The 57,671-nt window shown below is 69.2% G+C and carries 49 protein-coding genes and 1 pseudogene (2 of these 50 running past the window's edge); 28 read left to right on the top strand and 22 right to left on the bottom strand.

The genetic code is table 11. From position 1 onward, the window contains the following. On the top strand, positions 1–230 hold the final stretch of the coding sequence (locus B2515_RS07320; protein ID WP_293875317.1) for a DUF2141 domain-containing protein. 247 nt of this gene lie to the left of the window's left edge; only the last 230 of its 477 coding nucleotides appear in the window; the start codon falls outside the window, past its left edge; it ends in the stop codon at positions 228–230. Here the strand turns inward: B2515_RS07320 and mtnP are convergent. The 7 genes from mtnP to B2515_RS07285 all read right to left on the bottom strand — a co-directional run bounded on the left by mtnP (position 227) and on the right by B2515_RS07285 (position 7,822). Further along, positions 227–1,081 (bottom strand): S-methyl-5'-thioadenosine phosphorylase, encoded by an 855-nt coding sequence (gene mtnP, locus B2515_RS07315; RefSeq protein ID WP_293875315.1) that lies wholly within the window; start codon positions 1,079–1,081, stop codon positions 227–229. The two genes, B2515_RS07320 and mtnP, sit on opposite strands and share 4 nt — an antisense overlap. After that, a complete protein-coding gene (locus B2515_RS07310) occupies positions 1,081–2,475 on the bottom strand; it encodes an amino acid permease (protein WP_293875313.1) in 1,395 nt (464 codons plus the stop codon). The genes mtnP and B2515_RS07310 overlap by 1 nt, the downstream gene beginning before the upstream one ends. A 70-nt stretch (positions 2,476–2,545) precedes the next feature. Next, on the bottom strand, positions 2,546–4,579 hold the full coding sequence (locus B2515_RS07305) for a M13 family metallopeptidase (RefSeq protein WP_293875311.1): 2,034 nt from the start codon (positions 4,577–4,579) through the stop codon (positions 2,546–2,548). 73 nt (positions 4,580–4,652) lie between these two features. Continuing rightward, positions 4,653–5,444 carry a transporter gene (locus tag B2515_RS07300; protein WP_293875309.1) on the bottom strand — a complete coding sequence of 264 codons (792 nt, stop codon included), beginning with the start codon at positions 5,442–5,444 and terminating at the stop codon, positions 4,653–4,655. Continuing rightward, positions 5,441–6,211 (bottom strand): exodeoxyribonuclease III, encoded by a 771-nt coding sequence (xth, locus tag B2515_RS07295; protein ID WP_293875307.1) that lies wholly within the window; start codon positions 6,209–6,211, stop codon positions 5,441–5,443. The genes B2515_RS07300 and xth overlap by 4 nt, the downstream gene beginning before the upstream one ends. A 3-nt stretch (positions 6,212–6,214) precedes the next feature. Further along, the gene (erpA, locus tag B2515_RS07290; RefSeq protein WP_293875305.1) at positions 6,215–6,553 is read right to left on the bottom strand and encodes an iron-sulfur cluster insertion protein ErpA; all 339 of its coding nucleotides are present in this window, start codon (positions 6,551–6,553) and stop codon (positions 6,215–6,217) included. A gap of 114 nt (positions 6,554–6,667) precedes the next feature. After that, positions 6,668–7,822 (bottom strand): M23 family metallopeptidase, encoded by a 1,155-nt coding sequence (locus tag B2515_RS07285; RefSeq protein WP_293875303.1) that lies wholly within the window; start codon positions 7,820–7,822, stop codon positions 6,668–6,670. 308 nt (positions 7,823–8,130) lie between these two features. On the opposite strand from B2515_RS07285, the gene B2515_RS07280 reads away from it, so the two are divergent. Further along, a complete protein-coding gene (locus tag B2515_RS07280; RefSeq protein ID WP_293875301.1) occupies positions 8,131–9,087 on the top strand; it encodes an isopenicillin N synthase family dioxygenase in 957 nt (318 codons plus the stop codon). Between the two features lie 36 nt (positions 9,088–9,123). On the opposite strand, the gene B2515_RS07275 is transcribed toward B2515_RS07280, so the two are convergent. From B2515_RS07275 to hflK, 5 genes are all read right to left on the bottom strand, one after another. Further along, a complete protein-coding gene (locus B2515_RS07275) occupies positions 9,124–10,338 on the bottom strand; it encodes a M20 metallopeptidase family protein (protein ID WP_293875299.1) in 1,215 nt (404 codons plus the stop codon). Positions 10,339–10,394: 56 nt separating this feature from the next. Next, positions 10,395–12,044 (bottom strand): helicase HerA-like domain-containing protein, encoded by a 1,650-nt coding sequence (locus B2515_RS07270; protein ID WP_293875297.1) that lies wholly within the window; start codon positions 12,042–12,044, stop codon positions 10,395–10,397. A gap of 108 nt (positions 12,045–12,152) precedes the next feature. Then, complete coding sequence (locus B2515_RS07265; RefSeq protein ID WP_293875295.1) at positions 12,153–13,715, bottom strand: Do family serine endopeptidase; 1,563 nt, start codon at positions 13,713–13,715, stop codon at positions 12,153–12,155. A 114-nt stretch (positions 13,716–13,829) separates the two neighbouring features. Further along, on the bottom strand, positions 13,830–14,705 hold the full coding sequence (gene hflC / locus B2515_RS07260; RefSeq protein ID WP_293875293.1) for a protease modulator HflC: 876 nt from the start codon (positions 14,703–14,705) through the stop codon (positions 13,830–13,832). 8 nt (positions 14,706–14,713) lie between these two features. Continuing rightward, positions 14,714–15,841: an FtsH protease activity modulator HflK gene (hflK, locus tag B2515_RS07255; protein ID WP_293875291.1), complete on the bottom strand. Its 1,128-nt coding sequence runs from the start codon at positions 15,839–15,841 to the stop codon at positions 14,714–14,716. Between the two features lie 69 nt (positions 15,842–15,910). Here hflK and B2515_RS07250 point away from each other — a divergent pair, with 69 nt between their 5' ends. The 4 genes from B2515_RS07250 (at position 15,911) to B2515_RS07235 (ending at position 18,325) form a co-directional block, all read left to right on the top strand. After that, positions 15,911–16,864, top strand: coding sequence for an Mrp/NBP35 family ATP-binding protein (locus B2515_RS07250; RefSeq protein WP_293875289.1), 954 nt, complete (start codon positions 15,911–15,913; stop codon positions 16,862–16,864). A gap of 10 nt (positions 16,865–16,874) precedes the next feature. After that, complete coding sequence (locus B2515_RS07245) at positions 16,875–17,306, top strand: CoA-binding protein (RefSeq protein ID WP_293875287.1); 432 nt, start codon at positions 16,875–16,877, stop codon at positions 17,304–17,306. Between the two features lie 126 nt (positions 17,307–17,432). Further along, positions 17,433–17,780 (top strand): hypothetical protein, encoded by a 348-nt coding sequence (locus tag B2515_RS07240; protein WP_293875285.1) that lies wholly within the window; start codon positions 17,433–17,435, stop codon positions 17,778–17,780. Continuing rightward, positions 17,777–18,325, top strand: coding sequence for a hypothetical protein (locus B2515_RS07235; RefSeq protein ID WP_293875283.1), 549 nt, complete (start codon positions 17,777–17,779; stop codon positions 18,323–18,325). Before B2515_RS07240 ends, B2515_RS07235 begins: the two co-directional genes overlap by 4 nt. A 177-nt stretch (positions 18,326–18,502) precedes the next feature. On the opposite strand, the gene B2515_RS07230 is transcribed toward B2515_RS07235, so the two are convergent. Then, entirely contained in the window at positions 18,503–19,798 is a 1,296-nt protein-coding gene (locus B2515_RS07230; RefSeq protein WP_293875281.1) for a homoserine dehydrogenase, read from the bottom strand. Positions 19,799–19,935: 137 nt separating this feature from the next. Here B2515_RS07230 and B2515_RS07225 point away from each other — a divergent pair, with 137 nt between their 5' ends. Both B2515_RS07225 and B2515_RS07220 read left to right on the top strand, forming a co-directional pair. Continuing rightward, positions 19,936–21,900: an OPT family oligopeptide transporter gene (locus B2515_RS07225; protein WP_293875279.1), complete on the top strand. Its 1,965-nt coding sequence runs from the start codon at positions 19,936–19,938 to the stop codon at positions 21,898–21,900. A gap of 126 nt (positions 21,901–22,026) precedes the next feature. Next, positions 22,027–22,206, top strand: coding sequence for a hypothetical protein (locus tag B2515_RS07220; protein WP_293875277.1), 180 nt, complete (start codon positions 22,027–22,029; stop codon positions 22,204–22,206). A 214-nt stretch (positions 22,207–22,420) separates the two neighbouring features. Here the strand turns inward: B2515_RS07220 and B2515_RS07215 are convergent, their stop codons facing one another. From B2515_RS07215 to queF, 3 genes are all read right to left on the bottom strand, one after another. Continuing rightward, positions 22,421–23,701, bottom strand: coding sequence for a glycoside hydrolase family 130 protein (locus B2515_RS07215; RefSeq protein ID WP_293875275.1), 1,281 nt, complete (start codon positions 23,699–23,701; stop codon positions 22,421–22,423). Between the two features lie 54 nt (positions 23,702–23,755). Then, a complete protein-coding gene (locus tag B2515_RS07210; RefSeq protein WP_293875273.1) occupies positions 23,756–26,029 on the bottom strand; it encodes a glycosyltransferase family 4 protein in 2,274 nt (757 codons plus the stop codon). Between the two features lie 123 nt (positions 26,030–26,152). Continuing rightward, entirely contained in the window at positions 26,153–26,599 is a 447-nt protein-coding gene (gene queF, locus B2515_RS07205; RefSeq protein ID WP_293875271.1) for a preQ(1) synthase, read from the bottom strand. A 28-nt stretch (positions 26,600–26,627) separates the two neighbouring features. Here queF and B2515_RS07200 point away from each other — a divergent pair, with 28 nt between their 5' ends. The 3 genes from B2515_RS07200 to metC all read left to right on the top strand — a co-directional run bounded on the left by B2515_RS07200 (position 26,628) and on the right by metC (position 30,294). Beyond that, complete coding sequence (locus B2515_RS07200; RefSeq protein WP_293875269.1) at positions 26,628–28,172, top strand: cryptochrome/photolyase family protein; 1,545 nt, start codon at positions 26,628–26,630, stop codon at positions 28,170–28,172. Positions 28,173–28,238: 66 nt separating this feature from the next. Further along, complete coding sequence (sseA, locus tag B2515_RS07195) at positions 28,239–29,093, top strand: 3-mercaptopyruvate sulfurtransferase (protein WP_293875267.1); 855 nt, start codon at positions 28,239–28,241, stop codon at positions 29,091–29,093. Further along, the gene (gene metC, locus B2515_RS07190) at positions 29,083–30,294 is read left to right on the top strand and encodes a cystathionine beta-lyase (RefSeq protein WP_293875265.1); all 1,212 of its coding nucleotides are present in this window, start codon (positions 29,083–29,085) and stop codon (positions 30,292–30,294) included. The genes sseA and metC overlap by 11 nt, the downstream gene beginning before the upstream one ends. An 87-nt stretch (positions 30,295–30,381) precedes the next feature. On the opposite strand, the gene B2515_RS07185 is transcribed toward metC, so the two are convergent. The 5 genes from B2515_RS07185 to B2515_RS07165 form a co-directional block, all read right to left on the bottom strand. Then, positions 30,382–30,795, bottom strand: a complete 414-nt coding sequence (locus tag B2515_RS07185; RefSeq protein ID WP_293875263.1) for a DUF3035 domain-containing protein — start codon at positions 30,793–30,795, stop codon at positions 30,382–30,384. Continuing rightward, positions 30,788–31,297: a signal peptidase II gene (gene lspA / locus B2515_RS07180; RefSeq protein WP_293875261.1), complete on the bottom strand. Its 510-nt coding sequence runs from the start codon at positions 31,295–31,297 to the stop codon at positions 30,788–30,790. Before lspA ends, B2515_RS07185 begins: the two co-directional genes overlap by 8 nt. Continuing rightward, entirely contained in the window at positions 31,290–34,091 is a 2,802-nt protein-coding gene (ileS, locus tag B2515_RS07175; protein ID WP_293875259.1) for an isoleucine--tRNA ligase, read from the bottom strand. The genes lspA and ileS overlap by 8 nt, the downstream gene beginning before the upstream one ends. A gap of 70 nt (positions 34,092–34,161) precedes the next feature. Further along, on the bottom strand, positions 34,162–35,214 hold the full coding sequence (locus tag B2515_RS07170) for a glycosyltransferase family 2 protein (protein ID WP_293875257.1): 1,053 nt from the start codon (positions 35,212–35,214) through the stop codon (positions 34,162–34,164). Further along, positions 35,211–37,718, bottom strand: a complete 2,508-nt coding sequence (locus tag B2515_RS07165) for a DegT/DnrJ/EryC1/StrS family aminotransferase (RefSeq protein WP_293875255.1) — start codon at positions 37,716–37,718, stop codon at positions 35,211–35,213. Before B2515_RS07165 ends, B2515_RS07170 begins: the two co-directional genes overlap by 4 nt. A gap of 125 nt (positions 37,719–37,843) precedes the next feature. Between B2515_RS07165 and B2515_RS07160 the strand changes: the two genes are divergently transcribed. The 13 genes from B2515_RS07160 to B2515_RS07100 all read left to right on the top strand — a co-directional run bounded on the left by B2515_RS07160 (position 37,844) and on the right by B2515_RS07100 (position 54,159). Further along, positions 37,844–38,314, top strand: coding sequence for a MarR family winged helix-turn-helix transcriptional regulator (locus tag B2515_RS07160; RefSeq protein WP_293875253.1), 471 nt, complete (start codon positions 37,844–37,846; stop codon positions 38,312–38,314). After that, the gene (locus tag B2515_RS07155) at positions 38,311–39,714 is read left to right on the top strand and encodes an efflux transporter outer membrane subunit (protein ID WP_293875251.1); all 1,404 of its coding nucleotides are present in this window, start codon (positions 38,311–38,313) and stop codon (positions 39,712–39,714) included. The genes B2515_RS07160 and B2515_RS07155 overlap by 4 nt, the downstream gene beginning before the upstream one ends. Next, a complete protein-coding gene (locus B2515_RS07150) occupies positions 39,711–40,877 on the top strand; it encodes an efflux RND transporter periplasmic adaptor subunit (protein WP_293875249.1) in 1,167 nt (388 codons plus the stop codon). The genes B2515_RS07155 and B2515_RS07150 overlap by 4 nt, the downstream gene beginning before the upstream one ends. A gap of 124 nt (positions 40,878–41,001) precedes the next feature. Beyond that, the gene (locus B2515_RS07145) at positions 41,002–42,534 is read left to right on the top strand and encodes a DHA2 family efflux MFS transporter permease subunit (RefSeq protein ID WP_293875247.1); all 1,533 of its coding nucleotides are present in this window, start codon (positions 41,002–41,004) and stop codon (positions 42,532–42,534) included. Between the two features lie 191 nt (positions 42,535–42,725). Next, the gene (locus tag B2515_RS07140) at positions 42,726–43,436 is read left to right on the top strand and encodes a response regulator (RefSeq protein ID WP_293875245.1); all 711 of its coding nucleotides are present in this window, start codon (positions 42,726–42,728) and stop codon (positions 43,434–43,436) included. A 28-nt stretch (positions 43,437–43,464) separates the two neighbouring features. Next, positions 43,465–44,775, top strand: a complete 1,311-nt coding sequence (locus B2515_RS07135) for an ATP-binding protein (protein WP_293875243.1) — start codon at positions 43,465–43,467, stop codon at positions 44,773–44,775. A gap of 144 nt (positions 44,776–44,919) precedes the next feature. Further along, positions 44,920–46,443, top strand: a complete 1,524-nt coding sequence (locus B2515_RS07130; RefSeq protein WP_293875241.1) for a SulP family inorganic anion transporter — start codon at positions 44,920–44,922, stop codon at positions 46,441–46,443. A gap of 163 nt (positions 46,444–46,606) precedes the next feature. After that, a complete protein-coding gene (locus B2515_RS07125) occupies positions 46,607–47,455 on the top strand; it encodes a TorF family putative porin (RefSeq protein ID WP_293875239.1) in 849 nt (282 codons plus the stop codon). A gap of 136 nt (positions 47,456–47,591) precedes the next feature. Next, entirely contained in the window at positions 47,592–48,704 is a 1,113-nt protein-coding gene (locus B2515_RS07120; protein WP_293875237.1) for a glycosidase, read from the top strand. After that, the gene (locus B2515_RS07115) at positions 48,701–50,293 is read left to right on the top strand and encodes an alpha-amylase family glycosyl hydrolase (RefSeq protein ID WP_293875235.1); all 1,593 of its coding nucleotides are present in this window, start codon (positions 48,701–48,703) and stop codon (positions 50,291–50,293) included. The genes B2515_RS07120 and B2515_RS07115 overlap by 4 nt, the downstream gene beginning before the upstream one ends. 9 nt (positions 50,294–50,302) lie before the next feature. Continuing rightward, a complete protein-coding gene (locus B2515_RS07110; RefSeq protein WP_293875233.1) occupies positions 50,303–51,310 on the top strand; it encodes a glycosyltransferase family 4 protein in 1,008 nt (335 codons plus the stop codon). Between the two features lie 32 nt (positions 51,311–51,342). Continuing rightward, entirely contained in the window at positions 51,343–53,001 is a 1,659-nt protein-coding gene (locus B2515_RS07105; protein ID WP_293875231.1) for an MFS transporter, read from the top strand. A 9-nt stretch (positions 53,002–53,010) separates the two neighbouring features. Further along, positions 53,011–54,159, top strand: a complete 1,149-nt coding sequence (locus B2515_RS07100) for an HlyD family secretion protein (protein ID WP_293875229.1) — start codon at positions 53,011–53,013, stop codon at positions 54,157–54,159. Between the two features lie 86 nt (positions 54,160–54,245). On the opposite strand, the gene B2515_RS07095 is transcribed toward B2515_RS07100, so the two are convergent. Beyond that, entirely contained in the window at positions 54,246–54,590 is a 345-nt protein-coding gene (locus tag B2515_RS07095) for a GIY-YIG nuclease family protein (protein ID WP_293875227.1), read from the bottom strand. Positions 54,591–54,881: 291 nt separating this feature from the next. On the opposite strand from B2515_RS07095, the gene B2515_RS07090 reads away from it, so the two are divergent. The 4 genes and pseudogenes from B2515_RS07090 to B2515_RS07080 all read left to right on the top strand — a co-directional run. Further along, complete coding sequence (locus tag B2515_RS07090) at positions 54,882–56,246, top strand: efflux transporter outer membrane subunit (protein WP_414711373.1); 1,365 nt, start codon at positions 54,882–54,884, stop codon at positions 56,244–56,246. Between the two features lie 77 nt (positions 56,247–56,323). Then, positions 56,324–56,575, top strand: a complete 252-nt coding sequence (locus tag B2515_RS07085) for a hypothetical protein (protein ID WP_293875223.1) — start codon at positions 56,324–56,326, stop codon at positions 56,573–56,575. A 29-nt stretch (positions 56,576–56,604) separates the two neighbouring features. Beyond that, positions 56,605–56,958 (top strand): annotated as a pseudogene (locus B2515_RS17340) (PAS domain-containing protein); the annotation flags it as partial. Between the two features lie 21 nt (positions 56,959–56,979). After that, positions 56,980–57,671 carry the start of an ATP-binding protein gene (locus B2515_RS07080; RefSeq protein ID WP_414711372.1) on the top strand. 1,024 nt of this gene lie beyond the right edge of the window, so 692 of the gene's 1,716 nt are visible here — the first part of the coding sequence; it begins with the start codon at positions 56,980–56,982; its stop codon lies beyond the right edge, outside the window.

Here is a 57,671-nt window from a genome sequence, read left to right as displayed (position 1 = left end):
TCCCCGTACCGCATCCGGGCACCTACGGCATCGCGGTCCGCCACGACGCCAATGCCAACGGCAAGTCCGACAGCGGCGACGGCGGCGCCTTCTCCCGCGACCCCAAATTATCGATCCTGCGCCTCAAGCCCGCCTTCGCACAGGTCGCGATTCCATTAGGCGCGGGCACCAGCCGCGTCGCGGTAACGATGAACTACCGCCACGGTCTGAGCGTCGGGCCGGAACGCTAACCGAGCGCCCGCCCCGCCACCGCATCCAGCTTCGCGACCAGCGCGGGATCGCGCGCGCCCTTCGCGGTGATGATCGCTGCATCCAGGCAGGTATCGATCGGCGACGCAGCACGCTCCGCCGGCAGGCTGCGCAGCAACCGCACCACCATCGCCCGCGCCTTGGCCGCATTGGCGGAAAGCTGGGCGATCACCTGTGTCACGTCCACCCCCGCCTCGCCCTCGCGCCAGCAGTCATAGTCGGTGACCATCCCCACCAGCGCGTAAGGCAGCTCCGCCTCCCGCGCCAGTTTCGCCTCCGGCATCGCGGTCATGCCGATGACGTGGCACCCCCATTGCCGATAGAGCAGGCTTTCCGCGCGCATCGAGAATTGCGGCCCCTCCATCGCCAAATAGGTGCCGCCACGGTCGACCTCGCCCGCCGCATCGGCGACCAGCGCGCTCAGCCGTGGGCAGACCGGATCGGCCATCGAAACATGCGCAACCAGCCCGGTGCCGTAGAAGCTCGACGGCCGCCCCTTCGTCCGGTCGATGAACTGGTCGACGATCGTGAAGCTGCCCGGCGGCCGTTCCTCGACCAGCGATCCCACCGACGACACCGCCAGCACGTCGGTGACGCCAAGCCGCTTGAGGCAATCGATGTTGGCGCGTGCGTCGAGCTGGTCCGGGCTGATCCGGTGCCCACGGCCGTGCCGCGGCAGGAAGGACACCGCGACCGGACCGACCCGCCCGGTGAAGATCGCATCGGACGGCCGGCCCCACGGGCTCTCTACATCGACCCAGCGGCCGTCCTCGATCCCCTCGACGTCATAGAGCCCCGAGCCGCCGATGATCCCGATATGCCAGCCGGGCATCAGCGGGCGACCTCGGCCCGGCCCCGCGCGTAGAGGAAGTAGACGAGCAGGCCGAAGGCGTTCCAGCCGACGAAGGCGACCTGCGTCACCACCTGCAGGCTGGTGAACAGATAGAGGCAGCCGGCGATCGCGAGCGGCGCGACCACCCAGGCGAGGGGCGTGCGGAACGGCCGCCGCGCGTCCGGATCGCGTCGGCGTAGCACCAGCACGCAGGCCGCCACCGCGACGAACGCGCACAAGGTGCCGGCATTGGCGAGGCTGGCGATGACGTCGAGCGGTGCCAGCCCGGCGATGACGGCGACGAAGATCGCGGTCATCAGCGTGATCCGCGCGGGCGTCCCGCGTTTGCTGACCTTAGCGAGGCTGGTCGGCAGGAAGCCGTCGCGCGCCATGACGAGGAAAATGCGGCTTTGCCCATACAGGAACGCGAGCAGCACCGTCGGCAATGCGATGGCGGCCGCGGCGGCGACGATCGTCGCGACGCCGGGCTGATTCAATTCGCGCAGGATCAGCGCCAGCGGCTCCGGACTGTCGCCGAAACGGGTGTAGCTCACCGCCCCCACCGCGGTCGCCGCGACGATCATGTAGATGGCGGTACACGCCAGCATCGACCCGACGATCCCGATCGCCAGATCGCGCTCCGGATTCTTCGCCTCCTCCGCCGCGGTGGAGATGGCGTCGAAGCCGTAGAAGGCGAAGAAGATGATCGCTGCGGCGCCCATCACGCCATACTTCACGCCGCCCTCGCCGGTCGGGCTGCCATAGCCGTAGGGCGTGAAGGGGTGGAGGTTGGCCGGATCGAAATGGGGCAGCGCGACGCCGACGAACAGCGCCAGCGTCACGATCTTGAGCACCACCAGCGCGGTGTTGATCCGCGCGCTCTCGCGGGTGCCGAGCATCAGCAGGCCCGCGACCACGCCGATGATCGCCACCGCCGGCACGTTGACGACGCCGCCCAGCCCCGGCCCGTTCGCCAGCGCATTCGGCACGACCACGCCCAGCCCCTTGAGGAACCCGACCGCATAGCCCGACCAGCCGACCGCGACGGTCGACACCACCAGCGAATATTCGAGGATCAGGCTCCACCCGACCACCCAGGCGATCACCTCGCCGAGCACCGCATAGCTGTAGGTATAGGCCGATCCCGACGCCGGGATCATCGTCGCCATCTCGGCATAGCAGAGCGCGGCGCAGGCGCAGATCGCGCCCGCGACGACGAAGGACAGGATCACCGCCGGCCCGGCGCGGTCCGCACCGACACCGATCAGCGTCAGGATGCCGGTGCCGACGATCGCGCCGACCCCCAGCGCCACCAGATGCGGCCACCCCAATGTCCGCGCCAGCTGCTGCCCCGGCGGCTGCGCCACGATCGTCTTGCGGCGAAACAGACTCATCCCAATCCCCTGTAGCTTGGCGCAGGGGTATAGGACGTCGCGGCCGGGGTGGGTAGCGGGCTGTCCGCGGTTACCAGACCTGCACGCGCTTGTCGGACGCGAGGTACAGCGCATCGCCCGGCTTCACGCCGAACGCGGCATACCAGCCGTCGAGGTTGCGCACCGTCTGCGCCCGGAACCGCGCCGGCGCGTGGACGTCGCCCTGCACGCGGGCGCGCAGCGCCCTGTCGCGGAACTTCGAGGCCCAGGTCTGCGCGAACGACAGGAACAGGCGCTGGTCGCCGGTCATCCCGCCGATCACCGGCGCCGCCTTGCCGCCGAGCGAGGCATGATAGGCATCGAGCGCCGCGGTCAGGCCGGCGACGTCGGCGATATTCTCGCCCAGCGTCTGCTTGCCGTTGACGTGCAACCCGGGCAGCGCCTCATAGGCGTCATATTGCGCGACCAGCGCCTGCCCCTGCGCCTCGAACCGGGCGAGGTCCTCAGCGGTCCACCAGTTGCGCAACCGGCCCGCGGCATCGAAATCGGCACCGAGATTGTCGAAGCCATGACTGATCTCATGCCCGATCACCGCACCGATCGCGCCGTAATTGGCCGCCGCATCGCGCTTGGGATCGTAGAACGGTGCCTCGAGAATCGCCGCGGGGAAGTTCAGCGCATTCTGCATCGGCAGGTTGAGCGCATTGACCGTCTGCGGAGTCAGCCACCATTCGTTGCGGTCGACCGGCCGGCCGATCTTGGCCAGTTGCCGTTCGGTATTGGCGAGGTCGGCGCGTTCGCTGTTGCCGACCGGATCGTCGGCGCGGATCGTCAGCCGCGTATAATCCGCCCAGCGTTCGGGATAGCCGATGCCGACGATCATCGTCTCGATCTTGCGCCGCGCCTCCGCCTTGGTCTCCGGCTTCATCCAGTCGAGCCCCGCCACGCGCGTGTCGAACGCCTTCAGCATGCCCGTCACCATCTGCTGGATGTCGATTTTGGACGAGGCCGGGAAATAGCGCTGCACGTAGATGCGCCCGATCGCCTCGCCGAGCGCGCCGTTCACCGCATCCAGCCCGCGCTTGGCGCGGGGCTGTTGCTCCGGGGTGCCGCTCAACGCCTTGCCGTAAAAGGCGAAGCTCGCCGTGTCGAAGGCGGTCGGCAGCACCGCCGTCACCGCGTCGATGCGATGAAAGCGCAGCCAGTCCTGCCAGGCAGCCAGCGGTTCGGATGCGACCAGCGCCGACAGACCGGTGATCGCCGCCGGCTGCCAGACGATGAAATCCTGCTGCCGGCCGAGCCGTGCCGCAGGCCAGAACGCCCGCCAGTCGATCCCCGGCGCCTTTGCGGCAAAATCGGCGACCGCCCATGGATTGTTCGCCTTGTGCGCATCCTGGCTGGTGACGAGGTCGGCGTGTGCCCGCGCGATCTTCGTTTCCAGATCAATGACGCGATCCGCGCGCACCTCCGGCTGGTCGAAGCCAGCGAGGCGGAACAGCGTGGTGACATAGACGCGATAGGCGTCGCGCACCTCCTTCATCGCCGCGGTGTCGGACAGGTAATAGTCGCGGTCGGGCATGCCGAGCCCGCCCTGCAGCACATAAGGCACCGTTTTCGTCGGCTGGTCGAACGCCTGCGTCACGAACAGGCCGAACAGATTGCCGGTCTGGAAATCGGTCGCGTTGAGCGGATCGACGTCGACGCGGGTGTTCGCGCCGAGCAGGCGCGACAGCGCGGTCTTGTCGCGCAGCCCCGCGATGTCGGCGAACGCGGGCTTGAGCGGGGCGACGCCGCGCGCCTCGATCCCGGCGGCGTCCATATAGGCCGTGTAATAATCGGCGATCCGGCGCTGGTCGCTGCCCGCGGCGCCCTTCGCGGCGTCGGCGACGATTGCGGCGGTGCGTTCGTCGGCGATCTTCGAAACGGTCAGGAAGATGCCGACCGACGAGCGATCCGCCGGGATCTCGGTACGGGCACGCCATGCGCCATTGGCATATTGTTCGAAATCGTCTCCCGGCTTGACGCTGCGGTCGAGCGCGGTGGGATCGATACCGGCAGGCTTGTCCTGCGCGACGGCGGCGGTGCCGGCGAGCAGCATGGCGGCGAAGAGAGCATGGCGGATCATGACGGTGGTTCACTCCGGACGTGTATCGCAACGGCGATACAACCGGGGCCGTCACCGATCCAGAGCGCGAGTATCAGAAGCGGCGCGCGATCCCCGCCGACACTTCCAGATCGGGTGCCGCATCGTTGAGCCCGGCGACGCCGAAAATGTCGAACTGCCAGTCGTCCTGCGGCTGCCATGCGAACGACAGGGCCGCCAGCGCCTGCGTCGAATGGTCGTCGGGATCGTCGTCGCGGACCATCTGCCCCTCCGCGGACAGCGCCACCGTTTCCGTCAGCTTGAACGTCGCGCCACCAGCCGTGCTGTAGCGCAAGTGCCGGCCCGATCGATCGTCGTCGGGGCGGGCGTCGATCTCCGGCGTCGCGACCAGTTGCACCGTGTCGGACAGGTCGTAGCTGACCGGCATCAGGACCCCGGCGCCGACCGTGCCGGCGCCGATCCGACTGCCACCCACCGGCAGCTTGACGAAGGGCAGCGCGGCGATCGCCAGGCCGCTGCCGTCGGCGTGCAGCAAGGATGCCTTGACGCCCAGCGTCACGTCGCCGCTTTGGCCGACCCGGTCGATCGCGCCGCTCGCCCGATCGCGCGTCCGCTCATGGCCATAGGGCGTCCAGCCGATCCGTGCCTCGATCCGGTCGGTGACACCGACGCGGACCGACGTATCGCCGATCAGGACGGTATCGGTCCGGCCGTCCGGCTGCCGGTCGAGCGTCCAGTCGACGACGGCGGTTTCGACCATGACCCGGCCGCGGTCGACGATACAGGCAGGCGTATCGAGCCCGGGCCGCTCCGGGCACAGCTCACGCTGTTGCGCCACCGCGGGCGACGCGGTGAACGCCAGCAGCGCCGCCACCGACCGCCTCATGACAGCCGGACCCAGGTCGGCGCATGGTCGCTCGCCTTTTCACGCCCACGATACGCCTTGTCGACACCGGCATCGGCGAGGCGATCGGCGGCCTGCGGGCTAAGCAGCAAGTGATCGATGCGGAAGCCGGCGTCGCGCTGCCACGCCCCCGCCTGATAGTCCCAGAAGGTCCAGACGCCGCCCTTCGGCTGGCGGGTGCGCAGCGCGTCGGTCCAGCCCTGCGCAAGCAGGCGGCGATAGGCGGCGCGGCTCTCCGGCTGCATCAGCGCGTCATCCGCCATCGCCCGGACCGAGAAGGTGTCGTCGTCGTTGGGGATCACGTTGTAATCGCCCATCAACACCACCGGCACTTCCTCGTCCAGCAGCGCCTGCGCGCGCGCGGCGAGCCGCTCCATCCAGCGCAATTTGTAGTCGAACTTCGGTCCCGGCTGCGGATTGCCGTTGGGCAGGTAGATGGAGGCGACGACCAGTCCGTCGATCCCGCATTCGAGATAGCGGCTGTGCTCGTCCTCCGCCTCACCCGCCAGCCCGCGCTGGCGCTCGACCGGCATACTGCCCCTGGCGAGCACCGCGACGCCGTTGAACCCCTTCTGCCCGTGCCAGACCGCGCCATAGCCCGCGGCCTCGATATCAGAAAACGGGAAGGTGTCGTCGCTGCACTTGATCTCCTGCAGACACACCACATCGGGCTGCTGCTCGGTGAGATATTCGATCAGGCGGGGGAGGCGGGCCTTGATACCATTGACGTTGTACGTGACGAGTTTCACGCGTCAGATCGCGAAGCTGGAGCCGCAGCCGCAGCCCGACGCGGCGTTGGGATTTTCGACGCGGAACGCCGCACCGCCGAGCGATTCGACGTAATCGACCTGGCAACCGCGCACGAGGTCGAGGCTGACACTGTCGACGACCAGCCGCACGCCGTCCGTTTCCGCAATCGTATCGTCGCCGTCGGGCGCGTCGGCGAAGCCGAATTTATACTGAAAGCCCGAACAGCCGCCGCCGTCGACGGACAGGCGGAGGATCGCGGGCTTGTTCTGCTTGCCGGCGATCGCGGCGACGCGTGCCGCCGCAGCGGGCGTGAGCATGATGTCTGGAGCGAGACTGGCCATGCCCCGGAGATAGGCGCGCACGGGGGGCGGGGCAACCGCCGATGGTACGGATCGTTGCAGACGCGAAACGGGCGGAGGTCGCCCCCCGCCCGTCGTGTCGCTGCGATAGCGCGATCAGTCCTGCGCGGCGGGTCCGTCGGTCGACACCGGGATCGCGCGCACCGCGCGGTCCTGTGCCGCGAGCAGATAATCGGCGGTGGTCAGGAACGGCACGGGGTTGACCGCATGGCCGTCGATACGAACCTCGTAATGCAGATGCGGTCCGGTCGAGCGGCCGGTCGAGCCCATCAGCGCGATCAGCTGGCCGCGGGTGACGCGGGCGCCGTCCGCGACGAGGATCTTGGAGAGGTGGCCGTAGCGGGTGGCGATGCCCTTGCCGTGGTTGATCTCGACCATGTTGCCATAGCCGCCCTGACGCGCGGCGTGATCGACGATGCCGTCGGCGGTGGCATAGATCGGCGTGCCGACCGGGCCGGGGATGTCGACGCCGGCGTGCATCGCCGCGGTGCCGCGGAACGGGTCGGAGCGGATGCCGAAGTTGCTGGTGAAGTTCAGCTTTTGCACCGGCTGCACCGAGGGGATGGCGATCGCCCCCTGCTGCAGCGTGTCGAGCTTCTTCCAGCTCTGGAACAGCGTGCGGAACTGCGCGTCCGCCTTGAGGTCCGCCTGTGCCTCGGCACCGTTGGCGTCGAGGATCGGACCGCCCATGCCGCCTTTGGCGACGCGGCTGGCGACGCCGAGCTTCTTGAGCGTCGCATTGGTCTGCGCGAGGCGCTGGTCGAGCACCTCCTGCGCGGCGTCGGCGAGTTCGGCCTGACGCCCCTCGACCTTGACCAGCGGCTTGACGACATCGGCGGCGAGGCGATCGGCGGTGGGATCGATCGCGAGCGTCGCCAGGGCGAGCTTCGCCTCGTCGCCCTTGCCGGTCAGCGCGGCGGTGATGAGCGCCTGACGCTGCTCGACGCGCTCGGCATGGACCTGCGCGACGTGACGGATGTTCGACACCCGTGCCTGCATCGCGTCGATCTGGCGTTCCATATGGGCGATGCGACCGTCCGCCGGCTGGCCGACGACCTGCGCCGCCTGTGCCGCGCCATAGCCCGAGAAGCCGATGGTCAGCGCGCCGATTGCGGCGGCGGCGACCTGACGGCGGCCGGTGATGCTGACCCGGCGCAGCGACCTGCCGTCGTGGAACAGGACATCGCGGGTGGCGAAGAGAGCGCGAACGCGCGAACGAAGAGCGACAGCCGTACGGGCGAAAGTTATCATCGGACCCCAACACAATGCGCCGTACCCGCCCTGACCGGGTCCGGCCTATTCAGATCGTCCTGACTCGCAGCCCCACCGCGCCCCAGACCCGGCAGTGTGTGCCTGCATTCCGCGCGTCGCCACAAGGGCCGGGATACCGCTACCGCGATCAAGCGGCAGCGGGCTGCGCCGAGTCGATGATATGAGGTCGCATGGGTCAGCAAAGGCGTCCGATTCTCACCGGCGATTTCGCGGGCGCCTGCGAACTTGCGCATGACGGCGTGCCTGCGGCGGCGTATAACCGTCGCTTCATCAAACGGATGGCCCTTATGCTCGACTCCCCTTCCGCCCACGTTCCCACCCTCAGCCTCGCCGACCAGGATCGCGACCCCGACGGCTTCGCCGCCGCGTTCGGCGAATCCTTCGAACGGTTCGGTTTCGCGATCGTCGCCGACCATGGCGTGCCGCAGGACCTGATCGCGCGGGCGTGGCGCGAGACCGAAGCGCTGTTCGCGCTGCCCGAGGCGGAGAAGCGCGGCTATTTCGTCGAGGGCGGCGGCGGCGCGCGCGGCTATACCCCGTTCAAGACCGAGATCGCCAAGGACGCCAAGCACGTCGACCTCAAGGAATTCTGGCATATCGGCCGCGAGCTGCCCGCGGGGCATCGCTTCGCGGACAGCATGTCGCCCAACATCTGGCCGACCCGGCCGGAGGGATTCAAGGATACGTTCCTCGAACTGTTCACCGCCTTCGACCGCGCCGGCGACCGGCTGCTGTCCGCCATCGCCCGCCATCTGAAGCTTTCGCCCGACTGGTTCGATCCGGCGGTGAAGGACGGCAATTCGGTGCTGCGCCTGCTCCATTATCCGCCGATCCCGGTCGATGCCGAGGGCGTGCGCGCCGGGGCGCATGAGGACATCAACCTCATCACCCTGCTGCTCGGAGCCGAGGAGGCCGGGCTGGAACTGCTCGACCGCGCCAACGGCCGCTGGCTGGCGATCAAGCCGCCGGAGGGCGCGATGGTGGTCAACGTCGGCGACATGCTGCAGCGGCTGACCAACCACGTCCTGCCCTCGACCACGCACCGCGTCGTCAACCCGCCGCCCGAGCGCCGCGGCCATTCGCGCTATTCGATGCCGTTCTTCCTGCATCCCGCGCCCGATTTCCTGATCGAGACGCTGCCGCAGACGATCACCCCGGACAATCCGAACCGTTATCCCGAGCCGATCACCGCGCACGATTACCTGCACCAGCGGCTGGTGGAGATCGGGCTCATCAAGACATGAACGTGCGCCCCTCCCCGCGGGGAGGGGCGGTCCGGGTCAGTCGAACCCGCGCTCCAGATAGCGCGTGGCGATCGCGCAATGGATCGCCACGCCCTTCGCCATCACCGATTCCTCGATCGTCATGCGAGTGTTGTGCAGCGGTGGGTTGGTCGCGGGATCGCTGCCCGCGGGCGCGACGCCGAGGAAGGCGAAGGCGCCCGGGTAGCGTTTGAGGACATAGGAGAAATCCTCCGCGCCCATCATCGGCTGCGGCATCTTTGCGAAATCGGCGCCGAGGTCGCCCGCGACCGATTCGACCAGTGCCGCACCGCGCGGGTCGTTGACCGTCACCGGATAGCCGGTGTCGATCCATGCCTCCGCCGTCGCGCCATGCGCCGCGGCGATATTCTCGGCGATACGCCGGAACGCCGCCTGCATCGTGTCGCGCGTCGCTTCGGACAGGGTGCGCAGCGTCCCCAGCAGGCGGACCTCGCCCGGGATGATATTGTGCGCGGAGCCGGCCTCGATCTTGGTGATCGACAGCACCGCGGGGTCGGTGACCGCGATGCGGCGGGCAACGAAGGTCTGGAGCGCGGTGACGATCTCGCAGGCGACCGGCACCGGATCGATGCAGTCGTGCGGCATCGCGGCATGGCCGCCCGCACCGCGGATCACCGCATGCACCGTGTCCGCCGACGCCATGATCGACCCGCTGCGGGTGACGACCAGCCCCCCGGGCGCGTTCGGCGTGATGTGCAGCGCGAAGGCGGCGTCGGGTGCGGCGATGTCGAGCAGGCCGTCCTCGATCATGAAGCGGGCGCCGTGATGCCCCTCCTCCCCCGGCTGGAACATGAAGACGACCGTTCCCGGCAACCGGTCGCGGCGCGCCGACAGCGCCCGGGCCGCACCGACCAGCATCGCGGTATGCGAATCATGGCCGCAGGCGTGCATCCGCCCGTCGATCGTGCTGGCGAACGGCAGGCCCGTCTCCTCCTGCATCGGCAGCGCGTCCATGTCGCCGCGCAGCAGCACCGTGCGGCCATTGTCGCCCGCCTGCCCGCGCAGGATCGCGATCAGCCCGGTGGTGGAGCTGCCCTCGTGCAGTTCGAGCGGCAGGCCGGCGAGTGCCGCCTTGATCTTGTCGGTGGTGCGCGGGCAGTGCAGCCCGATCTCCGGTTCGGCATGGATCGCGCGGCGCAGCGTGACGATGTCGTCCAGTTCGGCGGCGCCGGCCGCCGTCCAGTCGCTGCTGCTGATGTCGTCGAGGGACATGATCTGGCTCCGTTCTGTCCGTTTCCCTGTGAGCCCCCCGCACCGGCTTGTCGAGGTCAGCGCCCGCGCATGAGGTTGCCGAGCACGCTGCGCAGCACCGTACCGACCAGCCCGCCGCCCGCGGATTTGCGCGACGATCCGAACACCTGCTTGCCGATCTCGTTGGCGACCTGCCGGCCGATCGACGAGCTGGCGGCGCGGGTGGCCGAGCCCATCGCCTTCGACCAGGGCGAGTTCGCCGCCTCGCGCTCGGCGGCGCGCTGCGCCTGCGCATCCGCCTTCGCCTGCGCCGCCTGGAGGCGGGCCGATTCCTTTGCCGCTCTGGCGTCCTCCTTCGCCTGCAACGCCGCAGCCTTCGCCGCATCGTCGGTCGCGCGTGCCGCCGCGGCGGAGGCGGCGGCCTCCTGCGTCTTGGCGGCGAGCATCTCCTCCGCCGATTCGCGGTCGATCGCGGTATCGTATTTGTCGCCGACGGCATCGGTCTGGATCATCACCGCCCGCTCCTGCGGCGTGACCGGGCCGACGCGGCTGGCGGGCGGCTTGATGAGCGTGCGCTCGACCGGCGCCGGCGAGCCGTCGGGCTGGAGCAGCGACACCAAAGCCTCGCCGACCTTCAGTTCGGTGATCGCGGTGGCGACGTCGACGCCGGGGTTGGCGCGGAACGTCTCCGCGGCGGAGCGCACCGCCGCCTGATCGCGCGGGGTGAAGGCGCGCAGGGCGTGCTGGACGCGGTTGCCGAGCTGACCCGCGACGGTGTCGGGGATGTCGATCGGATTCTGCGTGATGAAATAGACGCCGACGCCCTTCGACCGGATCAGCCGGACGACCTGTTCGATCTTGTCGAGCAAGGCCTTGGGCGCCTCGTCGAACAGCAGATGCGCCTCGTCGAAGAAGAACACGAGCTTCGGTTTGTCGGGATCGCCGACCTCGGGCAGATGTTCGAACAATTCGCTCATCAGCCAGAGCAGGAACGTGCTGTAGAGCTTGGGCGCCGCCATCAGTTTGTCGGCGGCGAGGACGTTGACGATGCCCCGCCCGCGATCGTCGGTGCGGATGAAATCGTCCATCTCCAGCGCCGGTTCGCCGAAGAAATGCTCCCCGCCCTGCGTCCGCAGCTGGAGCAGAGACCGCTGGATCGCGCCGATCGACTGTTTCGAGACATTGCCGTAGGTCGTCGTCAGTTCGTCGGCGCGGGTGGCGCAATGCGCGAGCATCGCCTGAAGGTCGTCCAGATCGATCAGCAGCAGCCCTTCCTTGTCGGCGACGTGGAAGGCGATCGTCATCACCCCCTCCTGCACCTCGTTGAGGTCCATCAGGCGGCTGAGCAGCAGTGGCCCCATCTCGCTGACCGTGGTGCGGATCGGGTGGCCCTGTTCGCCATACAGGTCCCAGAATTGCACGGGATTGTCGGCATAGACCCAGTCGCTGTCGCCGATCTCCGCAGCGCGGGCGGCGAAGGCGGCGTGGGTCTTGGACGTCGGCGAGCCGGCCATGGCGAGGCCGGACAGGTCGCCCTTCACGTCGGCGACGAAGCTCGGCACGCCGACCTTCGAAAAGCCTTCGATGATGCCCTGCAGCGTCACCGTCTTGCCGGTGCCGGTCGCGCCGGCGATCAGGCCGTGGCGGTTGGCGCGCTTGAGGTCGAGCACCTGCGGCGTGCCGCCGCCCAGACCGATGAAGATACCCTTGTCGCTTTCGGCGCTCATGTCCGCTCCCGTCGTCGTGGCAACGGACCTAACCCGGCGCGCGGGCAAAAGAAAAGGGCCGTCGCTCCACCGAGCGACGGCCCCTGCCCTTTATCGTGTCGAAACGGCTTACTTGACCTTGACCGGCACGAACGCCGGGTTGCCGCGGCCGCGCTGCACCAGCAGCAGCACCTGCGGACGGCCCGCCGCCTTCGCCTGCGCGACGAGGCGGGCGTAGTCGGCGGCGGTGCGGACCGGCACGCCGTTGACTGCGGTGATGACGTCGGCGCGCTTGAGCTTGCCGGCCGCATCGCTCGACGAATCGACCGTCGCGATCACCACGCCCTGCACCGCGCCGTCGACGCCGATCGCGCGGGCGATGCCCGGGGTGAGCGGCTGGACGGTGAGGCCGAGCGGTGCGGTGCTCGACTGTGGCACCGACGACGTATCGTCGTCGCCATCGTCGCCACCCGGACCGGCATTGGGGCCGAAGCCGCCGCTGTCGTCCTGGCCCTGGATCTGCGCCTGCAGCTGCTCGGTCGACGGACGGGTCGCGACGGCGATGTTGACCGCGACCGGCTGGCCGCCGCGCAGCACGTCGAAGCGCGCGGTCGTCCCCGGCTTCAGGTTGGACACCAGATAGGTCAGCGTCTGGTCCTTGCTGACCTGCTGCCCGTTGATCTTGGTCACCACATCGCCGGCGCGCAGGCCCGCGCGCGCGGACGGGCCGGCCGGCTCGACGCGCGCGATCAGCTCGCCCGAATTCTTGGGGATGCCGAGCGCGGCGGCCGCATCGTCGTCGACGCCGCCGCCGATGGTGACGCCGATATAGCCGCGGCTGATCTTGCCGCCCGCCTTGAACGTCTCGATGATCGGCTTGGCGACCGCCGCCGGGATGGCGAAGCCGATGCCGATATTGCCGCCCGACTGGCTGAAGATCTGCGAATTGACGCCGATCACGTTGCCGTTGAGATCGAACATCGGGCCGCCCGAATTGCCCTGGTTGATCGAGGCGTCGGTCTGGATGAACCGGTCATAGGCGCCGCCCTGCCCGGTGACGCGGTTGATCGCCGAGATGATGCCGGCGGTGACGGTGCCGCCGAGGCCGAACGGTTCGCCGATCGCGACGACCCAGTCGCCGACCCGCGACTGCGCGGAATCGCCCCACTTCACGTACGGCAGGCCCGCCGCGTCGATCTTGAGCAGGGCAAGGTCGGAATCGGTGTCCTGGCCGATGACCTTGGCGGTATATTCCTTGTTGTTCGACAGCGTCACGGTGATCGAATTGACCGTCGCGCCGCGGGCGCCGGGGCTGATGACGTGCGCGTTGGTGACGACATAGCCGTCCGGCGAGATCAGGAAGCCCGACCCCAGCGACGCGCCCTCGCGCTTGACCGGCGCGCCGCCCTGGCCGCCGCCCATGCCGCCGAACAATTCGCCGAACGGCGTGCCGGAGAAGGGATTCGCCGGCTGCTGCTGGACGATCGTCTGCTTGGTCGAGATGTTGACGACGGCGGGTTGCAGCTTCGCCACCATGTCGGCGAAGCTCATCGGCGCGCCGGAGCGCGGCACGGCGGCCTGGATCGCGCCCGGCTCGTTCTGCGCCTGCTGGGCGGTGCTCGGCTGGAGCGCGAGCGTGGCGGTCGCACCGCCGAGGAGGAGCGCACTGGTGATCGCGTAGGCGTAACGCACTAGGGGAGATTCCTCTCGTTTGGGTCGTTCAGAATTGGTGCCTTAGTGGCCCCAAACGCCTGAACGCCGCTTGAATGTTCATGCTCGCGAAAGATGGCGCGCGACCGTCGCCGGTCAACGCCCCCGCCCGCCGAATTCCCGCAGGTAGCTGTTGCCCGGCGACAGGATGATCGACGTCGATCCCGTCGGCGCCGGCCCGCCGTCCGCCCCGAAGGTGTGGCGGTAGGACTGCATCGCGCGGTAGAAGTCGTAGAAATCCGCATCCTTGGTGAAGCTTTGCGCGTAGATGCGCGCCGAGGCGGCATCGGCCTCGCCACGGATGATCTGCGCGTCCTTCTGCCCCTGCGCACGGATCGTGATCGCCTGCTGCTGGCGCGCCGTCGCCATCCGCGCCAGCGCGCGATCGAGCGGGCTGCCGTCGGGCAGGTCGGCATGCTTGATCCGGACGTCGACGATCTGCACGCCATACTGGCTGGCGAGCCGCTGCAGCCGGGTCTGGATATTGTCCATCACCTCGTCGCGTTCGGGGCTGAGCAGCGTCGCGAACGGCTGGTTGCCGAGCTCGTTGCGGATCGAGCTGCCGAGCAGCGGACGCAGCGCCTCCGTGATCGCGGTTTCGGTCTGCGTCGTGCTGCCGGTGGCGTTCACCGCCTTCAGCGGATCGATGATCCGGAAGCGCGCATAGGCATCGACCTCCAGCCGCAGCTGGTCGGACGAGAGCACCTGCTGGTTGTCGTAATCGACGTCGAGCACGCGCTTGTTGAGCCACACCAGCCGGTCGATGAACGGGATGCGCAGGATCGGGCCCGCCCCCGTCCGGCCGAACTGCTCGCCCTGCTTCCACGCATTGACGGTGCGCACCGGCTGCTCGAAGCGCAGGATCACCGCCTGCTGCGTCTCCGGCACGATCGTGACCGTCGCCGCGAGCAGGATGACGAAGACCAGCGCGGCAAGGCCGAGCGCGATCGGATGACGCCAGAGGCCGTTCATCGGCGCGCTCACTGGCCGCCTCCCGTCGTCGTCACCGGCTGGGCCGGTTGCGCCGGAGCCACCGGCTCGGCCGGGGCGGCATCGGGGACGCGCCGCGCATTGCCCATCGGCAGATACGGCACGACGCCGCTGGGCTCGACGATCGTCTTGTCGGACTTGGCCAGCACGGCCTCCATGGTCTCGTAATACATGCGGCGGCGCGTCACCTCGGGGGCGAGGCGATATTGTTCGTACACCTTGTCGAACTGCGACGCCTCGCCCTCGGCGCGGGCGACGACCTGCTTGGCGTAGGATTGCGCCTGGTTGCGCACGCCCTGCGCGTCCTGCTGCGCGGCGGTGACGTCCTTGAACGCGTCGTTGACGCGCGCGGGGGGATCGGCCTGCTTGATGCCGACGCCGACGACGACGATGCCCGACTTATAGTCGTCCAGCACCTTCTGCATCCGCTCCTGCACCTGGTTCTCGATCATCGCGCGGCCCGGCCCGAGCGCCGAATCGAGACTGACGTTGGCGACGACCTCGCGCATCACGCTTTCCGCCGTGGCGCGCACGGTGTCGCGCGGCTTGTCGATCTGGAAGACGTAGTTCTGCGGGCTCGAGATCTTCCAGCGCACCGCATAGGCGAGATCGATGATGTTCTGGTCGCTGGTCAGCATCAGGTTTTCCGTGCCGCTCTCCGGAAAATTCTCGATGCGGATGTTCTGGACGTCGACCTTGACGACATTGGCGATCGGCGCGGGCATCGTCATCGCGATGCCGGGATCGAGCGTGCCCGAATAGCGGCCGAGATAGGTGACGACGCCACGTTCCTGCGGCGCGATCGGGTGGATCGAGGTGTAGAGCACCCAGACCAGCAGGATGATCCCCGCGCCGATCAGCCACAAGGCGCGCGCATTGGGCGCGCCGGGCAGGCCGTTGAAGCCGCCGCCTCCCCCACCGCCGCCACCGCCGCGCGCCTTCTTCAGGAAATCGTCGAGCGCGGTCGGCTTGGCACCGGGTTTGCGGCCGCCGGGCGGCAGCGACCAGGGGTTGCGCGGACCGCCGGCATCGGGTTCGTCACCCTGGCCCCAGGGGCCCTTCGGCGTTTCGGCGGCGAGAATGGGAGGGCGCCCTTTGCGGCCCGGCAGGATCGTCATCCCCCTCTTATAAGAAGGCGCTCGCGGAAAAACAGTGGCAAGCGGCGGCTCCGGGCCTATCTGGCCCGCATGACACAAGACGTAACGATCGCGGCGGTGCGCGCCGTCGCCGGCGACCGCGCCACGCTCCGCTTCGAGGGGACGCGCGCGGGCATCGTCCTCGATGCGACCGGCCTGTCGGCGCGCGACCGCGACGCGCTGGAAGCGGCGGTGCAGGCCGCCGCCACGCAGAGCTGGTCGGGCGAGGTTCGCGTCGTCGTCACCGCCGAACGCGTCGCCCGCCGGCTGATCGCGGTCGCCAGCGGCAAGGGCGGCGTCGGCAAGTCCACCCTCGCCGCCAACCTCGCCATCGCGCTCAAGGCGCGCGGGCGGCGCGTCGGGCTGGTCGATGCGGACATCTATGGCCCGTCGCAGCCGCGGCTGATGGCGGCGGAGGACCGGCGCCCGACCGCGAAGGACAAGGTGCTCGATCCCGTGCCGACGCCCTATGGCGTGCCGATGCTGTCGATGGGCCAGCTGGTCGCGCCCGGCCGCGCGCTGGCATGGCGCGGGCCGATGGTGGCGGGTGCGCTGACCCAGCTGGTCGAGGCGGACTGGGGCGCGACCGACACGCTGGTGCTCGACCTGCCGCCCGGCACCGGCGACGTGCAGCTGACGATGATCCAGAAGCACAAGCCGGCCGGCGCGATCATCGTCTCGACGCCGCAGGACCTCGCGCTGATCGACGCGACGCGTGCGATCGACCTGTTCGACAAGGCGGGCATCCCGGTGATCGGGCTGGTCGAGAATATGGCCGGCTATGTCTGCCCGCATTGCGGCGAGGTCTCCGACCCGTTCGGCACCGGCGGCGCGGAGGCGACGGCGACGCGGCTCGGCCTGCCCTTCCTCGGCCGCGTGCCGCTGGCGATCGGCATCCGCACCGCATCGGATGCGGGCGAGCCGCCGGCGGCGGGGAACGGCGCCGATGCCGCCGCGTTCCATTCGATCGCGGGCCAGGTCGACGCCTGGCTCACAGACCATTGAGGAGACGCCCGTGCCGCTGACCGAGGATGCCGACATCAAGGCGCTGCTGGACGGCGCGCGGACGATCGCGCTGGTCGGCGCGTCCGACCGGCCCGACCGCCCCTCCTACGGCGTGATGGCGACGCTGCAGCGCCACGGCTATCGCGTGATTCCGGTCAATCCACAGATCACCGGCGAACATATCCATGGCGAGTTCGTCTTCCGCGATCTCGACCAGCTGGGCGATCCGATCGACATCGTCGATATCTTCCGCCGTTCCGACGCGGCCGGCGCGGTGGTCGATCAGGCGATCGCGATCGGCGCCAAGGCGGTGTGGATGCAATTGGGCGTGATCGACGATGCCGCCGCCGCGCGGGCCGAGGCGGCGGGGCTGAAGGTGGTGATGGACCGCTGCCCGGCGATCGAGATCCCGCGATTGGGCGTCGCGCCGATCGCCGCTTGATCTCCGGCCCGGTTCGGCGGACACTCGGCACGCTATCCGCTGCGGGAGGGTCGGTGTCATGATCGCGTCGTTGCCTGGGACCGTTGAGGGCTGGTGCCGGTCGGCCGGCAGGGCGGACGGCGCCGCATGATCGCGCTGGCGCTGCTGATGATCGCCGCCCCCGACGATGTCGCGGCGCTGGTGACGCGGTCTGCCGCGGTGATCGCGGGCGAGCGCTGCACCTATGACGCCAATACGACCGACATCACCGTGTGCGGCCGGCGACGGGCGGACCGCTTCCGCGTCCCCTTCGTCGTGCATGACGCGGGCGACCCCAGGCATGAGGCGGTCGGCGTCGAGCGCGACCGCCTGCTCAACCGCACCAACCCGGTCAAGGAGCTCAGCCCGTTCCTCGTCGGCGGCGGCATGACGGGCGTCACGGTCAGCAGCCGCTCGGGCGTCGGCGGCGCCACCGGCCGCAAGCTCGCGCCATGATCGGCCTGCTGCTCCTGCTCCAGACGGCCGCGGTGCCGTTGCCGGCGGCACCGGACGCGCCGGCCCCCGTCGAGACGCGCACCGACGGCAGCCAGTCGTGGTCGATCATGTCCTGCCCGACGCGGGCGCAGGCCGGCAAGATCGTCGTCTGCGGGCAGAAGGACCAGAACGCCTTCGAAGGCCCCGCCCCCGGGCGCGGCGCCAATCGCGAGATGTCGGGTGCACAGGCGCTGGCGCTGCAGAGCACGCCCTGCGCGGCGCGGGTCGGCGGATGCCAGGTCGGCGTCAACATCCTCGGCCCGCCGGTGATGCTGGCGCGCGTCGTCCAGAAGCTGGTCAACCCGAACAGCGACTGTTGCGAGGGCGATGACGCCACCAACCCGCTGGCGCTGGTGCGGGACGCCGCCAAAGGCGTGAAGGGTGCGTTTGCCGCCAAGGTCGACAAGTCCAACCGCGTGCCGATTCCGCTCGACGATCCGGCACCGGTCGGAACGATCGTGCCGGCGGAAGGGCGGACTGCCGACGGCGGGACCGCGCCGCGATAGGCTGGGGTTCCGGCGGTGCGCGGGCGGCACCACCGTTACCGTTCGCCCTGAGCCCGTCGCAGGGCTGACGTCCAACGGCACCCGGCTGGTTGCGAGCGGCGCCTCGACAGGCGCAGCCCGAACGGGTCGGGGCATGCGCTAGCTTGCGGTCCCGACCTCACGGGCCGGGCGCGCCCTCTATTCCAGAATATGCATCCACAGCGGCTGGCCGGAGAGGCTCTGCGACCCGCGCAGCTTCTCCAGCGCCTGCGCGACCGCGCGTTCCGGGCCCTCGTGCGTGACGATCGCGACGATCACGCCGCCGTCGGTCGCGACGCCGCGCTGGATCAGGCTCTCGATCGACACGCCCGCATCGCGCATCGCGGCGGCGATCTCGGCGAGCACGCCGACCTTGTCCTGCACGGTGAAGCGCAGATAGGCGCGGCCCCGCCGCTCGCCGCTGTCCGCCTTGGGCGCCGCGACCAAAGCCGCGGCCGGCATCGCATAGGGCGGGCCGAACTCGCCGCGGGCGATGTCGATCAGGTCGGCGACCACCGCGCTCGCGGTCGGGCCGTCGCCGGCGCCGGCGCCCTGGAAGAACAGCCGGCCGACGAAATTGCCCTCCGCGACCACCGCATTGAGCGATCCGGTGACATGCGCCAGCGGATGGTCGATCGGCACCAGATGCGGGTGGACGCGCTGGAACAGCCCGCCCGCGCCCTCTTCGGCGACGCCGACCAGCCGCACCTTGTAGCCGAGCGCCGCCGCCTCGGCGATGTCCGCCGCGATGACGTGGCGCACGCCGGTCGCCGAGACGTCGGCGAACGCCGGCCGCGTGCCGAAGGCGATGCTGGCGAGGATCGACAATTTGTGCGCGGCATCGACGCCGTCGATGTCGAAGCTGGGATCGGCTTCGGCATAGCCCAGCGCCTGCGCCTCGGCGAGCACCTCGGCGAAGTCGCGGCCCTCGGCCTCCATCTTCGACAGGATGAAATTGCAGGTGCCGTTAAGGATGCCGTAGACGCGGCCGATCGCATTGGCCGCGGCGCCCTCGCGCAGCCCCTTGATGACCGGGATGCCGCCCGCCACCGCCGCCTCGAACTTCAGCGGAACGCGCGCGTCCTCGGCCGCCTGCGCCAGTTCCAGCCCGTGATGCGCCAGCATCGCCTTGTTCGCGGTGACGAAGCCCTTGCCCGCCGCCAGCGTCGCGCGCGCCAGCGTCAGCGCCGGCCCGTCCGACCCGCCGATCAGCTCGACCACGACGTCGGCACCGTCATGCGCGGCGAGTTCGCGCGTGTCGTCGACCCAGGCGAAGCGCGACAGGTCGACCCCGCGATCCTTCGATCGATCGCGAGCGGAAACCGCGACGATTTCGATCGGGCGACCGGCCCGGCGGGTGATGAGATCGCGGTTCGCGTCGAGCAGGCGGATGACGCCGCCGCCAACCGTACCCAGCCCGGCGAGCGCGACGCGCAATGGTGTGTTCGTGTCCATGGCCGCCGCCTAGCGTAATGGCGCGCGACCTGTCGAGCCGGCGCAGCTTTGTTTCGCCACGATCGCGACCATTGCCGCGGCGCGCGGCGGCGTGCACAACCCCGGCCGAGTTTTCCCAGACGCGAGCCTTCCCCCTCATGGCCACTGCCCCCGCCCCGTCGACGCCGATCGCCGAACTCACCGTCAGGGGCGTCCTGCTGGGCGGGCTCATCACATTGCTGTTCACCGCGGCGAACGTCTATCTGGGGCTGAAAGTCGGGCTGACCTTCGCCACCTCGATCCCCGCCGCGGTCATATCGATGGCGATCCTGCGCTATCTGCCCGGTGCGACGATCCTCGAGAACAACATCGTCCAGACCGTCGCTTCCGCGGCGGGGACGCTGGCGGCGATCATCTTCGTGCTGCCCGGGCTGGTGATGATCGGCTGGTGGCAGGGCTTTCCCTATCTGCTCACCGCCGGGATCACGATGACCGGCGGTATCCTGGGCGTGATGTTCTCCGTGCCGCTGCGCCGCGCCCTCGTGGTCGATACCGACCTGCCCTATCCCGAAGGCCGCGCCGCCGCCGAGGTGCTGATGGTCGGCGCCGGCAGCCGCGCGGGCGAGGCGGAGAGCGGCAAGGGGCTGCGGCTGATCGTCGTCAACGCATTGGTATCGGCCGGGTTCGCGGTGCTGACCCAGACGAAGCTGGTCGTCGCGGAAGCGGCGCAATTTTTTCGCGTCGGCGCGGGCGCGACCGGCATTTCGGGCGGGCTGTCGTTCGCGCTGATCGGCGCCGGCCACCTCGTCGGCCTGTCGGTCGGCCTCGCGATGCTGGCGGGCGTCGTCATCGGCTGGTGGATCGCGCTGCCGATCCTGACCGGCCTGTCCCCCGCCGCGGCAGGCGTCGGGATCGAGGCCTGGGCGGGCGGCGTGTTCCGCACCGACGTCCGCTTCCTGGGCGCGGGCGTGATCGGCGTCGCGGCGATCTGGACGCTGCTCAAGATCATCGGACCGGTGCTCGCCGGCATCCAATCGTCGATCGCCGCCAGCGCCGCCAAGCGCGGTGGCGCGGTGCTCGAACTCGGCGAGCGCGACCTGTCGATCCGCATCGTCGTCGCGGTCAGCCTCGCGACGCTGGTCCCGATCGCCGGGCTGCTGTGGTCGGTGATCGCGGGCGGACCGCTGGAGGGATCGGCCGTCGTGCTGATCCTCGGCGCGCTGGTGTTCGTGCTGGTCCTCGGCCTCGTGATCGCCGCCGTCTGCGGCTATATGGCGGGCCTGATCGGCGCGTCGAACAGCCCGGTGTCGGGGATCGGCATCCTGTCGGTGCTCGCCGCCAGCCTCATGCTGGTCGGCCTGTTCGGGCGCGGCGGCGGACCGGAGACGACGCAGGCTCTGGTCGCCTATGCGCTGATCGTCACCGGCATCGTCTTCGGCGTCGCGACCATCTCCAACGACAATCTGCAGGACCTCAAGACCGGGCAGCTGGTCGGCGCGACGCCGTGGAAGCAGCAGGTCGCGCTGATCTTCGGCGTCATCTTCGGCAGCCTCGTCGTGCCGCCGGTGCTCGAACTGCTCGCGACGACGCTCGGCTTTCAGGGCGCGCCCGGCGCCGGGCCGAACGCGCTCGCCGCGCCGCAGGCCGCGCTGATCTCGGCATTGGCGAAGGGCGTGCTGGGCGGCGACCTCAACTGGGCGATGATCGGTTATGGCGCGCTGATCGGCGTCGCGGTGATCGCGCTCGACGAGACGCTGGGGCGGCTCGGCAAGCTGCGCCTGCCCCCGCTCGGCATCGGCCTCGGCGTCTATCTGCCGATGGCCGTGACGCTGCCCGTCGTGGTCGGCGCAGTGATCGGCGCGCTCTACGATCGCTGGGCGGAGCGCAAGCCGGACGTCGAATTCGCCAAGCGGATGGGCGTGCTGACCGCGACCGGCATGATCGTCGGCGAAAGCCTGTGGGGCGTCGCCTTTGCCATCATCGTCTACGCGACCAATTCGGATGCGCCGCTGGCGATCGCACCCGAGGGGTTCGAGCCCGTCGCGCTGATCGGCGGGACGGTCGCGTTCCTCGCGCTGGTCGCGGCGCTGTACCGCTACACCCGGCGATCGGTCACCGGCTGAAAAACGCGGTGAACCGTTGATCGCGGCGGGAACGCCGCGGCGGGTTCGCCGTTATCCCTTCCGAACCCGGTGATCGCCCTGCCATCCCCCCCGGCCGGCGATTGCCGGGTTTGCCATATGCGTAACATGGGACCCGTCGTGACACCGTCGCCCGAGCAACATCGCGAACGTCTGGCGACCGTGCGTCGGACGCTGGAATCGCTCCATCCGGTGCCCACCGACACCTATATCACCGACGACATCCCGCTGCTGCTGACCCGATTGTCGCAGATACCGGTCGTGCGGGAACGGTCCGGGAATCGCTGACCGGGCGCGATTTGGCATGACCTGAGCGTCGATCGGTGTTGATGATGACGCTACCTCATATCGTCATTCCCGCGCTGGCGGGAGCCCATATACGCCGACGTCACGGACAGGGCCGCAACGCCAGCGTGTATGGATTCCCACCTTCACGGGAATGACGGATATTGGATGTTGTCCCCGACGACCAGCGGCCGGGCACCGATGTCCCAGCCGCCCGTCACACCATCGCGGCGAGCAGGTCCTTGATCTTGACGAAGGCGAAGCCGACCGAGCTGTCGGCGATGCCGTAGGGCAGGAACAGCGTGTCGCCATGCTTGATCGCGCCGCAGCTGTAGACGACGTTCGGGACATAGCCCTCGCGGTCCTGGTCCTTCGCCGCGAGGATCGGCTCGCGCGTGCGACCCAGCACCTTCGACGGATCGTCCTTGTCCAGCAGCGCCGCACCGATCGAATATTTGCGCATCGCGCCGACGCCATGCGTCAGCAGCAGCCAGCCCTCGTCGAGCTCGATGGGCGGTCCGCAATTGCCGATCTGCACCAGCTCCCACGGATAGAGCGGCGCGAGGATCTTCTCGCCCTCGTCCCAATGGTCGATCGAATCGGATTTGATGAGGAACAGGTTCTCGCCGTCCTGCCGGCCGATCATCATATACTGCCCGCCGACCTTGCGCGGGAACAGGCCCATGCCCTTGTTGCGCGCCGCGGCGCCGGACATCGGCACGAGGTCGAACGCGCGGAAATCGCGCGTGCGCATCAGCTCGGACTGGATCACCGAACCGTTATAGGCGGTGTAGGTGCCGATCCACTCGTAGCTGCCGTCCTCGTGCTGGAAATGCACGATGCGCAGATCCTCCAGCCCCTTGGACTGCGCCTGGGTGATCGGGAAGATCACCGTGCCCGACAGCGTCGAATCGCGATGCCGCCAGACCGTCACCGGCCCTTCCGGAATCTCCTCGCCCTCGCCGACAACGTCGGTCGCGGTCGCGAACGGCGGTTCGGGCGCGAGCTTCAGCTCGTTGCCTTCGGTGATGATCCCCTCGCGGAACGCCACCGACGAGATATGCCCCTCGCCCACCGACCGCAGGCTCATCAGGATGCGCATCGACCCCTCCGGCATGCCGGTCTGGTCGAAATGCGGCACCGCGCTGGGGTTCATCAGCGCCGCGGCGGCATAGCTGTATTCGTGGCAGAAATAGGCGCCGATCAGCTGGCGTTTCTCGTCACCGATGTCGCGCCCGTCGAGCCCGAGCAGATCCTCGATCTCGTCGTAGCGGGTCATGAACACGCGCCGCGTCTGCCAGTGGCGCGCCTCGAAATCCTTGAGCACCGTCTCGAGCTGCTCGCGCGCTTCCTCGGCGGACATTTCGAGCACCTCGCCGACGAGGCGCTCGGTACGGTTCGGCGCGCCGCCCTTGCCGCCCCACGCGATGTGGAACGGCCGGACGACCACGCGGGACGGATCGGCATGAAGCCGCAAGCCGTGGGTAAACAGGTCCATCGCGGTTCGATGCCTCGCCGGTCGGTGTCTCAGACGCCGCCGCCGCTCGATCGATCAAGCAACGACGCGGGTCGTCCCTGCCACGCCTTGGACCGACTTTGAAACCCCCGAAATCGCGCAACTGGCCAGTTGCAGGGCCAAAATGGACTCGGCACCCTGATTGCGGTTGAGCCCGGTCGGCATCAGGCCGTCGAAACAGCCGCCGTCCAGCGGACTGGCGAGCGGCAGGTCGAGGTCGTTCTGCCCCAGATACCAGCCATAGGCGCGCTCCGCCTCGGTCACCCAGCGCGGGTCGCCGGTGACCTGATAGGCGGCGATGCACGCATCGACGGTCGCCTGCGCCTCCAGCGGCTGCTGGTCGAACTGCAGCGGATCGGCATAGGGCCGGTGGAAGCTCTCGGTCCCGACCGCGCGGAACCGGCCCTCGGGCGAGGTCTGCTTGCCGACGATCCAGTCAAGCGTTTCCAGCCCGCACGTCACCAGATCCTTGCGACCGAGCGCATGGCCGGCGACGATCAGCGCCTGCGGCAGGCGGGCGTTGTCATAGGCGAGCACGATCTCGAACCACTGCCATTCCGGACGGCGCGCAGCATCGAGCAACGCGATCTGGTCGTCGGGAAAGCGTTCGAGGATCGACTTGGCCAGTTCATGCCCCGGCGACGCATCGAGCATCGCCGCAGCACCCAGCATCGCGAAGGATTGCGCGCGCAGCGAGCCGAGGTCGAGCGCGAGGCTGGCGGTCGCGTCGAACATCGCCCGTGCCCAGTCGCGGTGCTTGGGATCCTTGCCGTCGCGCGCGGTGACGCCCAGCGCCCAGATCGCGCGACCGTTCGAATCCTCCGAGCCCACGTCCTCGCACCACGTCCGGTCGAAGTTCATGAAGTTGCGGAAGCGACGCTCGTCCGGGTTCCAGGCATATTGCACGAACGAGGCATAGATCGTCGTCCACTTGTCGCGCACGACCGGATCGAGGTCGTCCATCGCGCTCATCAGCATCAGCGCGCGGGCATTGTCGTCGATGCAATAGCCATGGCGGCGGTCCGGCACCGAATAGATCGAATGCTGGAGCATGCCGGTCGCATCGCTCATCCGCTCGACCGCGGCGAAATCGGGCTTCAGCGGCTTCATCGCCGCGGGTGCCTGCGCGATCCGCCGGGGGCGCGCGGCGACGGCCACCTCGGTTTCGTGCAGCGTCGCTTCGGCAAGGCGCGGCCAGATCATCGTCCGGCCGCGATCATAGGCGCGCTGCGCCAGCCGCGTCCGGTCGCGCTGGCTCGACAGCAGCCGGTCGATCTCGCGCGCGAAGGCGGCGACGTCCTTGAAATCGACCAGCACGCCATGGCCGTCGCCGAGGATCTCGGTCGCATGCACGTACGGGGTCGAGATCACCGCCTTGCCGACGCCGATCGCATAGGAAAGCGTGCCGGAGGTGATCTGCGCCGGGTTGAGGTACGGCGTCGCATAGATATCCGCCGCCTGCAGATAATCGATCAGCTCGTCGTGTTCGACGAAGCCATCGATGAACGCGACATTGTCGCCGACGCCCAGCTCCGCCGCGAGTGCCTTCAGCCGGTCGCGATAGAGCTCGCCTTCATGCGCGACGAGATTGGGGTGGGTCGCGCCGAGCACGACGTAGAGCAGGTTCGGGTGCCGCTCCGCGACCGCGGGCAGCGCCTCGATCATCGTCTCGATCCCCTTGTTGGGGGCGAGCAGGCCGAAGGTGAGGACGACGTCGCGCCCCTGCCAGCCGAACTGCGGCTTCAGCGTCTCGGGGTCGACGAACGCCCGGTCGGGCACGCCATGCGGGATCATCGCGATCTGGCGCGGATTGGCGCCATAGACGCGGCGCAGGATGTCGCGACCGCGCTCGGCCATCACCACCACCTTGGCGGCGCGACGCAGCAGCCCCTCGAGCACGCGGCGCTCGTCGGCATTGGGCTTTTCGAGGACGGTGTGCAGCGTCACGATCACCGGCAGCGTGGTGCGGTCGAGCAGGGCGAGCAGATGCTCGCCCGCCGGGCCGCCGTAGATGCCATATTCGTGCTGGACCCAGATCGCCTGCGCGCCGCTCGATTCGATCGTGCGCGCGGTGGTCAGATAGGCGCTGAGTTCGTGCTGGGGGATCGCGCCGACGACGGCGGCCGGATAATCGTAGCGGCCGGGATGGTCGTCCATCGCGTAGACGTCGACCTGGACGTCGGGGAACCGGTCGCGCATCGCCTGATAGACGTCGGTCGTGAACGTCGCGAGACCACATTGACGCGGCAGGAAATTCCCGATCATCGCCAGATGCTTGATCGCGTCGCCGCTTGCCGCAGTCGTACCCATGCCTGTTCCTCTACTGGCGCAATGTCCGTGGCGGAGCCACAATCTTGCGGGAAGATGAACACTCTCGGGCATAAAAGGTTGCAGTGATGTTGCACTGCAACCGAAGCATCGTCTTGATTTCGCTCAGCCTCGCCCGCGATACGGTGCAACGCCCTGATCGGGCAGCCAAAGGTCGGCGGGCGGGGCGGACGACTGCCAGAAGACGTCGATCGGGATGCCGCCGCGCGGATACCAATAGCCGCCGATGCGCAGCCATATCGGCCGCATTTCGTCGAACAGCCGCTGGCCGATGCCGACGGTGCAATCCTCGTGGAATCCCGCATGGTTGCGGAACGCGCCGAGGAACAGCTTGAGCGACTTCGATTCGACGATCGTCGCGCCCGGGACATAGTCGATCACCAGATGCGCGAAGTCGGGCTGGCCGGTGACCGGGCAGAGCGAGGTGAATTCCGGCACCGCGAACCGCACCAGATAGGTCGATCCGACGCGCGGGTTGGGAACATAATCGAGCACCGCCTCTTCCGGAGATGCGGGCAATTGGCTGGCCTGGCCGAGGTGCATGGGGGTCATGCCGCTTATGTAGGAGACGCAGCCGCGGATGAAAACGCTCGTTCCCCTGCTCGGCGACCAGCTCAGCCTGTCCCTGTCGTCGTTGCGCGACATCGACCCCGCCGACGCCGTCCTGCTGATGATGGAGGTGGCCGACGAAACCACCTATGTCCGCCATCACAAGCAGAAGATCGCCTATATCCTCGCTGCGATGCGGCATCATGCCGATGCGCTGCAACAGGCGGGCTGGCAGGTCGATTACGTCCGCCTCGACGACCCCGACAATGCCGGCAGCTTCACCGGCGAGATCGCCCGCGCGGTCGAACGCCACGCGCCCGACCGGATCGTCGTCACCGAGGCGGGCGAATGGCGCGTCATGGCGATGCTGGAGAGCTGGGAAACGCTGTTCGGCATGCCGGTCGACATCCGCGCCGACGATCGCTTCCTGTGCGGCCATGCCGAATTCGACGCCTGGGCAAGCGGGCGCAAGCAGCTTGTCATGGAATTCTTCTACCGCGACATGCGGCGCAAGACCGGGCTGCTGATGGACGGCAAGAAACCCGTCGGCGACCGCTGGAACTTCGACAAGGAGAATCGCAAGCCGGCGAAGAACGACCTGTTCATGCCGCGCCCGCACGCCTTCGCCCCCGATACGGTGACGCAGGACGTGCTGGCGCTGGTCGCGGAACGGTTCGCGGATCACCCCGGCAGCCTCGACGGCTTCGACTATGCGGTCACCGCCGCGGATGCCGAGAAGCAGGCAGCGTATTTCCTGAAGCACGCGCTGCCGCAGTTCGGCGATTACGAGGATGCGATGCTGACCGGCGAACGCCATCTGTGGCATTCGATCCTGTCGCCCTACATCAATTCCGGCCTGCTCGATCCGATCGACCTGTGCCGCCGCGCGGAGGCGGAATATCGCGCCGGCCGCGCGCCGCTCAATTCGGTCGAGGGCTATATCCGCCAGATCATCGGCTGGCGCGAATATATGCGCGGCATCTACTGGCGCGAGGGGCCGGACTATGTCCACCGCAACTTCCTCGATCACCACCGCAAGCTGCCCGGCTGGTATTGGACTGGCGACACCGACATGCATTGCCTGAAGGAATCGATCGGCCAGACGCTTGCCACCGCGCATGCCCACCACATCCAGCGGCTGATGGTGACCGGCAATTTCGCGCTGCTGATCGGCGCCGACCCGGCGGAGATCCATCGCTGGTATCTCGAAGTCTATATCGACGCCTATGAATGGGTCGAGCTGCCCAACACGCTCGGCATGAGCCAGTTCGGCGACGGCGGCCTGCTCGGCTCGAAACCCTATATCTCGTCGGGCGCGTACATCGACCGGATGAGCGACTATTGCGGCCATTGCCGCTTTGACGTGAAGCGCAGGGTCGGCGACAATGCCTGTCCGTTCAACGCGCTCTACTGGGATTTCCTCGCGCGACACGAGGAGCGGCTCGGCGACAATCCCCGCCTGCGCATGCCATATAGTACGTGGGCGAAGCAATCTGCGCAATCTCGGAATGAAACACGTGCACAGGCTGAAACTTTCTTGCAAGCCCTCGACAGCGGCTGCGACGCCGGCTATTGAAGTGATCCGGGCACTCCTCCCCAGTCGTTCGCCCGACTAACCACGTGAAGACGTATGGAGAGTGTAATGGACGCGTTGGTGACGACCGAATGGCTGGCCGGGGAACTCGGCGCGAGCGACCTCAGGATCGTCGATGCCACCTATGTGGATGCCGCCCTCGGCCGCGATCCCGCCGCCGAATATGAAAAGGCGCATATCCCGGGCGCGGTGTTCATGAACCTCGGCGAATTGCGCGATACCGACACCGACCTGCCGATGATGCTGCCGACCGCGGAGAAATTCGCGAGCCGGATGCAGAGCCTCGGACTCGGCGACGGCAGCCGCATCGTGCTCTACGACGCCTCGCCGTGGCATACCGCCGCGCGCGCCTGGTGGATGCTGCGCACCTTCGGCGCGCACGACGTCGCGATCCTCGACGGCGGCCTCGCCAAATGGCAGGCCGAGGGGCGCGAGACGGCGAGCGGCAAGGAAACGCTGCGCCACCGCCACTTCACCGTCTGGGCGGACCGGAAGAACGTGCGCGACCTCGCCCAGATGAAGGCGAACCTCGACAGCGGTGCCGAACAGGTGCTCGACGCGCGCTCGGCGGCCCGCTTCACCGGCGAGGAACCCGATCCGCGCCCGGCGACGCACGCCGGCCATATCCCGGGGTCGAAGAACCTGCCGTACACGGGAATCTTCAACGGCGACGGCACGTGGAAACAGGGTGCGGAGCTGAAGGCCGCGTTCGAGGGCGCCGGGATCGATCTCGACCAGCCGATCGCGCTGACCTGCGGTTCGGGGATCACTGCATCGACGCTCGCCTTCGGTCTGCACTTGCTGGGCAAGGACTCCGCGCTCTACGACGGCAGCTGGTCGGAATGGGGAGCGGATCGCTCGACGCCCAAGGCCATGGGAGCCCGGGAAAAGGTTGACGGATAATAGCGATGACCGCGTGCCGGATCGAACCCTGGGCGACGCCACCCGCGTCGTCCAGGCCGGCCGCCGCAAGGAATGGACCGGCGGGATCGTCAACCCGCCGGTCTGGCGCGCCTCGACGATCCTGTACGACAGCATCGCCGACCTGCGTGCCAATGCCGGCAAGGACACGCACCACCGCCTCTATTACGGCCGCCGCGGCACGCCGACGCAATGGAGCCTTGCCGACGCGCTGACCAGCCTCGAACCGGGGGCGGAGGCGACCTTCCTCTACCCCTCGGGCGTCGCCGCGATCGCCGCGGCGCTGCTGTCGGTGCTGTCGCCCGGCGACGAACTGCTGCTCGTCGACAGCGCCTACGACCCGACGCGCGGGCAGGCGATGCAGCTGCTCAAGCGGTTCGGCATCACCACGCGCTTCTACGATCCGCTGATCGGCGCCGGCATCGCCGGACTGATCGGCCCGGCGACCAAAGCCATCTTCATGGAAAGCCCCGGCAGCCTGACCTTCGAGGTGCAGGACGTGCCGGCGATCGTCGCGGTCGCGAAGGCGCACGGGCTGGTGACGCTGCTCGACAACACCTGGGCGACGCCGCTGTTCTTCCCCGCGATCGAAAAGGGCGTCGACCTGACGATCCTCGCCGCGACCAAATATGTCGTCGGCCATAGCGACGTCATGCTCGGATCGGTCACCGCCGCGCCGGGCCATTTCGCGCGGCTGCGCGACATGAGCTTCCAGCTCGGGCAGGTCGCCTCCCCCGACGACAGCTGGCTCGCCAGCCGCGGCCTGCGCACGATGGCGGTGCGGCTCGCGCAGCATCAGCGCAGCGCGCTGGAGATCGCGCGCTGGTTGCAGGACCGGCCGGAGGTCGCGGAGGTGCTCCACCCCGCCCTGCCCTCCTGCCCCGGCCACGCGCTCTGGGCGCGCGACTTCAAGGGATCGAGCGGGCTGTTCTCGTTCGTGCTCAACGGCGGCGACGAGGCGGCGCGTGCCGCGTTGATCGATACACTCAACTTGTTCGGTATCGGCTACAGCTGGGGCGGCTTCGAAAGCCTCGCCATCCCGGCGGACCCGGCGCGCATCCGCACCGCTGCGCCGCGCGCCTATGCCGGGCCGCTGGTCCGGTTGCATATCGGGCTGGAAGACCCCGCCGACCTCATCGCCGATCTGGAGCGCGGACTGGCCGCGTTCCGGGCGTTGGCGTGAGCCGGTAACGCATCATTGCAGGCTTAGCGGCTCCGGAGCGTCCGAATGAGGCTCCGGAGTTGCTATGCTGGCAATGACGAACGTCCGTTACTTCGTTGCCGAGGCGCGGGCGTCCTGGCCGTCGCCCTCGGGCGCCGCGACGATGTCGCGGGTCGTCGCGCCCTTGTCGACGACGTTGGTCGAGGGATCGCCGACCGACGAGCGGATGCCGGCATCCGCGGTATCGCCGCCGGCCTGGCTGACGACGCCGTTTTCCGCCGCCGACCGCTGCGTGTTGCCGCCGAACAGCGCGTCGAGCGTCTGTGCCTGCGTCGCATTGTCCTGCGGGCGGGCGGTGCCGGGCTGCGGGGGGACGAGGTTGAAATCGGGCGGAACCACCAGCGGCGCCTGACGCGCGACCGCGAACTCGTCGGGGCGCGCCCGGTCGTAGCCGCGCTTGCCGCAGCCCGAGAGGAGGACGACGCAGGCGAGGCCGGCGAGAATCGGAACTGACTTACGCATGGGGATTCTCCGAGGGAATATCGCGCTTGTCGCGCATCAGGAGCGCGCGGACAAGCAGCACCAGCACGCCGAGGGTGATCGCCGCATCGGCGACGTTGAAGACGAGGAACGGCCGCCAGTCGCCGAAATGCAGGTCGGCGAAATCGACGACATAGCCGAACCGCACGCGGTCGACGATATTGCCGAGCGCCCCGCCCAGGATCGCACCCAGCGCGATCCGGTCGGCGCGGTTGGGTTCGCGCGTCATCCACACCGCGACCGCCACCGCGATCGCGCCGGTCATCGCCACCAGCGCCCAGCGCATCGTGTTGCTGTCGGCGTGCAGCAGCCCCAGCGAGATGCCGTGGTTGGCAACGAAGCGCAGGTTGAAGAAGGGTGTGATGACGCGTTCGGCGGTCAGCTCGTTGAGCTGCAGCACGTCGGTGACCGCGAACTTCGACGCCTGATCCGCGACGAACAGGATCGCCGCGGTGACGAGGCCGGCGACGGGAGCGTTACGCATGGGCGACCACGCTGTCGCAGCGATCGCACAGCGCACCGTCCACGCTCACCTCGGGCAGGTGCCGCCAGCAGCGGCCGCACTTGCGATAGTCGGTGCGGCTCACCGCGACATCCTCGCCCTTGCTCACCCGCGCGACGATGAACGTCTCCGCCAGCGCCGCCGCCGACAGCGGCATCTCCGGCACCGTCACTTCGGCCTCGAGGCTGGAGCGGACGGTCTTCTCGCGGCGCAGCGGCTCGATCGCCTCGGTCACCGTGGTGCGCAGGCGACGCACGTCAGCCCAGTCGGTAGCGAGCGGCTCGTCCCCGGGCAACGCCGGCAGCTCGGGCCATTCGAGGAAATGCACCGAGCCATCCTCGCTCGGGAAGCGCGCCTGCCACACTTCCTCGGCGGTGAAGCACAGGATCGGCGCGGCGTAGCGGACGAGCGCATGGAACAGCGTGTCGAGCACCGTCCGGTAGGCGCGCCGCTTCGGATCGGTCGCCGCATCGCAATAGAGCGAATCCTTGCGGATATCGAAGAAGAAGGCGGACAGATCCTCGTTGGCGAAGTCGGTCAGGCGACGCAAATAGCGGTTGAGTTCATAGCCGTCCGCCGCCTCGCGCAGGTCCATGTCGAGCTGGCCGAGCAGGGTCAGCACGTAGCGTTCCAGCTCGGGCATTTCCTCCACCTCGACCCGCTCGCTCTCGTCGAACCCGTCAAGCGCGCCGAGCAGGTAGCGGAAGGTGTTGCGCAGCTTGCGATAGCCGTCGGACGCGGTGCCGAGCACCTCCTTGCCGATCCGCACGTCGTCGAAATAGTCGGTCGAGGCGACCCACATGCGCAGGATGTCAGCGCCGCTCTCGCCGATCACCTTGAGCGGATCGACGACGTTGCCGAGGCTTTTCGACATCTTGCGCCCCTGCCCGTCGAGCGCGAAGCCGTGGGTCAGCACCGCATCGTACGGCGCCCGTCCGCGTGTGCCGCAGCTTTCGAGGAGCGACGACTGGAACCAGCCGCGATGCTGGTCGCTGCCCTCGAGATACAGATTGGCGCGGACGTCCGCACCGTAGCGTGCCTCGACGGTGAAGACGTGGGTCGAGCCGCTGTCGAACCAGACGTCGAGGATGTCGTTCTGCGGCTCGTAATCGGCGAGGTCATGCGCCGCGCCGAGCAGCGTCTGGTGGTCCGCGGTGAACCACGCATCCGCGCCGCCGTCGCGGAAGGCGGCGACGATCCGCGCATTGACCGCCGGATCGTTGAGATAGTCGCCGCTCGTGCGGTTGACGTAGAGCGCGATCGGCACGCCCCAGGCGCGCTGGCGGCTGATGACCCAGTCGGGCCGCCCCTCGACCATCGAACGGATGCGGTTCTGCGACCGCGCCGGCACCCAGTCGGTATGCTCGATCGCGTCGAGCGCGGTCTCGCGCAGCGTCGCGCCGTTGCTCGCCCCGCTGGTCGCACCGTCGCCGGCGTTGAGGATCGCGCGGTCCATCGGGATGAACCATTGCGGCGTCGCGCGGAAGATCACCTTCGCCTTCGACCGCCACGAATGCGGGTAGCTGTGCGCGAAATCGTCCGACGCCGACAGCAAGGCGTTCGCCGCGCGCAGGTCGGTGCAGATCGGCCCGTCGCTCGCGACGAACTTCTTGTTGATGACGCTGCCCTGCCCGCCGAGCCAGCCCCAGTCGGCGCGGTACATGCCCGCGCCATCGACCGCGAACACCGGATCGATGCCATGCGCCTTGCACAGCAGGAAATCGTCCTCACCATGGTCGGGCGCCATGTGGACGAGGCCGGTGCCGGCCTCGCGCGTCACGAATTCGCCCGGCAGGAACGGCCGCGGTTTCGCGAAAAAGCCGCCGACGCGATGCATCGGATGCAGCGCGGTCGCGCCCTCCAGCGCGGCGCCCTTCACCAGCGCGAGGAATTCCTCCATCGCGATGCCGGTGCGCTTGCCGAACGCCTCCATCAGGTTTTCCTCGACGAGGAAACGCCGGCCGCCACATGCGAACAGCACGTAATCGAGCGCCGGATTATAGGCGAGCGCCTGATTGACCGGGATCGTCCACGGCGTCGTCGTCCAGATCACCGCGGTCGCCCCGACCAGGATGTCCGCTTCCGGCGCGGTGGCGATCTCGAAGCCGACGTCGATCTGGGTCGAGACGATGTCTTCATATTCGACCTCCGCCTCGGCCAGCGCGGTCTTCTCGACCGGCGACCACATGACGGGCTTGGCGCCGCGATAGAGCTGGCCGCTCTCGGCGAACTTGAGCAATTCGCCGACGATCGTCGCCTCTGCGTCGTAGTTCATCGTCAGATACGGATCGGCCCAGTCGCCCATCACGCCCAGCCGCTGGAACTGGTCGCGCTGCACGCCCACCCACGTGTCGGCATAGGCGCGGCATTCGGCGCGGAACTGCGCGACCGGCACCTCGTCCTTGTTCCGCTTCTTCGCCCGATACGCCTCCTCGACCTTCCATTCGATCGGCAGGCCGTGGCAGTCCCAGCCCGGTACGTAGGGCGCATCCTTGCCCATCAGCGACTGGCTGCGGACGATGATGTCCTTCAGCACCTTGTTCATCGCATGGCCCATGTGGATGTCGCCGTTGGCGTAGGGCGGGCCGTCGTGCAGGATGAAGCGCTCCCGCCCGGCGCGCTGCTCGCGTAGCCGGTCGTAGACGCCGATCCGCGCCCATCGCTCCAGGATCGCCGGCTCCTTTGCGGCGAGGCCCGCCTTCATCGGAAAATCGGTCTTCGGCAGGAAGACGGTGTCGCGCCAGTCTGTCGGGGCGGTGTCGGGAGCGTCGGTCATAGGTGCCGCGGCATTAGCGCGGCTTGGAGCCCGCGTCATGCGTAGATTATCGGGGCGGGCGGGCGCGGGCTCAGACGGCACGACGCAGCCGTCGCCCCGCGCCGATCGCGCCGCACCAGAGCAACGTCTCGATCCCGGCATAGCCGAGGCCCAGGTGCGGCGGTCGCGCCGCGAGCACGTCGCCGATGCCGACCGCGCCGGAGCGCAGCCCCGCCCGCCCGATCCGCGCCCAGCGCCGGGCGGTTTCCCAGCGGATCAGCTTGCGGCTTTCCGCATCCGGCCGATGCTGCGCGATGAAGGCGGCCTGCAGGGTCGCGATGCCGTTGCCCAGCCGGATCAGCGTCGTGCGGTCCGGCACCGGTTCGCCGCCCATATTGTGCAGCACCAGCAGGCGCGCGAGCGCCGCCGCCGCATCATCCCCCAGCAACGACGCATGACGTTCGGCCAGCACGCGCGTCGCCGATGCCCGCATCGTGTCGGTGAAGCGTTTCGACGCGCCGCCGGCATGCTGGCGGTAGACCAGCAGCGGCGCGTCGATCCGCGCGATCCGGCCGAACGCCGATATACGGCCATAAAGGTCGAAATCCTCGGCATAGAGGATCTCGGGCCGGGTGAACGGGTCGAGCCGCCGCGCGACCTCGCCGCGGATCATCACCGTCGACCAGACGATCGGATTCTCGATCCAGCTCAGCCAGGCGATCAGGTCGGGCGTCGTGTGCGGCGCATAATGCATCGCCGACACCTTGCCGTCGCGCAGCTGCTCCGCCTGCGTACCGACCAGCACGACGTCGGGATGCGCCTCCAGATAGGCGACCTGCGTCGCCAGCCGCCTGGGGTGGCAGAGGTCGTCCTGGTCCAGCCCGGCAATATAGCGCCCCCGCGCCGCGGCCACACCGCGGTTGCGGGTGCGCACCGGGCCGCCGTTCTCCGCATTCTCGATCAGGCGGACGCGCGGGTCGGCCCAGCTGCGCACGAGGTCGCGCGTGTCGTCCGACGAACAATCGTCGACCACGATCGCCTCCCATTCGGTCAGCGTCTGTGCGGCGAGCGACACCAGCGTATCGCCGATGAACGCCGCCCCGTTATAGCCGGGGATGACGACCGAAACGACCGGATCGCTCATGCCGCGGCCCGGTCGCCCGCCACCCTGTCATGCTGCTCCAGTCCCAGCAGCTGATCGACGATCATCTGGCCGACGTCGTTCTGCCACAGCCACAGGCCGTTGGCCTGCCCGCGGAAGCTCGCCTCGCCGCCCAGCCGTCCCCAGGGCACGAAGCCCGCGGACAGGCCGATGCCATAGGCGCCCGGGACGGGACGGTCCTGCGCATCGAGGATGCGGCAGTGGCGATCGACCATCGGCCGCCCCTCGTGGTGCGCCAGCGCCAGCGGCGTGCCGTCGATCCCGAGCAGCGGCACCGCGCGCGGCCGATAGCCGAGCGCCCCCACCACCAGATCGGCGTCGGCGATGATCCGCCGCGCCTCGGCATCCCCGTCGCCGGCGATCCGGTGCGCGGTGACGCGCGGATCGGGGGTCCGCCCGCCCAGCGCCAGCATCCGCAACACCAGCTCGCGCGATTCGAGCCGCAGTCCCGCCAGCCGCAGCACGAAGCCGCTGACCGGGCAGATGTCGTTCTCGTCGAAATCGTGGAAACCCTCGGCATGCGCCGCCGCGATCGTCGGATAGAAGGGCTTCAGGGGCTGGCGATGCAGGATCGTCACCGCCCCCGCGCCGAAGGCGAAGCCCGGCTGGTTCTTGAGCAGCAGCACCGCCGCCGCGATCGCGCTGGTCGAGGCGCCGATGATCGCGACCTTCGGTGCGGGTCGTCCGCGCAGCCGCTCGTGCACCTGCTCGACCCCGCCGAGCCGCAGCAGGGTATCGGACCGCATCAGCCGCCGGCCGGCGAGCGTCCCCAGCGGCACACCGGCGACGCGCTTGCCCGCGACCTGTTCGTCGGTCTGATAGCCGCCCGTCGCCACGACGACGTTGCGCGACACGAGCGTACGGTCGATCCCGGATGCGTCCCTGACGGTCGTCCGCCAGCGGCCGTCGGGGGTGCGCTGCACGGCGGTCGCGTCATGCCCGGTCAGCACCTCGCCGCCATGCGCCGCGACGATGCCCTTCAGCCGGTCCGCCGTCACCGACAGCAGCGGCGCGGTATCGGTCAGCGGCGCGCCCAGCTCGGCGACATAGCGCTGCATCAGCTGCCCGGCCGGATGATGCTCCAGCGCGGCGAGTTCGGGATGCGGATTGTTCTTCACCGCCGACAGGAAGGTTTCGGCGGTGGTGTCCGAGCGGATCGCGTAATTGCCAAGCTCGCCCGCGCCCATCCGCGTCCGCCGCTCGACGATCGCGAAGCCCGCCTCGACCAGCGGCACCAGCTTGTTCTGCTTGCTCGCCGACGTCAGCATCGCGGTGCCGGCGGGGCCGCCGCCGATCACCACCGTCGACAGGTCCCTCGCGTGCATCGTCTCTCCCATCCGCGCCATCGCGGTGTCCGCGACCCGTTCGATCGCCGTCATCAATCGTCCGGCGATCACCGGCGCGTCGGCCGGCGTCATCGCATCGGTGATCGGCAGGCTCAACATCCGTGCGGCGATGGCGTCGGCGACCGGCGTCGGCTCGACCAGCGCGACGTCGCGAAACAGCGGCTGCTCGCCGATATGCGGGCTGAAATACTGGCCGACGCCGACCCCGTCCGCCGCCAGCGCGGCGACGATCGTCGGACGATAGGCGGCGAGATCGGCGGGCAGCAGCACCGGCATGAACTGCGTCGCCTGCCGCCGCCCCTGCCGCCCCTGCATCGTGAACGCCGGCAACGCCGCGCGATAGGCGGTGTCGATCGCGGCGCGATGGTCGCAGACCGCATCGATCTCGGCGAGCTTGGCGCGCGCCATCAGCGCGATCACCTCGGGCAGTTTGGCGTTGATGCCGGGCAGGGTCGCGCTGCGGCCGCCCTCGAACCCGAAGTTTATCATGCTGCGCAGCTGGTCGATCAGGGCGCGATCGCCGCTGTGGATCAGCCCGCCCTCCGCGACCGAGAAGGTCTTGGTCGCGTGCATCGAATAGACGATGGCGAACGGCGCGCCCGTCCCGAATCCGCGCCCGTCGGCATCGAGCGTGCCGAGCGACGCCGCCGCATCGATCGCCACGCCGACCTGATAATGTTTCGCCAGCCACGCATAGCGGTCGAGGTCGATCGCCGTCCCGAACGTCGCATAGGGCACGATCACGCCGATCCGCTCGCCGTGGCGCGCCAGCAGCGCCTCTTCCTGCACGGGATCGGCCGCCCATGTCGCGGGCTCGATATCGCAGATCAGCGGCGTCAGCCCCGCCCAGAGCGCCGCCTGCGCGGTCGCGGCAAAGGTCAGTGCCGGCATCAGCGCCAGCGTGCCGGGCCGCGGATGCATCCCCGCCGCCTGCCGCATCGCCACCATCAGCCCCAAGGTCGCATTGCCGACCGCCAGACTCGCGCCGGTGCCGCCGAACATCCGCCCGGTGATCTCCGCCTCGAACGCGCGCACTTCTGGGCCGTTGTTGCTGAACACGCCCGACGCCTCGATCCGGCGCAAACCCTCGGTCAGCGCACTCAGCCGCGGCGGATTGGGCGCGATCAGCGGAAATTCCATGGGTCGAGAGTCCTGCAAGTCCAGACCACCCGCCTAACGCCCGGCGCCTAAGAAGCCGTTAGCGATGGCCAGCAACATTGCGCAACACTATTGACTGCCGAGGCAACCATTGCCATGGCAACCACATGCCGTTCTATACCGACTCGAACTTCCACCCCGAAAATTCGATCGGCTATCTGATCCGCCGGTCGGAGCAGCTCGGCACCGTCGCGCTCGAACCGGTGTTCGCCGCGCACGACATCACCAAGACGCAGTGGAGCGCGCTCGTCGCGCTGCATTTCGATCGCGCCTCGACCTGTGCGGAGATCGCCCGCGACCTCGGCCACGACAAGGGCGCGACGACGCGGCTGGTCGATACGCTGGAGGAGCGCGGCTGGGTGACCCGCACGCGCGAGGACGGCGATCGCCGGATGGTCCGCGTCGCCCTGACGCCGTCGGGCGACGCGATCGCCGCGAGGGTCCGCGACGCGGTCATCGCCATCTGGAACGACTGGCTGGGCGACTGGCCGGCGGCGGACGTCACCGACCTGATCCGCCTGCTCGGCCGATTGCGCGACACCCTGCAACAGACTCCGGACGAAGGCGGACCCGCGTGACGATAGCGAAACTTTCCCCATTGGCGGTGCTGCTGCTCAGCGCCTGCGCCGTGCCGCACAGCCCGCCGGCGGTGGCGCCGGTCGCGCCCGCGACGCTCGGCCTCACCGGCCCCGCCACGCCCGCCATCGCCGACCGATGGTGGACCGGCTTCGGCGACGCGCAGCTCGACCGTCTCGTCACCGATGCCACCGCGGGCAACCCGACGCTCGCCGCCGCGCTCGCCCGCGTGGCGCAGGCGCAGGCGGTGCTCGCCGGCCGCGACGCCGCCAACGGCCCCGACCTGACGCTCGACGGATCGGCGCAGGTCGCGCGTCTGTCGGGTCGCTACACCATCCCGCCGCCCTTCGCCGGCTCGGTCCGCTTCGTCGGGCAGGCGCAGGCCAACCTCAACTGGAACCTCGACCTGTTCGGCCGGCAGAAGGCCGCGATCGAGGGCGCCCGCGCCTCGACGCAGGCGGCGGCGCTCGACCTCGCCGCCGCGCGCCTCGCCATCGCCGGATCGGTCGTCCAGACCTATATCGACCTCGCCCGCGCCGAGACGGAGGCCGGGATCGCCCGCCGCACCATCGAGACGCGGCAGGATTCGCTGCGGCTGGTCAACATCCGGATCCGCAACCGCCTCGCCAGCAACCTGCAGGCCACCGCCGCGCAGACATTGCTCGCGCAGGCGCAGACCGCGCTGGTCCGGGCCGAGGGCACGCGCGCGCTGGCGACCAACGCACTCGCCGCACTCGCCGGTCGCGGTCCCGAATATGCCGCGGCGATCCGTCCCGCCACGCTGAACGTCGACGCCGCGCTGCCGCTGCCCGCGCAGGTGCCCGCCGACCTGCTCGCGCGCCGGCCCGACATCGCCGCCGGCCTTGCCCGCATCGATGCCGCCGCCGCCGGGCGGCAGGTCGCGCGCCGCGCTTTCTATCCCAACGTCAACCTCGCCGCGCTGGCGGGCTTCCAGGCGGTCGGGCTCGGCAATCTGTTCAGCCTCGACGCCGGCACCGCCGGCGCCGGTCCCGCGATCCATCTGCCGCTGTTCGACAACGGCCGGCTGAAGGCCGATCTTGCCGGCGCCACCGCCGCGCTCGACCTCGCCACGGCCGACTATAACGACCGCGTCGTCGGCGCGGTCCGCGAGGCGGCGGACGCGATCGCAATGATCGGCAACCTCGCGCAGCAGCGCGCGCGCACCGCAGAGGTCGTCCGCGGCTTCGGCGAGACCAACCGCCTCAACGCGATCCGCGTCGCCAGCGGCCTCGATAGCAAGCTCGATCTCGTCGACAACGACGTCCGCCTGCTCGACGCCGAGCTCGCCCAGGCCAATCTCGCCGCCGAAGCGGCCCGCCAGCGCGTCGCGCTGGTGCTGGCGCTCGGTGGCGGCTTCATCCCGCAGGAACCCCGCCGATGACCGATACACAAGCCCCCGCGCCGCAACCCGAGGCGGAAGGCGGCAAGCCGCGCGCCCGCCGCCGCGGCTTCCTGATCCTCGGCCTCGTCGTCGCGATCGGGCTGATCGTCTGGGCGGTCTTCCACTTCCTGCTCGCCAAGCCCGAACAGGAAACGGACGACGCCTATGTCGCCGGCGACGTCGTCGCGATCACCGCGCGCGATCCCGGCCAGATCACCGCGATCCACGCCGACAACACGCAGACGGTGAAGGCCGGCGCACCGCTGCTCGACCTCGATCCCGCGACGGCGGACGTCGCGCTCGCCTCGGCCGAGGCGGAACTCGCCCGCGCCGTCCGCGCCACCCGCGCCGACATCGGCAAGGTGTCGGAAAGCGGCGCCGCGGTCGTCCAGGCGCGCGCGCAGCTCGCCGCCGCCACCGCCGACTATGCCCGCCGCCAGGGTGCCGCGGCGCAGGGCGCGATCTCCGGCGAGGAACTCGCGCATGCCGCCGATGCGGTGAAGGTCGCGCGCGCCAACCTCAACCTCGCGCTCAGCCAGCAGACGCAGTCGCGCTCGGCGGTGCAGGGGACGGACACCAGCACCAACCCCGCCGTGCTCGCCGCCGCCGCCGCCTATCGCCGCGCCGCGATCACGCGCAGCCACATGCACATCGTCGCGCCGATCGACGGCGTCGTCGCGCAGCGCACCGTCCAGCTCGGCCAGCAGGTCGCACCCGGCACGCCGCTGATGGCGGTGGTGCCGCTCGACAAGGTGTGGGTCGACGCCAATTTCCGCGAAACCCAGCTCAAGGACCTGCGCATCGGCCAGCCCGCGACGATCACCGCCGACATGTACGGCGAAGACGTGGTGTTCCACGGCCGGGTGATCGGCGTCGGCGCCGGCTCGGGCAACGCCTTCGCCTTGCTGCCGCCGCAGAACGCCTCCGGCAACTGGATCAAGATCGTCCAGCGCGTGCCGGTGCGCATCGGCCTCGACCCGCGCGAACTCGCACGCAATCCGCTGCGCGTCGGCCTGTCGGTCAATGCGACGGTCGATACCGCCGACCTCGGCGGCCAGCGCCTCGGCCGCGCCGCGACCCAGGCCTATGGCCGCAAGCCCACCGACGGCAGCGACCCCGCGGTCGAGGCCCGCATCCGCCAGATCATCGCCGCCAACCGCTGATGATCGTGCTGCTGTCCTCACCCGTCGCCGGCTACGCCGTCTTTTCGCTCTCCCGGCGGGAGAGGGAGGGAGGCGCGCAGCGCCGGAAGGGTGAGGGCAGCACGCTCCGTTGGGACAAACGCTGATGCCCGCCCAACCCGCCCCCCTCACCGGCGGCAAGCTCGCGCTGATCGCCTTCGCGCTCGCGCTCGGCACGTTCATGATGGTGCTCGACACCACCATCGCCAACGTGTCGCTGACGACGATCGCGGGCAACCTCGGCGTATCGAGCGACAATTCGACGTGGATCATCACCGCCTTCGCCGTCGCGAACGGCGTCGCGGTGCCGCTGACCGGCTGGCTGATGGGCCGGTTCGGCGTCGTGCGCACCTTCTGCACCGCGGTCGCGCTGTTCACGCTCGCCTCCTTCCTGTGCGGGATCGCGTGGAGCCTGCAATCGCTGATCGTCTTCCGCATCATCCAGGGCGCGGTGTCCGGCCCGATGATGCCGGGCAGCCAGGCGCTGCTGATCTCCGTCTTTCCCGCCGACAAGCGCAGCACCGCCCTCGGCGTCTGGTCGATGACCACGCTGGTCGGCCCGGTGATGGGGCCGATCCTCGGCGGCTACATCAGCGACAATTACCATTGGAGCTGGATCTTCCTCATCAACGTGCCCTTCGGCATCTTCACCGCGCTCGTCTGCTGGCGCGGGCTCAAGACGCGGGAGACGCCGACGCGCAAGCTGCCGATCGACACCGTCGGGCTGGGGCTGCTCGTCGTCTGGGTCGGCGCGCTCCAGATCATGCTCGATCTCGGCAAGAACGCCGACTGGTTCAACGACACCACGATCTGCGTCATGGCGGTGGTCGCCGCGATCGGCTTCGTCGCCTGGGTGATCTGGGAACTGACCGACGCCAATCCGGCGGTCGACCTCAGCCTGTTCAAGAGCCGCAATTTCGCGATCGGCAACATCGCCTTCTGCCTCGGCTATGCGGTGTTCTTCGCCAACATCCTGATCCTGCCGCTCTGGCTGCAGACGCAGGTCGGCTATACCGCGACCTGGGCGGGCCTGATCGCCGCGCCGAGCGGCATCGTCGCGGTGTTCCTGTCGCCGCTCGCGGCACGGTTGTCGGGCAAGGTCGATGCGCGCATCCTCGCCACCATCGCCTTCCTCGCCTTTGCGACCTCCTATTACATGCGCTCGGGGTATACGACGAGCGCGAGTTCGTGGGACTTCATGCTGCCGCTTCTCGTGCAGGGCATCGCGATGAGCATCTTCTTCCTGTCGATGCTGACCATCTCGCTCGACGGCATCCCGCCGCAGCGGCTGCCCTCGGCAACTGGCATCTCCAACTTCGCGCGCATCGTCGCGGGTTCGTTCGCCGCCTCGATCATCACCACCGCCTGGGACCGGCGCGAGGCGCTGCACCAGAGCCGCCTGTCGGAGGTGGTGGGTCAGGGCATGCCGCTGCGGATGGCGAGCGAGGCGTTGCAGGGCATGGGCGCGACCTCGACGCAGGCCGCGGCGGCGATCACCCGCCAAATGGTCGGCCAGGCCTATCTGCTCGCCTCGACCGACCTGTTCCGCGTCTCGGCATGGGTGTGCGCGGCGCTGATCGTGATCGTCTGGTTCACCCGCCGGCCCAAAGGCGGCCACGGTCCGGTCGCGGCGGACTGATTCGGGCAGGGATCTTCGGCCAGGGTTGTTCGGACGGGTTCGGCAGGAGCCGCCTTCCTCGGTCAAAGGAGCGAAGACGACCCCTGCCTTGCCCGATACGACGCCCGACCGGGGCGGGATGTTCCCGCTGCGGCCCTGTCGGCGCGGCGCGTCGGTTGACCCCGCCAGCGTCCTTGCCTACCTCTCGGGCCATGACCGCCCCCACCATCCTCCTGGTAGAGGACGATCCCGCCCTTCGGACCCTGACCACGCGCGCGTTGCAGGAAAACGGCTATCTCGTCCGCCCCGCCTCGGCCGCGCCCGAGATGTGGCTGGCGCTGGAGGCAGGCCCCGTCGACCTCATCCTGCTCGACATCATGCTGCCGGGTACCAGCGGCATCGACCTGTGCCGGACCCTCCGCCAGAAGAGCGAGGTCCCGATCATCTTCATCAGCGCCAAGGGCAGCGAAACCGACCGCGTCGTTGGCCTCGAACTCGGCGCCGACGATTACATCGCCAAGCCGTTCGGCACCCGCGAACTGATCGCCCGCATCCGCGCCGTCCTGCGCCGCGGCTCGCTGGAGCGCAGCCCGGGCGAGCGCGAGGAGGGCGTGCTGACCTTCGACGGATGGCAGGTCACGCTGCCCCGACGCGAGCTCACCTCGCCCACCGGCGCGGTCGTCGACCTCACCGGCGCCGAATTCGACCTGCTCGTCAGCCTTGCCGAACATGCCGGCCGCGTCATCGCCCGCGAACGGCTGATCGAACTGTCGCGCACCCGCCTCGGCGACAGCTCGGACCGCAGCATCGACGTGCTCATCAGCCGCCTGCGCCGCAAGCTGTCGAGCGCGGGGAAGGACGCGCCGATCATCACCGTCCGCGGCGTCGGCTACATGCTCAACATAGAGGTGACGCGCCGTTGATCGCCGGTCGCGTTCCCGCGTCCCCGGCATGAAACGCTTCCTGCGCCCGTCGATCGGCATCATCGGCCAGATCGTCGCCATTCTCCTGCTGACGATGGTCATCGAATTCGGCGTCAGCACGTTGCTCTACGAGCGTGCCAGCCAGTTCGCGGTGCGCGACGACGAGGCGCGCCGCCTCGCCGAACATCTCGTTATCGCCCGCCGCCTGATCGCCGAACAGCCGGTGTCGCGCCGCGACGACATGGCCGAGGACCTCACCACCGAACGCTATGCGCTGCACTGGCAGCAGGACCTGCCCGCGCCGCCCCCGATCGCGCCCGCGCTCGACAGCATGCGGCATCAGGTCGTGGAATGGGAACCGTCGCTCGCCGCTACCGACCTGCGCCTGAAGCTCACCTCGCCCGGGCGCAGTTCGGTCGTCACCGGCGGGCTGCAGCTGCCCGACGGCAGCTGGCTCTATTTCCGCACGCTCGAACCGCTCCACAACCTCAACCTCGCCGCCGAACGCATCCTGCTCGCGCTGATCCCGGCGCTCGCGCTGATGATCCTCGGCGGACTGCTGATCCGCCGCGCGCTGCGGCCGATGCGCCAGCTCGCCGCCGCCGCCGACAGCTTCGGCGATACCGAGCACGATCCCATTTCCGAAGCCGGCCCGCGCGAGGTGCGCCACGTCGTCGCCGCCTTCAACCGCATGGCGGCGCGCATCCAGCGGCTGATCGCCGACCGGACGCAGGCGCTCGCCGCGGTCGGCCACGATTTGCGCACCCCCCTCGCCCGGCTGCGCCTGCGCGCCGACGGCGTCGACGACGCCCCCACCCGCGCCGCGATCCAGCGCGACATCGGCGAGATGGAGGCGATGGTCACCTCGCTGCTCGCCTTCCTCGGCGGCGACAGCGATCCCGAAACGCCGGTGCTCACCGACATCGCCGTGCTCTGCGCGACGCTGATCGACGATGTCGAGGATCGCGACCTGCCCGGCGTCTACGAGGGGCCCGCGCATTGCGAGGTCACCGTCCGCCCCGTCGCGCTGAAGCGCGCGCTCGCCAATCTGGTCGAGAATGCGCTCCATTACGCCGGCAACGTCACGATCCGGCTCGACAGCGCACCCGCGGGCGTGACGATCGGCGTCGAGGACGACGGCGCCGGCATTCCCGAGGATCAGCTGCGCCGCGTGCTCGAACCCTTCGTCCGGCTCGACACCGCCCGGCCGCGCGACACGATCGGCTTCGGCCTCGGCCTGCCGATCGTCGCCCGCATCGTCGAATCGGAGGGCGGCGTGCTCACCCTGTCCAACCGCGCCCAGGGCGGCCTGCGCGCCACGATCTTCGTGCCGCGCTAGTCGCCGGGCCCGCTCCCCGCCCTGCCACCGGTTCCGCCGCGCAAACACCGGCAACACAATAAAACAATCCCGTCGCGCCGCCGCATCGTACGTCCGGTACGATCGCAGCCCGATGCGGCTGTCGCCGCTCGCGAAGGCAGCGATATGAACCAGATCCTCAGCGCCCTCAAATTGCCGTCGATGCCGGTCGTCACGCGCGACCTCACCGCATCGATCGTCGTCTTCCTCGTCGCGATGCCGCTCTGCATGGGCATCGCGGTCGCGTCCGGCGTGCCGCCCGAAAAGGGCCTCATCACCGGCATCATCGGCGGCATCGTCGTCGGCATGCTCGCGGGTTCGCCGTTGCAGGTCAGCGGCCCCGCCGCCGGCCTCGCCGTCGTCGTCTTCGAACTCGTCCGCGATCAGGGCCTGTCCGCGCTCGGCCCGATCCTGATCCTCGCCGGTGCGATCCAGGTCGTCGCCGGCATCGCCCGCCTCGGCGGCTGGTTCCGCGCGATCAGCCCAGCGGTCGTCCACGGCATGCTCGCCGGCATCGGCGTGCTGATCGTCGTCGGCCAGTTCCACGTCCTGTTCGACGCCAAGCCGCTCCCCAGCGGCCTCCAGAACCTCGCCGCCGCCCCCGGCCGCCTGCTCGGCCTGTCGGTCGATTCGATCCAGGCCGCCGAACTCGCTTTCGGCATCGGCATGCTGACGATCATCGCCATGCTCGGCTGGGAAAAGCTGCGCCCGGCGTCGATGAAGCTCGTCCCCGGCGCGCTGGTCGGCGTGCTCGCCGGCACCTTCGCCGCGCTCGCGTTCGGCCTCGACGTCGCCCGCGTCAACGTGCCGCAGTCGATCGCCTCGGCGATCACGCTGCCCGGCACCGAGCTGTTCGCCAAGTGGATGGACCCGGCGATCATCACCGCCGCGCTCGCCATCGCCTTCATCGCCAGCGCCGAGACGTTGCTCTCCGCCGCCGCGGTCGACCGCATGCACGACGGCGTCCGCACCAACTACAACAAGGAATTGCGCGCGCAGGGCATCGGCAACCTGCTGTGCGGCCTCGCCGGCGCGCTGCCGATGACCGGCGTCATCGTCCGCTCCTCCGCCAACGTGCAGGCGGGCGCGACCACCCGGATGTCGACCGTCTTCCACGGCATCTGGATCCTCGGCTTCGTCGCGCTGCTGCCCTGGCTGCTGCGCGAGATCCCGATGGCGGCGCTGGGCGCGATCCTCGTCGTCACCGGCTGGCGCCTCGTCAGCCTCAGCCATGCCCGCCACCTGCTCTCGCACTACGGCCCGCTGCCCGCCTTCATCTGGCTAGCGACGCTGGTCACCGTCGTCGCCGAGGACCTTCTGACCGGCGTGCTGGTCGGCATCGGTCTGTCGATGCTCGAGCTGGTCCCGCACATCCGTCGCCTCGGCCTCAACGTGTCGGAGGGCGAATATGCCGGCGCGCATGCGATCAACCTGTCGGGTTCGGCGACCTTCGTATCGCTGCCCAAGCTGTCCGACACGCTGGAGCGGGCGCCGGCGGGCCAGGCGGTGCGGCTCGACGTCACCAACCTGTCGACGGTCGACCATACCTGCGCCGAGCTCATCAAGGACTGGTTCCAGCGGCGTCGGGCCGCCGGCGATGCGGTCGAGCTGTTCGGGGCGCGTGGCAAGACTGCCGCACTCGCGCACTGATCGTCGGTCAGCAACGTTTCGTTACAAAAAGGCAAAGGTTTGGCCACAATGCTGCGATAGCGAATAGGCGTTCGGGAATGACTGGTGCCCCTTCACAGCCGTGAAGCGAGCGCGCCGGCGGCCCGGACGCAGGAGGGACCCTCCAACCGTTGAAAGGGGTCCCATGAAGTATCTCAGCCTGGCCGCAGCATCGCTCGCAGCCTTGATCGCCGTTCCCGCCGCCGCGCAGGAAACCGCACCACCCAAGCCGGTCACCGTCACCGGCAGCGTCGGCATCGTCTCCGACTATCGCTTCCGCGGCGTGTCGCAGAGCGACAAGCAGCTCGCCGTCCAGGGCGGCCTGACCATCGCGCACGAAAGCGGCCTCTACATCGGTACCTGGGGTTCGAACCTCGCCGGCTGGGGCACGTTCGGCGGCGCCAACATGGAACTCGACCTGATCGCGGGCTACAAGGTCCCGGTCGGCGGCGGCACGCTCGACGTCGGCGCGACCTGGTATATGTATCCGGGCGGCTTCGACAACACCGACTTCATCGAACCCTATGCCAAGCTGTCCGGCACGCTCGGACCGGTCGGCCTGACCGCCGGCGTCGCCTATGCGCCCAAGCAGGAAGCGCTCGGCGCGTGGTACGCCAACGGCACCGCCGCGGCGAACGGCGTCTATACCAAGCCCGGCGACAAGAACGACAACCTCTACGTCTGGGGCGACATCAGCAGCGCGGTGCCCAACACCGGCCTGACGCTGAAGGCACATTTCGGCTATTCGAAGGGCAATGACGGGCTCGGTCCGTTCGCGACCAGCGTCGCGCCGACCGGCGAATATGCCGACTGGCTGCTCGGTGCCGACTATGCGATCGCCGGCACGCCGCTGACCGTCGGCGTCGCCTATACCGACACCGACATCAGCAAGCGCGAATCGGCCTATCTGCAGCCGAGCTTCAGCAAGGGCCAGGACGGGGTCGGCACGATCGCCGGCGCCACCGCCGTCTTCTCGCTGACCGCGGCTTTCTGACGCAAAACGCCTCCCCGGCACGGGGAGGCGACCGGCGGGCTTCCACGACCGCGATCCGGCGTGGAAGCCCCCTCGTCCTGCCGACGCCGGCCACGGCAGGACGGAACCACGACGCGCCCGCAGCGCTACGCCCCCTATGCATGACGCGCTGATCTTCACCCCCGACCACGTCGACCTCACCCGCTCGCCGCTCCGCCGCGGCATCGCCGAGCCGACCTATGTCCTCGGCGCGTTCAATCCCGGCTTCACCCGGCTGCCCAACGGCAACCTGCTGCTGATGGTCCGCATCGCCGAGGCGCTGTCCCAACCGGTCCGCGACGATCATGCGCATGCGATCCGCTGGACGCCCGCAGGCTATGTCCTCGACGCCTGGCCGCTCGACCGGGTCGACATGACCGATCCCCGCCAGTTCGAACTGAAGGGCAGCCGCCACCGCATCCTCGCGCTCACCTCGCTCTCGTGGCTGCTCCCGGTCGAGCTCGATCCCGCCGGCGAAACCATCGTCGCGATCCATTACGACGCCGCGATCGAGCCCGCCGCCGGCTACCAATGCTATGGCGTCGAGGACGCCCGCATCACCCGCATCGGCGACCTCTGGTACATGACCACCTGCTCGGTCGGCGCCGAACGCCATTGCACCACGCTCCACACCTCGCGCGACGGGCTGCATTACCGGCTGGAGGGGATCGTCCTCGACCACCAGAACAAGGACATGATCCTGTTCGAAGGACTGGTGGGCGACCGGTTCATGGCCCTCACCCGCCCGCTGGGCGAGGTCTATTTCGCCTATCCGCCCGACAGCCCCTGGGTCGGCGGCCCCTCGATCAACTTCGCGGAATCCCCCGACGCGCTCCACTGGAAACCGCTCGACGCCCCCGGCCTGCGCGCCCGCAAGGCGTCGCGCTCGGCGATGAAGATCGGCGGCGGCACCCAGCCGATCCTTACCTCCGACGGCTGGCTGATGATCTATCACGGCGTCGAGGCGCAGGAGAGCGTCGGCATCTACCGCAGCTTCTGGGCCTTGCTCGACCGCGACGATCCCGCGCAGATCCTGCGCATTGAGGACGACGTACCGCTGCTCGAGGCGAACCCCGCGCTTACCGCCCCGATCGCGCACCAGATGTACCTGCCGACCCCGGTCGTCTTCTCGACCGGCCTCGTCGACACCGGCGACGCTTATCTCGTCGCCAGCGGCGAGGCGGATCTCGCCTGCCGCATGACCCGCCTCTCGAAGGGGCTGTTCGCATGACCGCATGGTGGCAGTCGGGCACGATCTATCAGGTCTATCCGCGCTCGTTCCAGGACAGCGACGGCGACGGCATCGGCGATCTCAGGGGGATCGAGGCGCGGCTCGATCATCTCGTCGCGCTGGGGGTCGACGCGGTCTGGATTTCGCCGATCTTCCCCTCGCCGATGCGCGACTTCGGCTATGACGTCGCCGATTATTGCGACGTCGACCCGCGCTTCGGCACGCTTGCCGATTTCGACGCCCTCCTCGCCGCCGCCCATGCCCGCGGCCTGAAGCTGCTGCTCGATTTCGTCCCCAACCACAGCTCGACCGATCATCCGTGGTTTCGGGAGAGCCGAGCGTCGCGCGACAACCCGAAACGCGACTGGTACATCTGGCGCGATCCCGCCGCAGATGGCGGCCCGCCCAACAACTGGATCAGTGACTTCGGCGGTTCGGCATGGGAATATGACGCCACCACCGGCCAATATTACTACCACGCCTTCCTGAAGGAACAGGCCGACCTCAACTGGCGCAACCCCGACCCGCGCGCCGCCATGATGGACGTGCTGCGCTTCTGGTTCGACCGCGGCGTCGACGGCTTCCGCATCGACGTGCTCTGGCACATGGTCAAGCACGAGGGCTTTCCCGATAATCCGGCCAACCCCGCCTATCGGCCGGACATGGGCGGGATGCACGCCGTCCTCCAGCTCCATTCCACCGACCAGCCCGAGGTCCACGCCATCGCCGCGGAGATGCGCGCCATCGCCGATTCCTACCCCGGCGACCGCGTCCTGATCGGCGAGATCTATCTGCCGATCGAACGGCTGATGCACTATTACGGCCTCGTCGCGCCCGAGGTGCACCTGCCCTTCAACTTCCAGCTGATCGACGCGCCGTGGCACGCGCGCGACCTCGCGCGGATGATCGCCGACTATGAAGCCGCTTTGCCCCCCGGCGGCTGGCCCAATTGGGTGCTCGGCAACCACGACCGCCCGCGCATCGCCACCCGCGTCGGGGCGGCGCAGGCGCGCGTCGCCGCGGTGCTGCTCCTCACCCTCCGCGGCACGCCGACGCTTTATTACGGCGACGAGATCGGCCTGACCGACGTCGCCATTCCGGCGGACCGGGTGCAGGACCCGCGCGAGCTGCGCGAACCCGGCCTCGGCCTCGGCCGCGATCCCGTCCGCACGCCGATGCCGTGGAACGCCAGCGCGCACGCCGGCTTCTCCACCGCCGAACCATGGCTGCCGCTCAATCCGGACTGGCCGACCCGCAACGTCGCCGCGCACAACGCCATGCTGACGCTGCACCACGACCTGCTCGCCCTGCGCCGCAAGCATGCCGCGCTCGCGATCGGCGAATTCCGCCTGATCGAGGCCGAGGGCGACGTCCTCGCCTACGAACGCACCCATGGCGACGAACGCATCGTCATCGCTCTCAACATGGGCGCGACCGAACAGACCGTCCCCCTCCCGCCCGGCGAAACGCTGCTGACCACCCTCCCTGCCTCTCACTCCTCGAGAGAGGAACAACGTCCTACCGGGACCGACCGCGCACCCTACACGCTCGCCCCGAACGAGGCTGTCATCCTCCGCGTAACCCGCTAAGCCCGTTCGATGAAAATCGCGATGCTCGCCCCCATTTCGTGGCGCACCCCGCCGCGCCACTATGGCCCGTGGGAGCTCGTCACCAGCTTGCTCACCGAAGCGCTGGTGCGGCGGGGCGTCGACGTCACGCTCTTCGCCACGCAGGACAGCCTCACCGCCGGCACCCTCGCCGCGGTCGTCCCCGCGCCCTATTCCGAAGACCCCAGCGTCGACGCCAAGGTCTGGGAATTCCGCCACCTCGCGCATCTGTTCGAGCGCGCGCAGGAATTCGACCTGATCCACAACCAGGCCGACTTCCCCGCCCATGCCTTCGCGCACCTCGTCGATACGCCGATGGTCACCACCATCCACGGCTTCTCGTCCGACCGCATCCTGCCGATGTACCAGCCCTATCAGGACCGCGTGCATTACGTCGCGATCAGCGAGGCCGACCGCTCGCCGAAACTGAACTACGCCGCGACGATCCACCATGGCATCGTCCTCGACGAATTCCCCTTCGACGCGACAGGCAGCGACGACCTCCTCTTCTTCGGCCGCATGCACCCCGACAAGGGCGCCGCCGAAGCCATCGCGGTCGCGCAGGCGACCGGCCGCGACCTCGCCATGTACGGCATCGTCCAGGATCAGGGCTATTACGAGCGCAGCGTCGTCCCCCATCTCGGCGACCGTATCAGCCACCCCGGCGCGGTCGGCGGCGACGAACGTACCGCTGCGCTCGGCAAGGCCGCCGCGCTGCTCCACCTCATCAACTTCGACGAACCCTTCGGCCTGTCGGTGATCGAGGCGATGGCCTGCGGCACCCCCGTCATCGCGATCGACCGCGGATCGATGCCCGAACTGATCGAGGACGGCGTCACCGGCTTCCTGGTCGACAGCGTCGAGGAGGCGATCGCCGCGGTCGCGCGCCTGCCGGAGATCGACCGCGCCGCCTGCCGGGCCGCCGTTGCGGAACGGTTCAGCGTCGAACGCATGGCCGATCGCTATATCGCGCTCTACGATTCGATCTTAGGCGGCTGACCGCGCGCGATATTTGCGTTTATAGGACGGCGATGCTCGCCCGGCTGCGCCGTTTCCTGTCCGAAGAACATTGGGACTTCCTGCCCCACGAGGTCCCGGCGATTCCCGGTTCGCCCGGCTCGGTGGAGCACCGGACGCGCCACCGCATCGCCTATGGCGTGATCGCGGTGCTGCTCGGGCTGACCGGCGGCTTCGGCAACGCGCTCATCTCCGCCAACACCTATACGTTGCAGGGCGCGCTGGGCCTCGACCCGGCGGAGATCGCATGGCTGCCGACGGTCTATGTGATGACCAACGTCAGCATCAACCTGCTGCTCATCAAGTTCCGCGCGCAATATGGCCTCCGGCCCTTCGCGATGATCTTCCTCAGCATCTATGCCGCGCTGACCTTCGGCCACCTGTTCGTCCGCGGCTTCGACACCGCCATCCTCGTCCGCGCCGCCAGCGGCATGGCCGGCGCCGCCGTCACCAGCCTGTGCCTCTATTACATGATGCAGGCGCTGCCGCTCAAATGGCGGCTGAAGGCGGTGGTGGTCGGCATCGGCATCCCGCAATGCGCGACGCCGCTCGCCCGGCTGTTCTCGCCCGACCTGCTCGCCATGTCGCAATGGCGCACGCTCTACCTGTTCGAACTGGGGCTGGCGTTGCTCAGCCTCGCCGCCGTCGCCTTGCTCCGCCTGCCGCCGACGACGCGGTCGAAGGCGTTCGAACGGCTCGATTTCCTCACCTTCGTCCTGTTCGCCGGCGCGATGGCACTGTTCGCCGCGGTGCTCGGGCTGGGCCGCATCGTCTGGTGGACCAATGCGCCATGGATCGGCTGGGCGCTGATCGCCGCGATCCCGATGCTCGGCGCGGCGCTCTACATCGAGCATCACCGCGTCAATCCGCTGCTCAACACCCGCTGGCTGGGCAGCGCCGATATCGTCCGCTTCACGATCGTCACGATCATGGCGCGCATCGTCCTGTCCGAACAGACCTATGCCGCGGTCGGCCTGCTCACCATTCTGGGCCAGAACAACGACCAGCTCGTGCTGTTCTTCACGATCATCTTCATCGCCTCGGTCGCCGGCGTCATCCTCAGCGCGGTGACGCTCGACGTCACCCGGCTGGCGCATCCGATCATGCTCGCGATCGGCCTCGTCGCCGTCGCCGCGTTCATCGACAGCCACGCTACCAGCCTCACGCGCGCGCCGCAGATGTACGTGACGCAGGCGCTGATCGCCTTCGCCGCCACCTACTTCCTCGGCCCCGCGCTCCTGTTCGGCATGACGCGCGCACTCCAGAAGGGCTCGGGCCACATCATCAGCTTCATCGCCCTGTTCGGCATGATAAACTCGATCGGCGGCCTCGCCGGCACCGCGCTGCTCGGCAGCTATCAGGTGATCCGGGAAAAGGCGAACAGCGCCGCGCTGGTGCAGGGCATCGACCCGACCGACCCGATCGTCGCGCAGCGGCTGGCGGCGGGCGGCGCTTCGGTGTCGCGCGTCGTCGGCGACCCCGCCTTGCGCAGCGCGGAGGGCGGCGCGATCCTGTCGCAGACCGCGACGCGCGAGGCGAACGTGCTCGCCTATGACGACGTCTTCCGCCTGATCGCGCTGCTCGCCGCGCTGACCTTCTGTTACCTCCTCTTCCTCATGATCCGCCGCGCGCGCCGGGAACGACGCGCCGCCCTCGCCGGGACCCCAGCATGACCGCCAACGATGACTGACAGCCGCAGCCCCGTCGATCCCGTCCCCGCCACCGAGGAAGCGCAGGCCGCGGCCACCCCGCCGAGCGACCCCGCCGGCTCCGGCTGGCGCCCGCGGCCGCCCAGCCGCACCGCCTTGTTCGTCATCGTCGCGCTCGCGCTCGGCGGCGTGCTCGCGGTGCTCGCGGCGTGGCGTCTGCCGCCCTTCGCCAACGCCTATCAGTCGACCGACAACGCCTATGTCCGCGGCCGCACCACGGTGATCGCGCCGCAGGTCTCGGGCTATGTCACGCAGGTCTATGTCCGCGACTTCATGGACGTGACGGCGGGCCAGCCGCTCGTCCAGATCGACGACCGCATCTACCGCCAGCGCGTCGATCAGGCGAGCGCACAGGTCAACGCGCAGGAGGCGACGCTCGCCAACGCGCTGCAATCCGAACGCAGCCGCACCGCCAGCCTCGCCGCGCAGACCGCCGCCGTCGCCAATGCGCAGGCGCAGTTGATGCGCGCGCAGGCGGACATGAACCGCGTCAACGACCTCGTCACCGACGGCTCGGTCAGCTTGCGCGAGCGCGACCAGACGCTCGCGGCGCGGCGACAGGCGCAGGCTGCGGTGCAACAGGCGAATGCCGCCCGCCAGATCGCGCAGCAGGACATCCGCACCGTCCAGGTCGGCCGCGGCGGCCAGCGCGCCGGCGTTTCCGGCGCCGAGGCGACCCGCCGCCTCGCCCAGATCGACCTCGCCAACACCGTCATCCGCGCCCCCGAAAGCGGCCGGCTGAGCGAGGTCGGCGTCCGCGTCGGCCAGTATGTGACGGCGGGCTCGCAGCTGATGTTCCTCGTCCCGCCCGAAACCTGGGTGATCGCCAATTTCAAGGAAGCGCAGACCGCGCGCATGACCGTCGGCCAGCCCGCCAGCTTCACCGTCGACGGCCTCGCCAACGCGCGCCTCTCCGGCCATATCGAACGCATCTCGCCCGCCGCCGGATCGGAATTCGCGGTGCTCAAGGCCGACAATGCCACCGGCAATTTCACCAAGGTCCCCCAGCGCATCGCCGTCCGCATCCGCATCGATCCCGGCCAGCCCCTCCGCAACCGCCTCCGCCCCGGCATGTCGGTCCAGGCCCGCATCGACACCACCAACGGCCCGGTGATCCGGTGAGTGATCCGGTGTTCCCCCCGCCAAAACACCCCCGTCACCCCGGACTTGTTCCGGGGTCCACCCTTCCGCGAGCGAGAGGCATGCGATCACTCCAGCGGCGGCAATCCGAGACCGACCGCCAAATCCGCCCAATCGGGATTGTCCCGCTCGATCAGGTTCTTCTTCCAGTCACGACGCCATGCCTTGATCCGCTTCTCGCTGGCGATGGCGCTTTCCATCGTGTCCGCGATGTCGAACCATACCAGCATCGCGACGCCGTAACGGCTGGTGAAGCCCTCGAAAGTACCGGCCCGATGCTGCATCACCCGGCCGACCAAATTGGATGTCACGCCGGTGTAGATCGTGCCATTGAAGCCGCTGGCCAGCATGTAGACGCACGGTTGCCGATCGCTCATGACGACGAACATGCCGTCCGGGGTGACGAAGGGCATTGGGTACTGGCGCTGCCTCACTCGGCGGCGCAGCCTCTAATTGACGCTGCACGTCGCGATCAAACCCTGCCGATCGCCACAGCCGCAACACCTCCGCGCCTCCGCGTCTCCGCGAGAACCCATATCGCCCTGTCCGCGCGGTACCCGGTTTGGTTTCACGCAAAGGCGCGAAGGCGCGAAGATGTCTTGCCGCTGGCGACGGCATCGCGTTCCAGCCGGGTCGCTGATGAACGGACCGCGGCTGCATCCGGCGCCCCATCGTCGCGCCTTCGCGCCTTCGCGTGCACGACCCTGCTCTGCCTCACCCTCGCCGCCTGCATCGGCCCCCGCCCCGCACCACCCGCCACCAGCGCCGTCGTCGCACCGCCGCAATGGCGCACCGCGCTCGGCGACGGCCAGCCGATCCGCGCCGACTGGTGGAATGCGTTCGGCGATCCCGTCCTCACCCGCCTGATCGACCGCGCGCTCGCCGACAACGTCGACCTCGCCGCCGCCGCCGCGCGCATCGACGAGGCGCGTGCCGGCGCCCGCCTCGCCGCCGCGCAGCGTACGCCGACGCTCGGCGGCACCCTGCCCGGCACCACCGGCCAGACCGTCAGCCCGCTCGGCACGCCCAGCGACGCGATCGGCGCGCAGCCGGCGATCACCGCTAGCTACGACCTCGACCTGTTCGGCCGGCTGCGGCAGGCGTCCCGCGCCGCGCAGGCGCAATTGCTCGCCAGCGAGGGCGCGCGCGACACCGTCCGCCTTGCCATCGCCAGCGGCGTCGCCACCGGCTACATCACCCTGCGCGCGCTCGACCAGCGGCTCGCCGTCGCGCAACAGACGCTCGCCGCCCGCACCGAGGCGCTGCGCATCGCGCGCCGCCGCGCCGAGGCCGGCTACACCTCCAACCTCGAACTGCGGCAGGCAGAGGCGGAATATCGCGCCACCCAGCAGCTCGTCCCCGCCGCGCAACTCGCGATCAGCCGACAGGAGAATGCGCTCGGCCTGCTGCTCGGCACCAGCCCCGGCCCGATTCCGCGCGGCGTGCCGCTCGACCGGCTGGTCGCGCCCGCGATCCCCGACGGTCTGCCCGCCGACCTGCTCCGCCGCCGGCCCGACCTGTTCCAGGCGGAACAGACCCTGGTCGCCGCCGACCGCACGCTCGACAGCACACGCGCGGCGATGCTGCCCAATCTCGCGCTCACCGGCTCGGCCGGCGTCGTCCTGTCGACCGCGCTCGCCAATCCGATCGGCGTCTTCTCGATCGGCGCCAGCATCCTCTCGCCGATCTTCGACGGCGGCCGGCTGCGCGCGCAGAGCGACATCGCCACCGCCCGCCGGGATCAGGCCGCCTTCGCCTATCGCCGCACCGCGCTCGTCGCCTTCCAGGAGGTCGACAATGCGCTCGCCGGCGTCCAGCGCTCGGCCGAACAGGCGACCGCGCTGGGGCTGCAGGTCGATGCGCTCGCCGGTGCGCTGCGCAATGCCAGCAACCGCTATCGCGCCGGCTACACCTCGTACATCGAACAGCTCGACGCCCAGCGCGGCCTGCTCACCGCCGAACTCGCATTGGTGCAGGCGCGCGCCGACCGCGCCACCGCCTATGTCGCGCTCTATCAGGCGATGGGCGGCGGCTGGGACCGTACGGCGATCGCCGCGACCGCGCGCTGAGGCGCCGCTCGGTTCGTCGGAAAACGCAGGATCGCTCCGCCTTGCAGAACGTTGGCGGCCCAACATAGGAGAAGTCCATGCCGACCGAGCAACCGAGCAACGCCCCCGACGCCCCCGACGGCATTGCGCCGCGTGACGCTGATACCGCCGCCGGCGTGCTGCACGACGGATCGCGCGACACCAGTCCGGGCGGCGGCGGCCTCGGCCCGCGATCGGCGACGCCGGGCACCGCGCCGCACGGCACCACGCCCAATGCCCCGATCGATACCGGCCTGCCGCAAGAGGACGCCGCGACCGAGGCGCGCCGCCGGGCGACCGACGCTTCCTGATCCCACCGACGAGAGACGATTCGCCGCCGATGGCCGATGAAGACCTGAAGACCTCCGGCGCGATCAGCGTCGGCAGCTGGGACTGGGACGTGGTGGCAGACCGCGTCACCGCCGATCCCGCCTTCGCCCGCCTCTATGGCGTCGACGCCGCCGCGGCGCGTGCCGGCGCCCCGATCGACCGCTTCTTCGCGGCGATGCATCCCGACGACGCGCCGCGCGTGCAGGCGGAGATCGCCGCCGCGCTCGCCAGCGGCGAGCCGTTCGAGAGCGACTATCGCCTGCGCCAGCCCGACGGCCGCGCCCGCTGGGTCGCGGCGCGGGGCCGGGCGACGCTCGACGCCGACGGTCGCGCGATCCGCTTTCCGGGTATCAGCTTCGACATCGATACGCGCAAATCGGCGGAAATGCGGCTGCAGGCGCTCGTCCAGCTCAACGACGCCCTGCGCAGCGCCGGCGATCCCGCCGACCTCGCTTATGCCGCGGTCGAAATCCTCGGCCGGATGCTCGACGTCAGCCGCTGCGGCTATGGCACGATCGACCGCGAGGCGGAGACGATCGTCACCGAGCGTCCTTGGTGCGCGCCGGGCATCGCGCCGCTGCCCTCGATCCTCCACTTCCGCGACTATGGCTCCTATATCGAGGATCTGAAGCGCGGCGACACGGTCGCGATCGGCAACGTCTACGACGATCCCCGCACCCGCGACACCGCCGAGGGGCTGAAGGGCCTTGCGGCGCTGTCGTTCATCAACATGCCGGTCACCGAACAGGGCGGCTTCGTCGCCCTGCTCTACCTCAACAATGCCGTCCCGCGGCCATGGCTGCCCGAAGAAATCGCCTTCGTCCGCGACATCGCCGAACGCGTCCGCGACGCGGTCGAGCGCCGCCGCGTCGAGCACGAGCTCGCCGCGCTCACCGCCAGCCTCGAACAGCAGGTCGAGGAGCGCACGCGCGAACTGATGGTCGCCGAGGCGCATCTGAGGCAGGCGCAGAAGATGGAGGCGGTCGGCCAGCTCACCGGCGGCCTCGCCCATGATTTCAACAATATGCTGACCGGCATCTCGGGCGCGATCGAGATGATGCAGGTGCGCATCCGTCA

Origin of the sequence: Sphingomonas sp. UBA978 (genome assembly GCF_002292295.1) — a bacterium.
GTDB lineage: Bacteria > Pseudomonadota > Alphaproteobacteria > Sphingomonadales > Sphingomonadaceae > Sphingomonas.
Note: the sequence above shows the minus strand (reverse complement) of the source record. Positions and strands in the feature narration are given on the sequence as shown.

What these genes read in the sequence shown, in the direction of transcription:
- lspA (WP_293875261.1), bottom strand. Translation starts at nt 31,297, where the DNA reads ATGCGTAACGCTCCCGTCGCCGGCCTCGTCACCGCGGCGATCCTGTTC.
- B2515_RS07160 (WP_293875253.1), top strand. Translation starts at nt 37,844, where the DNA reads ATGCCGTTCTATACCGACTCGAACTTCCACCCCGAAAATTCGATCGGC.
- B2515_RS07230 (WP_293875281.1), bottom strand. Translation starts at nt 19,798, where the DNA reads ATGGACACGAACACACCATTGCGCGTCGCGCTCGCCGGGCTGGGTACG.
- B2515_RS07305 (WP_293875311.1), bottom strand. Translation starts at nt 4,579, where the DNA reads ATGATCCGCCATGCTCTCTTCGCCGCCATGCTGCTCGCCGGCACCGCC.
- B2515_RS07200 (WP_293875269.1), top strand. Translation starts at nt 26,628, where the DNA reads ATGAAAACGCTCGTTCCCCTGCTCGGCGACCAGCTCAGCCTGTCCCTG.
- B2515_RS07300 (WP_293875309.1), bottom strand. Translation starts at nt 5,444, where the DNA reads ATGAGGCGGTCGGTGGCGGCGCTGCTGGCGTTCACCGCGTCGCCCGCG.
- B2515_RS07170 (WP_293875257.1), bottom strand. Translation starts at nt 35,214, where the DNA reads ATGAGCGATCCGGTCGTTTCGGTCGTCATCCCCGGCTATAACGGGGCG.
- hflK (WP_293875291.1), bottom strand. Translation starts at nt 15,841, where the DNA reads ATGACGATCCTGCCGGGCCGCAAAGGGCGCCCTCCCATTCTCGCCGCC.
- B2515_RS07285 (WP_293875303.1), bottom strand. Translation starts at nt 7,822, where the DNA reads ATGATAACTTTCGCCCGTACGGCTGTCGCTCTTCGTTCGCGCGTTCGC.
- hflC (WP_293875293.1), bottom strand. Translation starts at nt 14,705, where the DNA reads ATGAACGGCCTCTGGCGTCATCCGATCGCGCTCGGCCTTGCCGCGCTG.
- B2515_RS07100 (WP_293875229.1), top strand. Translation starts at nt 53,011, where the DNA reads ATGACTGACAGCCGCAGCCCCGTCGATCCCGTCCCCGCCACCGAGGAA.
- B2515_RS07185 (WP_293875263.1), bottom strand. Translation starts at nt 30,795, where the DNA reads ATGCGTAAGTCAGTTCCGATTCTCGCCGGCCTCGCCTGCGTCGTCCTC.
- B2515_RS07120 (WP_293875237.1), top strand. Translation starts at nt 47,592, where the DNA reads ATGCATGACGCGCTGATCTTCACCCCCGACCACGTCGACCTCACCCGC.
- B2515_RS07085 (WP_293875223.1), top strand. Translation starts at nt 56,324, where the DNA reads ATGCCGACCGAGCAACCGAGCAACGCCCCCGACGCCCCCGACGGCATT.
- B2515_RS07110 (WP_293875233.1), top strand. Translation starts at nt 50,303, where the DNA reads ATGAAAATCGCGATGCTCGCCCCCATTTCGTGGCGCACCCCGCCGCGC.
- B2515_RS07105 (WP_293875231.1), top strand. Translation starts at nt 51,343, where the DNA reads ATGCTCGCCCGGCTGCGCCGTTTCCTGTCCGAAGAACATTGGGACTTC.
- sseA (WP_293875267.1), top strand. Translation starts at nt 28,239, where the DNA reads ATGGACGCGTTGGTGACGACCGAATGGCTGGCCGGGGAACTCGGCGCG.
- B2515_RS07275 (WP_293875299.1), bottom strand. Translation starts at nt 10,338, where the DNA reads ATGTCCCTCGACGACATCAGCAGCAGCGACTGGACGGCGGCCGGCGCC.
- B2515_RS07115 (WP_293875235.1), top strand. Translation starts at nt 48,701, where the DNA reads ATGACCGCATGGTGGCAGTCGGGCACGATCTATCAGGTCTATCCGCGC.
- B2515_RS07215 (WP_293875275.1), bottom strand. Translation starts at nt 23,701, where the DNA reads ATGGACCTGTTTACCCACGGCTTGCGGCTTCATGCCGATCCGTCCCGC.
- B2515_RS07145 (WP_293875247.1), top strand. Translation starts at nt 41,002, where the DNA reads ATGCCCGCCCAACCCGCCCCCCTCACCGGCGGCAAGCTCGCGCTGATC.
- B2515_RS07235 (WP_293875283.1), top strand. Translation starts at nt 17,777, where the DNA reads ATGATCGGCCTGCTGCTCCTGCTCCAGACGGCCGCGGTGCCGTTGCCG.
- B2515_RS07220 (WP_293875277.1), top strand. Translation starts at nt 22,027, where the DNA reads ATGGGACCCGTCGTGACACCGTCGCCCGAGCAACATCGCGAACGTCTG.
- B2515_RS07125 (WP_293875239.1), top strand. Translation starts at nt 46,607, where the DNA reads ATGAAGTATCTCAGCCTGGCCGCAGCATCGCTCGCAGCCTTGATCGCC.
- B2515_RS07095 (WP_293875227.1), bottom strand. Translation starts at nt 54,590, where the DNA reads ATGCCCTTCGTCACCCCGGACGGCATGTTCGTCGTCATGAGCGATCGG.
- queF (WP_293875271.1), bottom strand. Translation starts at nt 26,599, where the DNA reads ATGACCCCCATGCACCTCGGCCAGGCCAGCCAATTGCCCGCATCTCCG.
- B2515_RS07270 (WP_293875297.1), bottom strand. Translation starts at nt 12,044, where the DNA reads ATGAGCGCCGAAAGCGACAAGGGTATCTTCATCGGTCTGGGCGGCGGC.
- B2515_RS07310 (WP_293875313.1), bottom strand. Translation starts at nt 2,475, where the DNA reads ATGAGTCTGTTTCGCCGCAAGACGATCGTGGCGCAGCCGCCGGGGCAG.
- B2515_RS07165 (WP_293875255.1), bottom strand. Translation starts at nt 37,718, where the DNA reads ATGGAATTTCCGCTGATCGCGCCCAATCCGCCGCGGCTGAGTGCGCTG.
- ileS (WP_293875259.1), bottom strand. Translation starts at nt 34,091, where the DNA reads ATGACCGACGCTCCCGACACCGCCCCGACAGACTGGCGCGACACCGTC.
- erpA (WP_293875305.1), bottom strand. Translation starts at nt 6,553, where the DNA reads ATGGCCAGTCTCGCTCCAGACATCATGCTCACGCCCGCTGCGGCGGCA.
- B2515_RS07210 (WP_293875273.1), bottom strand. Translation starts at nt 26,029, where the DNA reads ATGGGTACGACTGCGGCAAGCGGCGACGCGATCAAGCATCTGGCGATG.
- B2515_RS07280 (WP_293875301.1), top strand. Translation starts at nt 8,131, where the DNA reads ATGCTCGACTCCCCTTCCGCCCACGTTCCCACCCTCAGCCTCGCCGAC.
- B2515_RS07250 (WP_293875289.1), top strand. Translation starts at nt 15,911, where the DNA reads ATGACACAAGACGTAACGATCGCGGCGGTGCGCGCCGTCGCCGGCGAC.
- B2515_RS07130 (WP_293875241.1), top strand. Translation starts at nt 44,920, where the DNA reads ATGAACCAGATCCTCAGCGCCCTCAAATTGCCGTCGATGCCGGTCGTC.
- B2515_RS07140 (WP_293875245.1), top strand. Translation starts at nt 42,726, where the DNA reads ATGACCGCCCCCACCATCCTCCTGGTAGAGGACGATCCCGCCCTTCGG.
- B2515_RS07240 (WP_293875285.1), top strand. Translation starts at nt 17,433, where the DNA reads ATGATCGCGCTGGCGCTGCTGATGATCGCCGCCCCCGACGATGTCGCG.
- B2515_RS07135 (WP_293875243.1), top strand. Translation starts at nt 43,465, where the DNA reads ATGAAACGCTTCCTGCGCCCGTCGATCGGCATCATCGGCCAGATCGTC.
- mtnP (WP_293875315.1), bottom strand. Translation starts at nt 1,081, where the DNA reads ATGCCCGGCTGGCATATCGGGATCATCGGCGGCTCGGGGCTCTATGAC.
- B2515_RS07225 (WP_293875279.1), top strand. Translation starts at nt 19,936, where the DNA reads ATGGCCACTGCCCCCGCCCCGTCGACGCCGATCGCCGAACTCACCGTC.
- B2515_RS07150 (WP_293875249.1), top strand. Translation starts at nt 39,711, where the DNA reads ATGACCGATACACAAGCCCCCGCGCCGCAACCCGAGGCGGAAGGCGGC.